The following is a 54,865-nucleotide window of genomic DNA, read 5'->3' as shown; positions in this document are numbered from 1 at the left end:
TCGGAGAGGCGGATCACCTTGCCGTCACGGGTGGCGACCACCAGACGCTTCAGCTCGTCGACATCCTTGACCTGGGTCTCGGCGTTGCCGTTGAACAGGGTGAAGTAACCGGTCGCCTGACCGGTCGCGGACTGATAGTTGTTGCTGTTGAGCACCGTCATCACGTCGCTGGCAGTCAGGTTGAAGGCCGCCATCTTGGCCGGATCCAGCCATACCCGCAGGGCAAACTCGACACCGCCGTAGAGGTCAACCTTGGAGACCCCGCCCACGGTAAAGAGCTGCGGCTTGATAACCCGTTCCAGATAGTCGGTGATCTGGCTGGAGTTGAGCTCAGGGCTGGTGAAACCGAGGTAGAGCACCGCCGTGGTTGAACCGGTGGAGGAGGTGACCGAAGGGTCTTCCGCCTCTTTCGGCAACTGGGAGCGCACCGAGTTCACCTTCGCCAGGATGTCGGACAGCGCGGCGTTGGGGTCGGTGTTGAGCTTCATGTACGCGGTGATGGTGGAGCTGCCCAGCTGGCTGGAGGAGGTCATGAAGTCGATGTTGTCGGCTTGCGCGACCGCCTGTTCCAGCGGCTGGGTGATGAACCCCTGGATCAGGTCAGAACTGGCGCCATAGTAGCCAGTGCTGACGGTGATCACCGTGTTGGTCACCTCGGGGTATTCCCGTACCTGCATCTTGAAGATGGCCTGAAAGCCCAGCAAGGCGATCAGGAAGCTGAGCGAGATCGCCAGCACAGGCCGTTTTATAAATATGTCAGTAAATCGCATCGCAGATCTCCGCGCTTACAGCATCGGGGTTTGTGCCGGGACGGCCAGGGCATCGTTCTCGACCACATGCACCTTGGTGTCGTTGCTCAGGCGAACCTGACCCGACAGTACGATCTGGTCACCGGCCTGGATGCCGGAGAGCACATGCACATCGTTGCCACGGCGCTCACCCGCCTTGACCACCACCTGCTTGGCCCGCAGCACTTTCACCTTGTTGCCTTCCTTGTCAGTCTCTTCGCCCTCTTTGAGCACGTAGACGTTCTGACCGTAAAGGGTGAAGGAGATGGCGGTTTGCGGGATCACAATCTGATCTTTCACCGTCGGCAGAATGATGCTGGCGCGGGCGAACATACCGGAACGGAGCTGACCGTCGTTGTTCGGGATGTCAGCCTGCACCTGGATCAGGCCGCTCTGGTAGTTGACCGCTGGCTCGATGGCGGTGATGTGACCGTCAAACTGGGTTTGCGGATAGGCATCCACATTGATCTTGATGGTCTGGCCCAGGGTGATTTTGGAGATATCGGTCTGGGGCACGGTGAAGCGCAGACGCATCACGCTGGTATCTTCCAGCCGCACGATATCGGTGCCCGGCTGCAGATACTGGCCGAGGAAGACGTTACGCAGGCCAACGACACCACTGAACGGCGCGCGCACTTCACGGCGGGTAATGGTCGCCTTCAGGCTCTCGATATCCGCTTCCAGCGAGCGATAGGCCGCTTCCGCCTCATCCAGCTGCTCTTTGGAGATGGAGCTGGTCTTGTAGAGGTTCTGGAAACGCTCGAACTTGGCCTTTGCCGCCGGCAGCTTGGCCTGGGAGGCGCGCAGATTGGCGCGTTCCACGGTGGAGTCCAGACTCAGCAGCAGCTGTTCAGCCTTGACCGGTTTGCCTGATTCGAAGGTGATGGCATCGATGGTGCCCGCCAGCTCGGTGGAGAGGGTCACCCCCTGATTCGGCTCGATGAAGCCGATCGCTTCGATGGTCGGTACCCAATCCTGCGCCTTGGTCACCATTGCGGTGACAGGGAACTCGGGTTCCGGCCGGTTGGCCATGTATTGGGCAATCATCTTCTGTTTGAACAAATTGAAGCCGATGACGCTGCCAAACAGGGCGATCGCTATCAGCAACATAATGGCCATCCATTTTTTCATGAACAGGCTCCTGAGGTGGAAATGTGGGGGAGTAAAATGGCATTCCAGCTGGCGCGGATCGCGGTTTCCAACTGCGATTCGGTCAACGTGATGTTGTGTACCCTGCACTGCAGGGCAAGATGCATGACACTGTCCAGACTCAACACCTGGAGTGCCCGTATCGGTAAATCAATAAACAGTCCTTGTGCCACGCCCTGTGCAAAAAAGCGGTCCAGAGGTTCCCATGCTGCCAGGATGACCGGATTGGTTTCCAGGTCTGCCCCCAATGGCGAGCTCTCGTACTGCAATTTGCACTTGATGGCGTTTGGTTCGTTAACAAAAATGGTATGAATATTGAGCCATAGTTGGCGAAATTGTTGAAATGAAACTTTATCGACATCTACACCGGCCATGACCATGGGGACACACTGCAAGATAGTGTGTTGATGCAGCTGCCGGATCAGGTCATCCTTGTCGCCAAAGTAGCGATAGATGGTGCCGGTAGCCACGTTGGCCTTCTTGGAGACTTCCGCAATCGACAGACCATGAAAACCCCGCTCACCCAGCACCTCATGGGCTGCGTTGAAGATGCTCTCTTTCTTATCCGGAATCATCAGTGTGTCTTTCAATTGAATGAACGTTCATTCATTTTAGGTGGGTGTCAAATCAAGTCAAGGTTGCAAGACAATTTGACATGGGAATTACCCCTTTTCGGGGGCAGGCAGGGGATAAGTGGAAGAAAAATGCACGATATGCTTGAAAAAACAACGGTCAGTGCATTGGTGGCAGAAAAGTGTAGACAAACCCACGCCCATCATCAATAATTCGCCCCGTTCGACAGCGTAGCGCCCGTAGCTCAGCTGGATAGAGCGCTGCCCTCCGGAGGCAGAGGTCACAGGTTCGAATCCTGTCGGGCGCACCATCAAACGTGCGCCGGTTAAACGGGCGTGTTGTGGAACGAAAACAGCTGTGGTGGCTGTAGCTCAGTTGGTAGAGTCCCGGATTGTGATTCCGGTTGTCGTGGGTTCGAGCCCCATCAGCCACCCCATTTTACAGCTTGTCAGGTATGCGAAGGTGGCGGAATTGGTAGACGCGCTAGCTTCAGGTGTTAGTGCCCCCCGGGTGTGAGGGTTCGAGTCCCTCTCTTCGCACCATACTTGCTGTATGATGAGGATGACCATCAGGTCGTCTTTGTTTTTTGAAGTAAACTATTTTGAAAGAAATAGCCTCGGTGATTAGCGCAGTCCGGTAGCGCATCTGGTTTGGGACCAGAGGGTCAAAGGTTCGAATCCTTTATCACCGACCACATTTAGAAAAACCCCGCTTCGGCGGGGTTTTTTGCTTTCTGGCCTTCGCTGCGCCAGCTCTCCTCTATCTCTGTTACGTCTGTTTACACTCTATCCGGGCAGCGCGCCCCGGCTTTCGGTTATGCTGCTGCCTCGAGTCACTGACAACCGGATGTCATCGGCCCACTTCAGGCGTTTATTCCATGAATAATAAAATTTCCGTTGCTTGCACCCCTGCCATACTGGCAGCCTTGCTGCTGGGGGGGTGTACCATCAAGCCGCCATCAACCGATGTGATGATGGGCTCCATTACTTCGCAACCGCAGGAGCGGGCGCTCTCTCCCTTGCTGACCAGCGGCGATTTTTGCGTCGCGGTGTCGCAGCAGAAGGTGCTGGCCCTCTCCTGCAGCGGCAAAGACGATCAGCTATTCGAGTGGGATCTGGGGGAGTTGCGCCTGCAGGATCGCTGTCTGCAAGCCAAAAGCGACAGCGAGCTGATGCTGGCCCCCTGTGACGGTCAGCCGCAGTGGGAGTGGCAGAAGGACCGGCTGTTCAACAGCAAGGTCTCCCGTTGCCTCGATGTGGCCGGGCGACGCCATACTCCCGGCACGCCGCTGCGGCTGGCCGAATGTTACGGTGGCGCAAACCAGAGTTTCAGCTGGCAACGGCCCAACCCCTGGCTGGAGACCCTGAAAAAACAAAGCCTCACATGGTGAGGCTTTGCGGGAACGTGATGCCGATATGAAGAGAGTCAGGCTGCGCTGACGCTCTCCAGCTCGAACAGCTTTTCCAGATAGACGGCAACGCCATCTTCATCGGAGGTGAGGGTCTGCTCATACTCCGGCAGCGCCATTTTCAGGCGGTCATGGGCGTTGCCCATCACGATGCCGCGCCCCACCATGGTCAGCATCTCGAAGTCGTTCATGCCATCCCCGAAGGCGATCGCCTCGGACATGTCGAACCCGTTCTGTTCCAGCACGGCACGCACCGCATTACCCTTGTGAACCCCGGCGTGCATCACTTCGAGGCAGTCCGGTAAGGAGAAGGTGACGTTGAGCTGGTCGCCGTAGTGCTGGTTGAGGTGCGCCTCGATCTTCAGCAGCTTCTCGTGGTCGCCGATGTAGAACACCTTGTTGATCTTCTCTTTCGGCTCCTTGGTCAGGTCATCGACCAGCCGATAGGTGAAGCCGGACTCGTCGTGGAAGCTCAGCAGCCAGGGCAGCTCCTCTTCGACCACCCAGTCATCGCCCTGATAGACGTTGAGGTGGATGGAGGGGTCGCGCTCCAGCGCGATCAGCTCGGCGGCGATTTCGGCTGGCAGCGGCTGGTTGAACACCAGCTGGTCCTGCTTGTCATGAACCACGGCACCGTTGGAGGTAATGAGGTAGATGTCCATCCCCAACGCATCGCGGAAGCTGCGCACGTCCACGTGGTGACGGCCGGTGGCGACCACAAATTTCACACCTTGTTCTACCAGGCGGTGCAGGGTATCCCGGGTGCGGGAAGAGATCTGGTGCTGCTTGTTGAGCAGGGTGCCATCGAGATCGGATACAACTACCTTGAACATCATTACCTCGGCATCAATTGAAAACAGGGGCAGTTTACCTTAGCCCGCACTGTCACCCCATTTATTTAGGGTTACAAAAAATAGCCAGCTCAGAAGCGGGCGAAAAAATCAGCCATCGCGGTCAGGGCGGGCTGGCGCTTGTCATCCGTCTCCATCAGCAGTTCATGCCAGGCACCCTCGATCCGCAGCGGCTTGCCCCCTTCGCACTTTGCCAGGGTGCAGAAGCGATCCTGGGCGGCATTGTCCACGATCTCGTCGTCGCCTGCCTGCAGGACCAACAGGGGGGTCTTGATGGCACCCGCCCCGGCGATGGCGGCATCGGCACCGGTGATACCCTGATAAATCCAGTGGGCAGTGGCGCCACCCAGCTTGATCTGCGGGTACTGCTCGTAGAGCTGGCGGAAGGCCTGATAACGGGAGTGGCTGTGGGTCAGCCCGTTATCGGCAAAGCCGTCATCCTGATAGGGGCCCTGACCGGGGCCGTAGGGGGGCTCGCCGATCCAGCCGCCGACCGTCCCCAGGGTAGCAGCCAGCCCCTTGGCCAGCCACTTGGGCAGGCCGCCGAGGTTGATGCCCATCATGGGGGAGGAGAGCACGGCTGCCTTGATATCGTCTGGCCAGCGCTCCAGATAGCGGGCTGAGATGGCACCGCCCATGGAGTGGGCCAGCAGGAACAGCTTGGCGGGCTGATCCGCCATGATCACCTGATCGTGAAATTGCTTGAGATCGACCACATAATCGTCGAACTGGTCGACATATCCCTTCTGAGGGTCATCCAGCATCCGGCCGGACATCCCCTGACCACGGTGATCGATGAGGTAGAGGCTGTAGCCCTGACGCCAGAGATCCCACGCCAGCTCCTGATACTTGAGGTAGCTCTCGACCCGGCCATTGACGATGAGGATGGCGCGATCGACTTTCTCCTGCCGCAGGGCGGCATAGCGGATGATGACGCCATCCTTGCCCTTGAACTCCCCTTCGATTGCATGCTGGCGCCAGAAGTCGGGCAGGGTTTGCCGGTAGAGGGTGGGCACATCGGCTTCGCTGGTGAGCGGATAGGTAGTGGTCACGGCAAGGGCTCCGGCAGAAAACAGGGTCGAGGCCAACAGGGAAAGAGCGAGGGATTTCATCGGGCACACTCCTGTTGCCAATGGTGATAAAGGGCGGCGATATCTCCCGAGCAGAGCAGCGCCATGCTGGCTTGCAAGCGGGGCAGGGGCCAGTGCCACCACTGCATCTCTTGCAGCATGGCGATCTGCTCATCGCTGAAGCGACGGCGGATCGGCTGGGCCGGGTTACCGCCGACTATGGTGTAAGGGGCCACATCTCTGGTCACCACGGCGCGGGTGGCGATGACGGCACCATCTCCGATGGTGATGCCGGGCATGATCATCGCCTCCGAGCCGATCCAGACATCGTTGCCAATCCGGGTGTCCCCTTTGCGCAGAAAGCCGTCGTGTACGCCATTGCCAAAAAGGGCTGCGTCGAAGGGGAAGGTAGAGACCCAGTCCAGCCGGTGGCCCTGATTGCCTGCCAGCATGAAGGTGGCACCCGAGGCGATGGAGCAGAACTTGCCGATGATCAGGCGGTCTACTTCCGTGCCCCACTGGCCGCTGTCCCAGCTGGCACGGGTCGAGCCATCCCCCAGCAGATAGCGTACGCAGTGATCCTCGAACGGCTTGCCGTGGTAGTAGCCGGAGTAGTAGCTGTAGTCGCCTGCCTCTATGTTCGGGTTGGTCAGGTGAGCCCGGATGATTTGGGATTCGAGCCAGCTGCCAAAAGGGTTCTCCATCACTCCTCCTGCGAATCGTCCTGCTCGCTCTGTTGCGCCCAGCCTTTGCGGGTCAGCTGCATCCGCTGCCACCACTCTTCGTCCGCCAGAATTTCACCGGCCGGGCCGAGCTGGGGATAGGGCATCTCTTTCTCTTTGCAGAGCTGGGCATAGATGGGGTAACCCCCCTCGAACAGGATACTGTTCTGCTCCTCCAGCGTGAGCGGGCAGCCGCGCTGATAGCAACCGGCCAGCTCGCGCTGGCGCTGCGCTTCGTAGAGGATGGCGGCAGCCGCCACCGAGACGTTGAGGGACTGCACCATGCCGACCATGGGGATGACGATATGGTGATCGGCCAGTGCCAGCGCCTCGTCACCGATGCCGTGCTTCTCCTGACCCACCAGGATGGCGGTCGGTTTGGTGTAGTCGATGGCGCGAAAATCGACCGAGCTGTCGGAGAGATGGGTCGCCAGGATCTGCATGCCGGAGGCTTTCAGCTCGGCCACGGCGCTGCCGATATCCGGGTGCAATTTTACATCCACCCAGTTCTGGCTGCCGCGGGCGGTGCCCTTGCGTTTGTGGATCCAGGTTTTGGGCCAGACGGCGTGTACCCGGTGGATGCCGATGGCATCGGCGGTACGCACGATGGCGGCCAGATTGTGAGGTTTATGGACCTCTTCCATACAGACGGTCAAATCGAGCTGACGCTGGGCCAGCATGTCGGTGATGCGCTTGAAGCGTTCGGGAGTCATATCAGTTTCTATGCTGTGAGGTTTGTGCACGCATATCTTGCATACAGACGGTCAAATCGAGCTGGTACTGTACCAAGGTGTCGGTGATGCGCTTGAAGCGTTCGGGGGTCATGGCTTGTCTCTATAAAAGCAGCAGGCGGCTTGCGCCGCCTGTATTCAGTTCTTCTGTCGGCTCACCTTGAGCACGTTGGGCATCACGCGGATCTTGCGCATGATGTTGGCCAGGTGGATGCGGCTCTTGGTGGTGATGAGCAGGCTGACCTGATAGACCCGGCCATCCTTCTCTTCAGTGCTGATGGCGTGAATATTGGCGCCGGTGGCGGCAATCACGTTGGCCAGCTCGGCCAGCGCACCCTGATGATTGATGATCTCGATGCTGATGCCGGTGCGGAACTCCTGTTCCTGCTCCTTGTCCACTTCCCACTGCACTGGCAGGTACTTGTCCGGCTCTTTGCTGTAGCCCTTGATGTTGCGACAGGTTTCCTGGTGGATCACCAGCCCCTTGCCCGGGCTGATGTGGGCGATGATGGCATCCCCCGGGATCGGGCGGCAGCAGTTGGCGAAGGTGACCAGCATGCCGTCGGCACCCTTGATCGGCATCTTCTTGCTGCTGGACTTGGGTTGCTCTTCCGGCGGCAGTTCATCCCCCAGCATGCGGCGCGCCACCATGACGCTCATGGCGTTGCCGAGGCCCACATCGGCCAGCAGCCCCTGCAGGTTCTCGTGCTTGGTGTCGGCCAGAACCTGCTTGATGCGTGGCTCGGGGATATCTTCGATATTCTTGGCGCCCAGCGCATGGTTGAGCAGGCGGCGACCCAGCACCACCGACTCTTCGGTGCGCAGGTTCTTGAGGAACTGGCGGATCTTGGAGCGTGCCTTGGTGGTCACCACAAAGTTGAGCCAGGCCGCGTTGGGGCGGGCGCCCGGCGCCGTGATGATCTCCACCGTCTGACCCGAATGCAGCGGGCTGCTGAGCGGGTAGGGGTGGCGGTCGACCCGGGAACCGACGCAGGCATGGCCGATATCGGTGTGCACCGTGTAGGCGAAGTCCACCGGCGTGGCGCCAGCGGGCAGCTCCATGATGCGCCCTTCGGGGGTAAAGACGTAGATCTCGTCGGGGAACAGGTCGGTCTTGACCCCTTCGATAAATTCAAAGGAGCTGCCGGCGCTCTGCTGCAATTCCAGCAGGCTCTGCATCCAGCGTTGGGCGCGGATCTGGGCGGTAGTGCCCGAGCTGTCGCCATCCTGCTTGTAGGCCCAGTGGGCAGCAACCCCCTTGTCGGCCATCTGATCCATGAATTCGGTGCGGATCTGCACCTCCACCGGCACCCCGTGCGGCCCCACCAGCGAGGTGTGCAGCGACTGGTAGCCGTTGGTCTTGGGGATGGCGATGTAATCCTTGAAGCGGCCGGGGCGCGGTTTGTAGAGGCTGTGCATCTGCCCCAGCACCCGGTAACAGGTATCTATGTCCTTCACCTTGACCCGAAAGGCGTAGATATCCATTACCTCATGAAATTGCAGCTCTTTTTTCTCCATCTTGTTGTAGATGGAAAACAGATTCTTCTCGCGGCCACTGACCTGATGCTCTATGCCAGCCTCTTTCAGGCGACCGCTGATTTCGCTCTGGATGGAGTCGATGATCTCGCGGCGATTGCCACGGGCGCGGCGCACCGATTCGCGCAGCACACGGGATCGCATCGGATAGAGCGCCTCGAAGCCCAGCTCTTCCAGCTCGTTCTTCATGGTATGAATACCGAGGCGGTTGGCGATGGGGGCGAAGATTTCGAGGGTTTCCCGAGCGATGCGGCGGCGTTTGTCCGGTCGCAGTGAGCCCAGGGTGCGCATATTGTGGGTGCGGTCGGCCAGCTTGATCAGAATGACCCGGATATCCTGGGTCATCGCCATCACCATCTTGCGAAAGTTCTCGGCCTGCGCCTCTTTGCGATCGCGAAACTTCAGCTTGTCGAGCTTGGAGACCCCGGCCACCAGTTCTGCAACCGCATTGCCAAACTGTTCGGCCAGATCTGCCTTGGTCACCGAGGTGTCTTCGATGACATCGTGCAGCACGGCGGCCATCAGGGTTTCATGATCGAGGCGCATGTCACCCAGGATCCGGGCAACGGCAACAGGGTGGGTAATATAGGGTTCGCCACTGGAACGCATCTGTCCCTGGTGGGCATCGCGGGCCACCACATAGGCTTGCTTGAGCTTCTCAACCTGCTCTGGCGGCAGGTAGGAACTGGCTATTTCTTTAAGGTTTTCAAATAAATACAAGACAGTCCCCGCAGCGGTGAAACGGCAATTCGTGGAATTGAGGCTAGAGCCCTGAGTTTGCGAGGTTTTCGAGCGGTTGTAAATGGGGATGAACAGTCGGCACCCGGGCGGGTGCCAACCGGGGGAATGACTTAACCGCGGCCTTCGGCGATGGCAGCAACGGCAGCCAGCTCGGCGGCTTCCTGCTCTTGCTGCTCGTAGCGGTCCTGGGTGTCCATCACTTGATTGTTCACCAGACCCAGCTCGATCTCACGCAGGGCGATCACAGTCGGCTTGTCGTTCTCTTCGTCGACCAGGGGATCTTTGCCTTGTACCGCGATTTGACGAGCGCGGCGCGCGGCGACCAGCACCAGGTCAAAACGGTTACCTACCTGTTTTACAGCATCTTCTACAGTAACGCGTGCCATGCAGGACTCCAGTGTTTGGGCTTTCTGTATTTAGAAAAGCAGTGTTTAAAAATGACGCAAAAGTTTACTTGTTTTTGGCTTACTCTGCCAGTAGCTGTTGCAGCAAGTTTTTTTGAGCCTGTTGCTGGTGACGCATCTCCAGCCGTTGGCACTCAATAATGGACCTGAGCTGGAACAGCGCCTGCTCGAAGTCTTCATTGATAATGACATAGTCATACTCGTCGTAGTGCACCATTTCGGCAATGGCTTTCGCCATCCGGCCGGCGATCACCTCGCTGCTGTCCTGACCGCGCCCAATCAGGCGGCGTTCCAGCTCTTCACGGCTGGGGGGCAGGATGAAAATGGATTTGGTCGGCATCTGCTCGCGGATCTGGCGGGCACCCTGCCAGTCGATGTCGAGGAATACGTCGATCCCTTTGGCCAGACAGGCTTCGATGGCGGCGCGTGAGGTGCCATAGTAGTTGCCGAATACTTCGGCCCACTCCAGAAAATCACCGCGTTCGATCAGTGCCTTGAACTCTTCCACCTGTACAAAGTGGTAGTGGACGCCATGCTCTTCGCCCGGACGGGTGGCGCGCGTGGTATGGGAAACCGACAGCTGCATCTTGCCCGCAGCGTTATGTTGGGTCAGCAAGGCATTGAGCAGACTGGATTTACCCGCGCCGCTCGGAGAAGAGATGATATAGAGAGTGCCTTGTTGCGCCATGTTATTACCTTTAATCGAAACCGTTGTTTTGGTTGTAGCAGAGGCCGCCGTCTTGTGCCCGAAAGGGAGACAGCCAAACGCAAAACGCGGAAAATTATTGAGTCAGGAAGATGTAAAGGCGGCGAATTTTACCAGAATGCGGCGAATAAAAAAACGGCCGGAATCATATTCCAGCCGATCAAAGTATTCGTAGCTTGCTGCGGGAGCGTAACCCACATCAGCCTTTATTGTGCCTTTTGGGGCAGGTTGGGGCCATCAGGTTATCCCTGCCTGATGGCTCGGAATTCCCGAGTTGCCCTGTCAGTACGGGAGCTGGCGATCGGCGCAGAGCCGATCGAAGGCGGCGATCACCTGCTCATGGGTGATCTTGGCCATGGCCTCCGGGTCCTTGAGGCGGGTGCGCCAGCTCAATTCGGCCAGCGGCTTGCCGGTCTCCTGCTCGACCAGCTCCTGATAGACGCTGACCACGTAGTCGCGGCACAGATAGGGGCCGGTGCGAGCGGGATTGTGGTGGGCATAGAGGCCGATCACCGGTGTGCCGACCAAGGTTGCCATGTGAGTTGGGCCGGTATCGGGGGCCAGCACCAGATTCGCTTCGCCAATCAGCGCCAGCAGCTGCTTGAGGTTGGTCTGCCCCACCAGATCGACCGGCTTGCTCTGGCTCAGTTGCCGGATCTCGGCGGCCAGATCCCGCTCCAGCTTGGCCGGACCGCCACAGAGATAAACCTGAAAGCCCTTGTTGGCGGCGTGATCCGCCAGCGCGGCATAGCCTGCGGCAGTCCAGTTCTTGAATGCCTTGCTGGCGGCGGCGCAGATCAGCAGGGTCGGTTTACCGCCAATCTTCTCCTTTGCCCACGCCTGATGTTCGGCGCTGATGGGCAGTTGCCAGTCCGGAGTCAGATCCTTGATGCCTAGCTCTTTGGCGAAGGCGAGGAAACCGTCCAGCACGTGAGGGGAGGCGGGGGATGGCACCTTGTGGTTGGTGAACAGCCACTGGCCGTCGTTGGCCCGCTCCCGATCAAACCCGAGTTTGACCTTGGCCTTGATACCGAGGGTCGCGATGCTGGCGCGCATGGCCGCCTGCAGGTGGAGCAGGGCATCGAATTTGCGCCCCTTGAGGGTCTGCCAGAGATCGCGATAGCCGCGCCAGCCCTTGCTCTTGTCGAAGGGGATCACCTCGACCCCGGGCAGATCGGCAAACAGGGTTGCCTCGATTTTGCCGGTGATCCAGGTGATGCGGGTCTGTGGCCACTCCCGCTGGATGACGCGCACCAGCGCCAGTGCGTGGCAGCAATCCCCGATGGCGGAAAGCCGCAGGATGCAGATGGAGGAGGGTGGCGTTTGAAATAGCGGCATGTTGTGGCGCACGGCTGGCAAAAAGGGTGGATGGCATTATGCAAACTCCCCTCTGGATTGTAAAATTGCGCACAATCGTCAGCCAGGATTGGCCGGGCCCAGTGCCATGACCTGTCTCTGCACGTCGCTGATAAAGGCCACTATTGCGGGCATGCCAGAGCGGCAGCCTCATCGCCAATTGAAAAATTGCGATCCATGACCCACCGAGCGGGATCTCCACGATGCGAATACAGACCGAACACAACCAGATCTGCTGGTACGCCGAAGGGGCCTTTCGCGACCCCTCTCCCCAGTTATTCGATCCTGCCTGGTGGCAGAACAACCGTCAGGTGGTGGGTACGTCCATCGGGCGGGGGGTGACCTGGTTCGTCAAGGATGAGTCCCGCCATCTGGTGCTGCGCCACTACTATCGCGGCGGCATGGTGGGCAAGGTGGTGCGGGATCGCTTCTGGTTCGAAGGGGTCGAGTCGAGCCGTGCCATGGCCGAATACACCCTGCTGGCCAGGTTGTGCGAACTGGGGTTGCCGGTGCCGCGTCCGTTTGGTGCCCGCATGGTCAAGCATGGCCCCTTCTATCGCGCCGATATCCTGATCGAGCGGATTCGTGGTGCCAAGGATATGGTGGCGCTGCTCAAACAGGGGCCGGTGGCGACCGAGGTGTGGCACAAGATCGGTCAGACGGTGCGTCAGCTGCACGATGCCGGGGTCTATCACGCCGATCTCAACAGCCATAACCTGCTGCTCGATAAAGCGGACAAGGTGTGGGTGATCGACTTTGACAAAGGGGCGATCCGCTCCCCCGGCGAATGGCAGAAGGCCAATCTGGAGCGCTTGCTCCGTTCATTCAATAAAGAGTCCCAACTGCATACCAGTTTCCACTTCGTACCGGAGAACTGGCAGACGCTGATGAACGGGTATCACACAAAAGCGAGCTGACCCTGTTGCTCGGCGCGAGAGCCAATGTTACTTATTGAGCAGGTATTCAGATCCGGTTTCGAGGCGCCCCATGGAAATGCTCAAGACACCTTTGGTCGATGTGACTGCCCGGCTTGATCCGGGTCTGCTGTCTGATGCCATGACGCTGCTGGAGGCGGGGATCTGGACCTGGTCTGCTCAGCAGGGGTTACGCCGCGATCCCTCCTGCCTGCGCCTGTTGGGATTGGGGGAGAGCTGGCCGGATGATCTCGGCTGGCTGGATCGGGTTCATCCCGACGATGTTGCCCGGCTGGAAGATGCCCTGCTCGCCTGTCAGAGCGGCCGCAGCAGCGGTCTGCGCCTCGAATACCGCATTCTGCATCATCATGGTCACTACATCCGGCTGGAAGAGCGGATGCGTCGCGATGAGCGGGGCTATCTGCTGGGGGTTGTGCGTCACCTCGATCCGGCCGTGGTGCTGGTGGAGGAGCGACATGGCACCGATCCGCTGACCGGTCTGGAGAGCCGTGGCCGCTTCGAGCAACTGCTTGAGGAGCGGCTGGCGACCGAGAGCGGCAGCTTCAGTCTGCTGCAGTTCTCGGTCGATCACATGGCCAAAATCCAGCAACTGTTTGGCGAAGCGGCTTGCGACGCCATGCTGGCCAAGCTGGCGCGTATCGTGCGCCACGAGCTGCGGCGGGAAGATCCCTTTGCCCGCTGGGATGAGGACGGTTTTATCCTGATGCTCTCCCAGACCGAGCGGATGAGTGCGCTGGAGATCGCCGAGCGGCTGCGCCTCGAGATTGCCGATGCCAGCCTGCTGTCACAGCGGCCGGTCACCGTCAGTATCGGGCTGGTGCAGAGCCAGACCGGCGAGCAGCTCGATCATCTGCTGGCCCGGCTGGCCACCTGCCACGGTCAGGCCAGACGGGAGCACAACACCGTCGTCGGCTGAGTGCGGTCAGGGCTGGCCGTGCTTGTCTCGCTGGCAGACCCAGAGCGAGGCCAGCATCAGCAGGCCGCCGATGGTCAGCCGGGTCAGATCGGTATCCTTGCCCCAGAGCAGCAGGTTGACCAGCAAGCCGGCCGGAATGAGCGCATTGTTCATGATCGCCAGCACTCCGCTACTGACCAGCGTCGCCCCCTTGTTCCACAGGAAGTAGCCGAGGCCGGAGGCTCCCACTCCCAGCCAGAGCAGAATGCCCCACTGCAACCCTGATGTCGGATATTGCGGTTTGCCCAGCAGCCACCAGGCGGGCAGGGCGATCACCAGCGCCCCCAGATAGAAACAGCCAAACACTGCCAGTTGCGGTGGTTGCTCCGCCTCCCGTGCCAGCAGTACCTTGTAGCCCACCTGACCCAGCGCGAAACAGAGGTTGGCCCCCTGCACCACCAGAAATCCCAGCACATAGCTTTCGGTCAGGCCGTCGAAGCGGATGACGGCGGCCCCGAGCACCGCCAGCAGGGCGCCCCACAGATAGGTGGGCTTGAAGCGCCGCTCCAGCAGATCGTGCAGCAGGGTGACGTAGAGGGGGGTGAAGATGGTAAAGACCAGCACTTCCGGCACCGTCAGCAGCAGGAAGGAGTGGTAGTAGAAGAGATACATGATGCCGAGCTGGATGGCGCCGAGGGCCATCAGCTTGGCCACCAGATCGGGGCGCAGCCAGCGGCGGCGCAGGAAGGGGAGAAACACCAGACTGGCGAGGGCGATGCGGGTCAGCACCGAGAAGTAGGCATCCACCTGACCAGCGAGGTAGACCCCGATCAGGCTGAAGGAGAATGACCAGAGCAGGGTGACCCCTATCAAGTAGTTCATGTGTTTGATTTATCGTCAGTTGTCAATTTTAAGGGGGCTATGATGGCTGAGATGGAAGCGGCAATCCAGCGTTTATGGGCGCGATTGCCACAGGTCGGGGCATTTAGCTTTACCGCCAGCAATGGCGAGGGGTCGGCGACCGACTGGAATGGTCGGGGCGAGGGGCGTGTGCAGGTGACCGATCATCAGGGTGGCTGGCTGTTTAGCGAGCAGGGTCGCTACACCACGCCCCATGGCCGGGAGCTCGCCATGCACAACCGCTTCTGGTGGCAGCGCAGCGAGCGGGGGATCCGCCTCTCCCATCTGCGTTATGAGGCGCCGGTCGAACTGTTCGAGCTGCAGCCGCAAGGGGATGGCCGCTGGCTGACCGCCGAGCCGCATCTGTGCGGGGCGGATCACTACAGCGCCGAGCTGACCGAGATCGACGGCGGTTTTTTGCTGAGCTGGCAGATCACCGGGCCGCGCAAGAACGAGCGGCTCAGCTATCGCTATCTGCTCTGACGCTGGCTTGCAGGCATAAAAAAACCGGCGCAAAGCGCCGGTAGCGGGGGACAAATCGGAGGTTTTTTTAAAAACAGTCCCAAAACAGGAGAGATAGACTCTCGTCACACATTCAGAGATGGACTTCAGGCATTCAGGGCATAGCGCAGGATGGCTTGCAGCTTGCTATCGAAGAACCAGGGCAGCAGTACCATCAGCAGGCCCATGATCCCGGCCAGTCGCTGGCGATACTGCCAGCCGGCAATCAGTACCAGACCACCGCACAGTGTGGTCAGGATGCCTGACATAGGGTGACCTCGCGCTGTGTGCGACGCTGTTGCGCCCACTGGTTCATGGCGACCGAGCCGAGGATCAGGGCCAGAGCAACACCTGTGGTGGGGTGGATCTGTTCGCCGAGGAACAGGGCACCCAGCATCACGCCGAACAGCGGCACCAGATAGTTGCTGAAGGAGGCGAACGTCGGGCCGGCTTTCTGGATCAGCGCCATGTAGAGGAAGTAGACCAGACCGGTACAGAGGGTACCCAGCACGGTGATCGCGCTCAGGGCTTGGCTGCTCGGCATGGTCAGGTTGCTCAGGTCAACCATGAAGGGTGCGACCAGCAGCAACTGGGTGGCCGAGGAGATCAGGATATTGCGGGCAACCACGACCGGATGGTCCTTGGCGAAGCGCTTGATCATCAGCAGGCCGATGGCGAAGCAGCTGGCACCAAACAGGATGGCGACGGCACCGAGCAGACCGGCGTTCATGCCCTGGGAGAGTTTCGGCCAGAACAGGGTGAGCACACCGGCAAAGCCGATGATCACCGAGAGCAGACCGGTTTTGGTGATTCTTTCACCAGAAATAAACAGCGGTGCAGCCAGAATGGTCACAAACGGGATACAACCCATGACCACAGCGGCGATGGCGCTATCCACATACTGCTGGCCCCAGGCGACCATGATAAAGGGGATGGTGGCATCCAGCAGGGCGATCAGCATATAGGTGCGCCACGGGGTGTGCTCACTCTTGAGCCGCATGAACAGGCAGAGCAGACCCAGGGTCAGGCTGCCGCACAGGGCACGACCGGCAGCCACCAGAATGGGGGGCAACTCGGCAACGGCCTGGTGCATGAAAATGAACTGGGAACCCCAGAGCAGGCCAATGGCCAGCAATAACAGATAGCTACGCATTTTAATCTCCGATGTATTAAGCCAGCGCATTCTAGGTAATCTGTTACTATGGTAAAAATGAATTGTTGGCATTTAACTATGGCTAATATCGATGGATAGCTCACTCGCCCGTCTCGACCTCAACCTGCTCGCCGTATTCGACATGCTGATGCAGGAGCGCAATGTCACTCGTGCCGCCGAACGGCTGCATCTCTCCCAATCCACCGTCAGTCACGCCTTGGGGCGGCTGCGGGTGGCGCTGGATGACCCGCTGTTCGTAATGAGTCGGCGCGAGATGATGCCGACCGAGCGGGCCAAGGCGCTGGCCGGGCCGGTGCGTCAGGCGCTGGCGATGCTGGAGCAGGGATTGCGGCAGGCCAAGGGGTTTGATCCTGCCACCGCGCGGCGGATTTTCCGCATCGCCACCCCGGGTTCGGTGGAGCACGGGCTGGTGCCGGTGCTGGTGGACAGACTCCATCGGCAGGCCCCTCACTGTCGGCTTGAGGTGTGCGAGCTGGCAGACAGCAATTACGAGCGGGAGCTGGAGAAGGGGGAGCTGGATCTGGTGATCGGCTTCGCCGGGGCGAATCACCTCTCACCCCGCTTGTGGCGGGAGGAGTGGTTCAACAACCCGCTGGTCTGCCTGTCGCCACTCGGCAGCGAGTTGCCCGATGTGCTGACGCCGGTCGAGCTGGTGAGCCGCCCCCACATCCACACCTCCAGCTGGGGCCACAGCCAGGCGATGGTGGAGCTCTGGCTGGCCCGTTTCGGGGTGGAGCGGGAGCTGGGCGTGCGGTTGCCGAGCTTTATGGCGGTGCCGCCGCTGATGGCGACCGGCCGCTATCTGGTGGTGGTGCCCGAGATGATCGGACGCCACTTCTGCCGCTACTACCCGCTGCGGATGCACCAGCTCGACCCCGCCATCCCGATCGTTTACCTGATGGCTGGGCACCCGCTCACCGCCCACGACGAGGCGATCGGCTGGTTCAAGAGCCTGCTGCATCAGCTGGTGTTCGACCTCTACGGCGACGATGCGCTCGGCACCCCGGCTCAGCGGATGCTGGCGAAGTAATCCAGTCCCATGGCGCTTTTCACCTCCGCCAACACCTCATCGGTGATGACGCGGGCCTGCTCGGTGCCCTGATAGAGCAGCGCCAGCAGCTTGTCCTTGTCGGCGATGGCCGCGGCACGGCGCTCCCGCATCGGGGCGAGCAGGGTCTGCAGGCAGTCATTGAGCACCTGCTTGCAGCGCATGTCGCCCAGCCCGCCGCGCTGGTAGTGCGCCTTCATCTCGGCGACCAGCGCCTTGTCGGGGTGGAAGGCATCGAGATAGGTGAACACCGTATTACCCTCCACCTGACCCGGATCGTTCACCTTGAGGTGGTTGGGGTCGGTATACATGGCGAACAGCGCCTGTTTGACCTCTTCCGCCGACATGCCGAGCTCGATGGTGTTGCCGAGAGACTTGGACATCTTGGCCTTGCCATCGATGCCGGGCAGGCGGCCAGTGTCACTCAGGATCGGCTGACACTCGGTCAGTACCTCTTTGCCCACCAGGGTGTTGAAGCGGCGCACGATCTCGTTGGTCTGCTCCAGCATCGGCAGCTGATCTTCCCCGACCGGCACGTGGCTGGCGCGAAAGGCGGTGATGTCGGCGGCCTGACTGACCGGATAGACCAGAAAACCGGCCGGCAGCGTGCGCTCGAACCCTTTCTGCTGGATCTCCGCCTTGACGGTGGGGTTGCGCTCCAGCCGCGCGACGCTGACCAGATTGAGGTAGTAGCAGGTGAGTTCGGCGAGGGCGGGCAGGGCGCTCTGCAGGCAGAAGGTGGTCTTGGCCGGGTCGAGACCGACCGCCAGATAGTCGGCCATCACCTCCAGCACGTTGTCGGTCACCTTGGCCGGATTGTGGCCGTTGTCGGTCAGCGCCTGCAGGTCGGCGATCATCACGAATTGACGGTAGTGGTGCTGGGCTTCGACGCGCTGGCGCAGGGAGCCGACATAGTGGCCGATGTGCAGTTTGCCGGTGGGACGATCGCCAGTCAGGATAACGGGGTTGTGCATGTCACTCTCTCCAGTTGGGTGAGCCGGGAGGCGACAAAGGGATAAAAACAGTTGACCGCCTCTCGGCGGTCACGGTGTTTTATTTGGGAAAATCTCGAATAGAAACGCGGTGCCGCCTGTTTAGGAGCAGCACCACCAGTAGTTGTGATTGAATGCGGTCATGTTCATAGCAAATCAAACTACGCCGGTTTCATTACTTCTGCAAGGGGACGACCAGCAGATCGCAGGGCACCGTATTCATCAGCTGACGGGCGCTGGAGGTGAGCAGGCTCCAGAAGCTCTGGCGATGGCCGCACACCAGCAGGTCGATCTCGTACTCCTTGACCGCCTGATTGACCCGCTCGCTCAGATCGCCGCAGATCACCAGCTTCTTCTCGATGGGATAGTCCACCGAGGCCAGAAATGCCTCCAGCTTCTCTTTCGCTTCGGCGATCACCTGATCCTGCACATTGTCGATGTCGATATCGATCATCTCGGTGTAGAGATCCTTGAGGTCCACATCGACATGGATAACCGACAGCTTGGCGCCGTTGGAGCGGGCTCTGTCCACCGCCTTGTCGATCACCTTGCGGTTATCTTCAGAGAGGTCGATCGCGGCCAGAATATGCTTGTAATAGGTTGTTCCACTCATGGGATATCTCCTTACCGATCCTTCACTCCACTATACCCATCTCTGCTGAAACTAAAATGGTGTCGTAGGCACAGTTTCGGGATTTAAATGAGTTTAATTTTTAACGTCGCAGGGTTGGCCACTCAGTTACCGACCATTATTTGCCTATAAATTAAACAGGAGTTTGAAGCCGGTCACACCCTTTGGCTTGCCCATGAAAGGGGAGAGGCATAGGATGGGCCCGTGCTTCGCAATGAACACAAAACAACAAAAAGCATCTGAATACCGCTTTGGGGAGCTACGTGCTCCCTTTTGTTTTTCTGCCTCATTTCTTGCCGCTTTTCTGACTGATAGCGGTCCGGCATCAAGTTAATCTCCCGCGAGTTGGTTATGCTGTAGCCAGTTTCTTTGGAGGCCTTCCCATGATCATTCATCCCCAGATTCAAGGTTGCGTTGCCCGCAACTGCCATCCCATCGGCTGTCGCGCCGCCGTGCAGCAGCAGATCGAACGGATCAAGGCCGCTGGCCCGTTCAACGGCCCCAAGCGGGTGCTGGTACTGGGGGCCTCCTCCGGTTTCGGGCTGGCGTCGCGCATTGCGCTCGCCTTTGGGGCTAGTGCCGACACCATCGGCATCTCGTTCGAGCGTGGCCCCTCCGACAAGGGACTCGGCAGCGCCGGTTGGTACAACAACATCTGGTTTCGCAAGGAGGCGGAGCAGGAGGGGCGTATCGCCATCAACCTGATCGGGGATGCCTTTTCCGACGGGATGCGCCAGCAGGCCATCGACACCATCCGCCAGCAGCTGGGGCAGGTTGATCTGGTGATCTACTCGCTGGCGAGCGGCATTCGGGTGCTGCCCGACGGCACGCAAGTGCGTTCTGTGCTCAAGACCACCGGCCAGCCGTTCAGCGGTTGGGGGCTGGATCTGGAGCGCGATACGCTGGTGCAGCAGTCGCTGGCGCCCGCCACGCCAGAGGAGATCCGCGACACAGTCACTGTGATGGGCGGCGAGGATTGGCAGCTCTGGATGCAGGCGTTGCAGCAGGCCGATTGCCTCGCTCCCGGCGCGCAGACTGTGGCCTACTCCTATATCGGTCCCGAATCCACCTATCCCCTCTATCGGGATGGCACCATCGGTTATGCCAAGGAGCATCTGCACGCCACCGCCGAGACCATCAACCTGCAGCTGGCCGAGATCGGTGGCCACGCCTGGGTGTCGGTCTGCAAGGCGCTGGTGACCAAGGCGAGCGCCTATATTCCGGTGCTGCCGGTCTATCTGGGGCTGCTGATGGGGGTGATGAAGGAGCGCGGCGTACACGAGGGCTGTATCGAACAGATGCAGCGACTGTTTGCCGCCAAGATGTACGGGCCCAATGGGGTGGTGGCCGATGGCAACCGGCTGATCCGGATGGATGACCACGAGCTCGACCCGGCCATTCAGGCCGCCGTTTCGGCGCTCTGGCCCAAGGTGACGCCGGACAACTTCCACGCGCTGGGGGATTTTGTCGGATTGCGGCAGGATTTCATGCAGCTCAACGGCTTCGAGCTGCCGGGTGTCGATTACGCGGCGCCGGTGGATGTCGCCTCCCTTGGCGAGCTGACCCCCTGAGCTGAAAGAAACGGGATCTCCCTCTCGTTGGCGGGTTGATTCGCGGCGGGAGTGTGGCGACAATCGATACCAAATCACTGAGGAGAAACAAGATGCTGGCCCAAGCCATGATCGAGAAGTTGAACGAGCAGATTAACCTGGAGTTCTACTCCTCCAATCTCTATCTGCAGATGAGTGCCTGGTGTGAAGACAAGGGCTTCGAAGGGGCGGCGACCTTCCTGCGCCAACATGCGGTCGAGGAGCGCCAGCACATGGAGCGCCTGTTTACTTATGTGAGCGAGACCGGCGCCATGCCGCGTCTGGGTGCCATCGATGCACCTCCCCACGAGTTCAAGTCGCTGGGCGATGTATTCCGCGCCACCCTGGAGCACGAGTACCACATCACCAAGTGCATCAATGGCTTGGCCCACGTGGCCTTCACCACCCAGGACTACTCCACCTTCAACTTCCTGCAGTGGTATGTGGCCGAGCAGCATGAAGAGGAGAAGCTGTTCAAGAGCATCGTCGACCGTCTGGGTCTGGTGGGTGAAGATGGCAAAGGCCTCTACTTCATCGACAAGGAGCTGGCCGAACTGGCCAAGGGCGCCCCTGCCAGCATCATGGACAGCAACGCCTGATAGTCGTGGACACTTAGTGTTCAGCCAGTACAATAACGGCCCTTTTAAGGGCCGTTGTTTATTCTGGTGTGCAGTCACCGTTGTTATGTCAGCCAGAGGCAATCACGGTTCAGGCCAAGTGCCGTTTCTATTTTGATAAGTGAGTGATGATGAAGCAGGTCGATGTGGTGGTGATTGGGGCCGGTGCGGCCGGATTGATGTGTGCGGCGCAGGCGGGCTACCGTGGCCGCTCCGTGCTGGTGCTCGACAACGCCAAGAAGCCGGGCCGCAAGATCCTCATCAGTGGCGGTGGCCGCTGCAACTTCACCAACCATCAGGCTGGCGCCCACGCCTACCTGTCGGAGAATCCCCACTTCAGCAAGTCGGCACTGGCTCGCTACACCCAGCAGGATTTCATCGATCTGGTGGATCGCCACGGGGTCAACTATCACGAGCGCACTCTGGGACAGTTGTTCTGCCTCGAGAGCGCCAAGGAGATCGTCGATGTGCTGCTCACCGAGTGCGACTGGGCCGGGGTAACCCTGCAGTTCCAGACCGAGATCCTCACTGTCAGCAAACAGGACGAGGGTTTCGTGCTGACCACCAGCAAGGGTGAAATCGGCTGTTACTCGCTGGTCATCGCCACCGGTGGCCTCTCCATGCCCAAGCTGGGGGCTACCCCTTACGGCTTCAAGCTGGCGGAGCAGTTCGGCCTCAACGTGCTGCCGACCCGTGCCGGGCTGGTGCCCTTTACCCTCCATCAGGCAGAAAAAGAGGCGTTCGCCGATCTGGCGGGCATCAGCCTGCCGGTAGCGGTGACCGCCGAGGATGGCACCCGCTTCAAGGAGGCGATGCTGTTCACCCATCGCGGCCTCTCCGGCCCCGTCATCCTGCAGATCTCCTCCTACTGGCATGCTGGCGAGAAGATCCACATCAACCTGCTGCCGGAGCTGGATATTCCGGTCGCCCTGCGCGAATGGGCGCAGGCGCACCCGGCGCAGGAGCTGAAAACCGTGCTGGGGCGCGAGCTGCCCAAGCGCTTCGTCGACAAGCTGGTGGAGCTGGGCCAGCTGGTCAGCAAGCCGATGCGCCAGTACAACGAGCGTGAGCTGGAAGCGGTGGCCAACCTGCTGGGTGACTGGCAGATCCTGCCCAACGGCACCGAGGGCTATCGTACCGCCGAAGTGACCCTGGGTGGCGTCGACACCAACGAGCTCTCCTCCAAGACCATGGAGGCGCGCAAGGTGCCGGGTCTCTACTTCATCGGTGAAGTAGTGGATGTGACCGGCTGGCTCGGCGGCTACAACTTCCAGTGGGCCTGGTCCTCCGGCTGGGTGGCTGGGCAGTACTGCTGATCTGTGATAGCCCTGTTCCCGGTTGCAGGAGAATTGGTATAGAGTGGCAATTCACTAATTTATCCGGCAGGGCTGCCGGTTCTTGTTTGCTGGCGAGGTGGACGATGTTTGAGAGCCTGGGTGTCGTCAATGTCTGGACCTATTTGGTCGGACTGTTTTTCATCATCATGGCGCCGGGGCCCAACTCGATTTATGTGCTGCGCACCGGGGCGAGCCGCGGCGTCGGCCCCGGCTATAAGGCGGCCCTCGGGGTTTTTGTCGGTGATGCCATCCTGATCTTCTGCGCCTACTTGGGCATTGCCTCACTCATTCGCACCACCCCGCTACTGTTTACTCTGGTGCGGTATCTGGGGGCCATTTACCTGCTCTATATCGGGGTGAAAATCCTGCACGCCAACTTTATCACCAACCAAGAGGGGCAGGCTTCGGCGGTGGATCCCGGTGAGCGCTGCTTCACCAAGGCGCTCACCCTGAGCCTCACCAACCCCAAAGCCATCCTTTTTTACGTGTCGTTCTTCGTGCAGTTCATTGACTTCAGCTATGCCCATACCTGGCTCTCCTACTTGGTGCTGGCGAGCATGTTGGAGGCTATGAGCTTCGTCTATCTGACCCTGCTGATCTTCGGCGGCACCTTGGTGGCCCGCTTCTTCCGCCAGCGGCAGCTGGCGATCCGCCTCGGCAATGGCCTCATCGGTCTCTTTTTTATGGGATTTGCCGCACGGCTGGCGACGTTGTCATCTTGAGCTGTTTCGATAGATCTACTCGATGATGTCGGGGACCACCACGTAAGACCATTCTGAAACGGGTTACCCACGCTTGATAGAGGTCAGACGACCTGATCCAATAGAGTTTTTGGATCCTGTTTCACCAATGATGCGTCAATCTTTACTGCTGCTGGTCTTGTTGACCACGCCCCCCTTTTTAGAGGCTACTGAAACCTTCTCGTTTCAGAGCTACCAGCAGGGTATGCTGCGTATGATCCTGATCAGTCCGAGCCTGGATGGCGAAGCACAGCTACGCCATGACAAAAAGCTGGAAGTGCTGACTGGTGTGATGATGGAGAACCTGTTCACTATGCGGACTGAGGTGCCTTGCCAATGGTTGAAAGCTGACAGCGTTCTCTATTGGTATTTACCAGGCAGGAAGATGCTCAAGGCTAAAATCCCTGCTCAATCATCTGAAAGTGAACTATCTGCCTCATCACCACTGCCGTCAGCCTAGTCGAGTGGCATGGATGGCTGTTTGGCTGCGTGCTCTTGCAGTGCTTGCTGGTAATAACGAGCGATAGTGCCTTCCTGTTTCATCTGACGAATTACAACCGCCAACCGTGGCACCAGCGTGCGGTGTTTCTCATGTAGATAACTAAATGACTCGAATGTATCCATTACTCCTGCGGAGTAGATCCTGTTGCCGGTTTTTACGTTACCGATGGCTTCTCTGGCCACCATGCTCTGCTCGATATATAGGTCGCTGCGCCCCTTGAGCAGCTTGCCTATCCCTTGCTCCACGGTACTGATATCAGAAAGTTTTTCCGGCCTGACTACTCGGGGCAGTGCCCATTCCGGTTGTTTTGCTCCGCGGCGGTATTCTACTCGATAAGAGGTGCCCAGCAGGCTGTTCCATCCCTGCAGCTGAATGCCAGGGGTAGTGGTATAGGCTTCATAGGAGAGAGTGAAATGAGATTCGGGGACCAGCAGTAAGTGGCGAGTTTGCAGTTGATATTCGGTTGCGCGATGGATCTCGCCATCCACCTCGCCACTTTCGGCCATGTGTGGGGCACGACCTCCCGGGTAGCCAATATAAATAAAGTCGTAGCCAAGGCGGTTAAAGGCATCCTGATAAATAAGCGTCAACCAGCGACCGTACAGGGAGTTCTTGGTATCCAGTGAGCTCACCAGGGTAATGGTATCCCTGGCGGTAGCTCCTGGCACTATAGCGGTGTGCAGCAGGAGCTGGATGGCAAACAAGAAGAGGCAGAGCCTGGGTATTTGCAGCATGAATTTCCCTGATGGTCGGTGCCAATTAGCATGACATTGCTTGCATCATTGTTGCCCCGCATATCTCTGACTCAGATTTTGCGAAGGTAAGCCGAGCCTGAAAATGAAGCTGATAGCGAGAAGATAGTACGTCAGGTGCTGAGAGGGCTGCTACTGCTGCGTTCAAGAACGTCAGATGTGACGGCCGCTCAATAGCCAATAGCTGCTGGCGCACGTGCACTCTCCCCTGCTGTAGTTGTTGCGGTTGACGAAATAATCGGGGCCAAAGGGGAAATTGTGAGCCGGTTCGTAGTTGTGTGGTGGACTACTTGATCGCTATCAACAAACAAACGAGTTCTGATGGACTCCCACCTTATCCGTTCCATCCTGTAAGTTGGATATGACTATCAAGGATGGTGTCTTATGTTCCCCCCTCGCAAGCTGGGTCACCAGATCACGCTGCTGGCAATCAGCGGCATCGTATTGCTCGCCGTGGTCCTGCTTACCTTCAACCTGTTTGAAAACCGCCAGCGGGCGGTGACGGCCGAACAGGGCGCACTGCAAACAGAGCTGCAAAATATCGAATCGGTGATCCGCAATGCCAGCCATGAAACCGTGCTGGCGGCGACCCTGATCGCCCAGCGGCCGGATGCGGCCAAGGCGGTGGCCGATCAGGATTGGCAGGCCCTCGCCAGCCTGTTCGACCCGCTCTGGCCTGCCCTCAAGGCGCAGGGGATCCAGCAGTTTCACTTCCACGTTCCCCCGGCTACCTCCCTTTATCGGGTACACAAGCCCGCAAGCCATGGCGACGACCTCTCCACCACCCGGCTGGCGGTGGTCGAGGTGAACCGCAACCATCAACCGGTCGGCGGGCTGGAGACCGGTCAGGGCGGCACCGGGATCCGTGGCGTGGTGCCGGTCACCTTCAACGGTCAGCCGGTCGGCTCGGTGGAGTTTGGCCGCGCCCTCGATGCCTCGCTGTTTGCCGATCTGCTGGGCAAGAACAGTCGGCTGGCCATCTATCTGTTTGAACAGGGCAAACCCGTGCTGCTGACCGGCACCGCCATGCTCGGCGAGTCGGCGGACTGGTATCAGGGGGTGCTGGCGGGCGAAAGCCGCTTCGCCACCATCAAGCAGCAGGGGAGCGATTTTCTGGTGATGGCGGCGCCGCTGCGCGACTTCTCCGGCAAGGCGGTCGGGGTGATCGAGCTGGCGCGGGATCACAGTGAGGTCGTCGCCGCGCTGGCGCGCCAGAGCTGGCAGATGGTGATGATCGCGCTGCTCGGCACCGCCCTGATTGCGGTGGCGCTGGTGTGGCTGCTGGGCCGCCTTAACCGCCCGCTGCTGGAGAGCGTCAAGGCGCTGGAGGCGCTGGCCAATGGTTCCGGCGATCTCGGCAGCAAGCTGCCGGTGGCCGGGCCGGAGGAGATCCGCCGCCTCGGCACGGCGTTCAATGCCTTCGTCGGCAAGATCCGCGACACCATGAGCCAGCTCACCGCCACCCTGGGCGATCTGGCTGGCGAGAGCGAGCGGCTGTCGCGCAGTGCGGCGGGCAACCTTGGCAGCATGACGCGTCAGCAGGAGCAGACCACCCAGCTCGCCACCGCCATGACCGAGATGACCAGCACGGTGCATGAAGTGGCCCACAACACGGTGCAGGCGGCCGAAGCGGCCAGCGAGGCAGACAATCAGGCCGTCACCGGTGATGAGGTGGTGCAGCAGAGCGTCAGCATGATCGAACAGCTGGCCGCGGAGATCGCCAGTGCGGGCGACACGGTGAAAGAGGTCGCCAGAGCCAGCGAGCAGATTGGCTCGGTGCTGGCGGTGATCCAGTCCATCGCCGAGCAGACCAACCTGCTGGCCCTCAACGCCGCCATCGAGGCGGCCCGGGCCGGTGAGCAGGGGCGCGGTTTTGCGGTGGTGGCCGACGAGGTGCGCTCGCTGGCGGGCCGCACCCAGCACTCTACCGCCGAGATCCGCGGCACCATCGAGCAGTTGCAACGGGCGGTGGGCACTACGGTCACCATGATCGAGCACAGCGTCTCGCGGGCGGGGGAATCGGTGGAGCGGGCCAATCAGGCGGGGGACGCCCTTAGCCGGATCAAGGGGGCGGTCAACAGCATTCGCGACATGAACACCCAGATCGCCGCCGCCTCCGAGGAGCAATCCTCGGTGAGCGACGAGATCACCCGCAATATCGTCAGCGTCCACGAGATCTCCCAGGCCACCACGCTGGTGGCGCGGGATACCGCCCAGATTGCCACCCATGTGGCGACCTTGGTGGACAAGCTGGGGGATCTGGCCGGGCAGTTCCAGGATGGCTCCAACGTAAGGATGGTGTTGACCCGCGCCCGCGCCGCCCACATGGGCTGGAAGACCCGGGTGCGCGCCTATCTGGATGGGCAGGAGGGGCTGTCGCGCAGCGAGGCGGTCAGTGACAAGGAGTGCCGCCTTGGCCGCTGGTACTTCAGCGAGGGGGCATCCTGCTGCAGTTCGCATCCGGCCTTCAAGGCGATTGCCACTCCCCACGCCAGACTGCATCAGGTGATCCAGCAGGTCATCGAGTTGAAAAACCAGCATAAGCACGAGGCGGCAGAGGCCCTCTACCGCGAGATCGAGCAGAACTCCGGGCAGGTGGTGGGCTACATAGATCAGCTGTTGCAGGAGATGACCAAGCCCACGCGCTAGTCATGCGCGGGCCGGATAGCCAAAGGGCTGACAGCGATGTCAGCCCTTTTTAATGCTGTGCCGCGCAAAAGCCGTCACCGCTTAAGCTCCGGTACAAGGGGGCTCGCCGATAATGCCGCCGCCCCGAGCTGGCCCCCTGCGCCAGCTGCCAAATTTGGAACCGAGAGCGTGAAACCGACCAACAAATCCCTGCTGTCCCTCCCCGAGCGCCAGATCCCGCAACCGCAGCCTGATGAGGGTGGGCATGCGCCGTCTGCGGCAGAGACCCCGGCGCCAACCGTGCAGCCCGCAGTGTCTGCCGAGCCGTCCATCCCGCCATCCCGATTGGCCGCTACCGTGATGCCTGCAGCGCCGATCGTGGTGGTACCGGTTGCGCTGCCATCCGTGCCACGCGCTCGCAACACGCTGGTCGGCGCCCTGTTCTGTGTCTGTCTGGCGCTGGTTGCCTCGTTCGTCTTTATTGCCCGTTCCCATATTGCAGCAACGCCGCTCGTGGCCAGCGGTGCGCAGCCGCTGGTGGAGATTGGCGTTGCCGATATTGACCAGCCCGAGGTGGTTTACTCCATGGATCTGGCCTTTCCTCTGCGGGAAACCGCCATCCCGCAGCCGGTGGTCGCCCGCCACGAGCGACCGGCCAAGCTCAAGATCGGCGTCTACAAGCAGGTGAACAACGTCGAGAAGTGGCGGCGCTGGGCGCGCCAGCAGAACGTCACCTTCGAGGCGGTGCAAAAGAACCGGGGTGGCGAGCCCCACTATTTCCTCTATCTGTGCGAACAGGATCCGGCGCGGATCGACCAGCTCAAGCTCGACGTGGCCCGCATCAGCGGCGAAACCCCTCAGCTCGTTCGCCGCGCGACCAGCACCCGCATCTAGCGGTAAATCAGCCTTTGTTGATCTCGCTGGCGGCGTGCACCAGTTGCTCCAGCTGGTGGTGGATCTGGGCTCGATCCAGCTGCTGCAACGGCTGGCGGCTCCACAGCACCGGCGTCAGGCTCTCGGCATCGAACCCCAGCACCGGCTTGCACGGGTCCTGACTAAACAGGTTTTGGGCGGCTGCCTGGGCGCTGGTGGCCGCGTCGAGGCGGGTAAACATCAGCAGATAGTTGGCCGGGTGTTCGGTCAAATGGCAGGTCAGCTCGCCGATCTGCAGGCTGGTGACGCTCTCCTCCTGCTGCGGCGCAGGCAGCGAGAGGGAGAGAAACAGCTGGTGGATGGCGGCGTGATAAAGAGAGTTCATTGATGGCTCCAGATTGGTGATGGCGCCATTAGAGCAGGTCGCCGCCTGCGGCACTGTTAATGGTGGCTCTCTTTTTTTAGCTTTCCGGTCAGCGAGATAGCGCGCCGCGCTCAGTACAAAAATCGCGACCAATCCCGATAGTCCCTGTTGATGGCCTCTCCTAGACTGGCGGCGAAACATCACAAGAAGACAATCATCATGCAGATTCAAACACACACCGGCGGCATGCAGGCCGTCGCTCAGCACAGTGATGCCACTACCGGGGTTGGCCGGATGGGCCAGCTGGATGTACGTCAGATCGCCACCGGGCAAGATGCGATCCTGCTGGGCAGTCGCAGCGAACCGCAGAAAGGGCAGGGGCTGCTCTCGCGACTGGGGGCCCAGCTGGCTCGCCCGTTTGTGGCCCTGAAAGAGTGGATCGGCAACCTGCTGGGGACGGACAAGCGTGCCGCTGCGCCGAAGGCGCAAACCGCCGTTTCCCCCGAGGATCTTCAGCGCCTGATGAAGCAGGCTGCATTTGGTAGCTCGCTGGGTGGCTTCGCCAAGGCGGACGTGTTGCACAACATCACCGCCGAACAACTGGGCAAGGATCACACCACTCTGGCGACCGGCAATGGCCCCCTGCGCTCTCTCTGCACCGCGTTGCAGGCCGTTGTCGTCGGCTCCCAGCAGCCGCAACTGCGGGAGTTGGCAGCCGGGCTGCTGGCCCGCCCCATCGCTGGGATCCCGCTCCAGCAGTGGGGTACGGTGGGGGGCAAGGTGACCGAGTTGCTCGCTAACGCTACCCCCGAACTGTTGCAGGAGGCGATGAACCAGCTGCACACCGCGATGGGTGAAGTGGCTGACCTGCAGCGCGCCGTAAAGGCTGAAATTGCTGGCGAACCGGCGCAAAGCGCGACCACGGCTGCCGATGCGGCACCGGTCCAACGGGGTGAGAGCAAAGGGGCTGCCCGCGAGCAGGTCGCCATGGCGCGCCAGACTCCGGCCACCGGCTACAAGTTGGCGCTGGATCTTATCAGCTATCAGGCCAGCTACCTGCTGCGGGATCAAACCTCGACGACAGTGACCCTGAGCAGCAGCGATCTCAACGCCCTGCATCAGCACATTGCCGATGGCTCCATCAACGGCTCCCACATGGCCAAATTGCAGACCCGTGGCGATCTGCAAACCCTGCGTACTCTGGCGCTGTCGCTGGCCAGCGGCAGCGATGCCAAGGGCTCTTCCCTTGGTCATGCCCTCGACAGCCTCGCCTCGGCGCGCCCCAACCAGCGACTGGTGCTGGGCGGTCTGATGCAGTTTGCCAGTCAGGGCGATCAGGCGTGGGCTGACCATACCGCTGGCAAGCCGGAAGATCGGCTCGATGCCGGGGCGCGGCAGCGCTTTGATGGTGACAACATGAAGGCGGCGGTGGCGCGTCTCGGCGCCAGCGAAGCGCGGCAGGTGCTGCAACAGCTGGAAGGGGCTTTTGGTGATCGGGTGCGGGGCATCTGTGATCTAGCGGTTGAACTGGTCTCGCCCTTTGCCGACACGGTCCCGGAGGCCGTATTGACCTCACGGCTGACTCGCATGAGCACTGTGGTGAGCACATTGATCGACCAGATCAAGGAGCACCTCGCGCTGCCCCTGTCAGCTCACAGTGATGCGTCCCAGATTGATTCTGCCGATCAGCTGACGCCGCTCGAACTGGCTGCGCTGGCCCATATCGGCGTCGATGACCGCTATCTGTAACCCGCCTGCAAGCCGCCCCTCCGGGCAAGGCCAAATGGCACGAAAACGGACACCCTCGGGTGTCCGTTTTTTATTCTGGCGTGGGGGTGGGCGCTCAGTGCAGGCTGCGATGGCTCAAAGGCTGGCGAAATCCACCTCGGGCAGGGTTTCGAAGCCGGGGCTGGCGAACAGGTAGCCCTGCATCAGGCTGATACCCATCTCCCGCAGGCAGATCATCTCTTCGCGGGTCTCGATCCCCTCCGCCAGCGGGGTGATCTTCAGCTCCGCAAACAGCGCCAGACAGTGGCGCACGATGGCTTGCCGGGTCGGGTCCTGGTCGATGCCGCGCAACAGGTGCATGTCGAGCTTGATGATATCTGGCAGAAAATCGGCCAGCAGGTTGAGGCCCGAGTAACCGGCGCCAAAGTCATCCATCGCCGTCTTGAAGCCAAGGGCCTGATAGTGATCGACGATGCCGCGAATATGCTGGTTATCCAGCAACTGCTCCACCTCGGTCAGCTCGAACATGATCTGCTCGATGGGGAAGTTGTGCTCGCGGGCGGCCTGCAGGGTGGTGCGGATGCAGCGCTCCGGGCGGTAGACCGCATTGGGCAGAAAATTGATGCTCAGCATCCCCTTCATCCCGAGTCGGGCCGCCAGCGCGATTGCTTTGATGCGGCACAACTGATCGAAGCGATAGCGATTGCTGTCGTTGACCCGGGCTATCACCGAGTGCGCAGATTCGTTGTTGAGCCCCCGCACCAGCGCCTCATAGCCGAAGAGGGTGCGGTTGCGGCAATCGATGATGGGCTGGAAGGCCATGGTGAAATCGAAGTCGAGATCCACCTGCTCCTGACACTGTTGGCAGATGGACTGGGCGGGGGCGGAAGGTATATCCATAACTTTCCTCACAAGGGTGATGTTGGCGCGGAGCTCTGGCTCAAATGATTACAGCTCATCTCTCCCGAGAGGGGTAATTCCGGTGATCGGGCCGGGATCGGGGATGAGATTGCGCCCATCTCCCGCCAGTGTTTAAAACCGGCCTGCACCATATCTCACCGCCTCATGTAGGTTCGATTAGCGCAGCGTAATCGGACGATCGAGAGGCTTTTGTTTCGGTTGTTGCCGTGGGTCAGGGTTGGTCAGCCGGAGGGGAAATTCGGCTGGCCGTGATAGCGGGAGAATCCATTTACGCGAATGTCCGATTACGCCTGACGGCTAATCGAACCTACGAGTTGCCCCCTTCTCCCCTTGCGGGAGAAGGGTTGGAGATGAGGGGGCGTTATGCCAACCGAAGGTCAATGTTGGGCTTCTCGATGTTCGGCACCGAACCGGCATGCACCATATCTCACCGCCTTATGTAGGTTCGATTAGCGCAGCGTAATCGGACGGACGAGAGGCCTTGGTTGCGGTTGTTGCCGTGAAGCAGGGGCGGCCAGCCGGAGGGGGGCAACTGGTTGCTATAGCTGGAGGCAAGAGATACCAGAAGAGTGGGTCACATTTTTGGAAAACAAGCTTCGTATAAATCCTTGTTATGATAATCTTGCTAAAATTATTTTTAGATGTTTAGTATTGAGGGTTTATATATGACAAAAGGTCAGCTAATTAAAAAGGAAATAATAAATTATCCAGAGCATTACTTTAATGCACAAGCTAAAACTCTAGATGCTAGGATTGAAAACGTAAAGTTAAGCAAAGAGCAAGCCGATGAAATTTCCTCTACACACATAAAGAAATTCATAAGAGATAAAGTATTAGGTATTTTTAAGGTCGGTGAAATAGTTTCTGAGATAATAAACTGGAATGAGTCTGTAGATGAGGATTTGAAAGAGGCAAAAAAAGAATTTCTTTTGGCTCAATATTTTGATAGAAATGACCAGCATGAAATGGCACTAACTCAACTAAAAGAGTTTTTATCAAGCCCCCAGGGTAATACTATTTTCAATAAAATACTTAGAATTCTTGATGATACGCCTCCAGATATAGAGCTGTCTTCCCATCTTTCTTCTGCGCTAATTTATATTGTAAGAAATGATTTTGCGAAATTATTTGAGCAGCATAAATATTCCCTGTCTCAGATAGAAAAACTCACCCCTCAAGCGTTAACTATTATGGCTGATTTTAATAATTGGCCTTTGATATCGTTGGGTACATCTACATCAACGGGAACCAAGATAACGTCAGACTGGTTTTTTGAGTTTACTCAAGCATATTGTGCAGCAAAAGGAATTCATGACCAAGGTACTAGAAATAGGGTTCAGCATTCGATAAATGAATTAATTAGCTCTCGGCTTATTGAAGCTCATCGTGTAGAAAGTGGACAGGCTAAATGTGTAATTGCTGAAGTAGGTAAGGGATTATTACCTTACATCAGTGCATCGTAATAGGAATAGTTTGTCATAGAAAACGGCGCCTTAACGGCGCCGTTTTTAATATCACAAACCCAACCAACATCACTGCAGCAGCGAGATATCCGCGACTTGCAGGAACAGGTTGCGCAGGTTGTTCAGCAGCGCCAGACGGTTGGCCTTGAGGGCTTCGTCGTCGGCCATCACCATCACCTCGTTGAAGAAGGTATCGACCGGCTCGCGCAGGGCGGCCAGACGGGTGAGGGCGGCCTGATAGTCACCGGTAGCGAACAGCGGGGCCAGTTCGGCTTGCAGTTCGGCAACCTGGGTAGCCAGCGCCTTCTCGGCGGCATCGACCAGCAGTTCCGGTTTGACGGCAGTCGGCAGTTCGCCTTCGACCTTGGCCAGAATGTTGCTCACGCGCTTGTTGGCGGCAGCCAGTGCCAGTGCGGCATCCAGCGTGCGGAAGTGGCTGACGGCCTTGACGCGACGATCGAAGTCGAGCGGACGGGTCGGGCGGCGGGCCAGTACGGCCAGCACCACGTCGGCACCGATGCCTTCGTCCTGATAGGCGGCGCGGAAGCGGCCCAGCATAAAGTCGACCACGTCGGTGACGACGGTTTTGTTGGTCAGCTTGTCGCCGTAGACGCGTACCGCCTCTTCAACCAGTTCAACCAGATCCAGATCCAGCTGCTTCTCGGTCATGATGCGCAGGGCACCGATGGCGGCGCGACGCAGGGCGAACGGGTCCTTGTCACCCTTCGGCAGCATGCCGATGCCGAAGATACCGGCCAGAGTGTCGAACTTGTCGGCCAGCGCGACGGCGCAGGCAACCAGACCGGACGGCAGGGCATCGCCGGCAAAGCGCGGCATGTACTGCTCGTTGAGGGCCACGGCCACCGCTTCGTCTTCGCCATCGTGACGGGCGTAGTGCATCCCCATGACACCCTGGGTGTCGGTGAACTCGCCGACCATGTTGGTCATCAGATCACACTTGGAGAGCAGACCGGCACGCTTGGCCTGAGTGACATCGGCGCCGATACGCTCGGCGATAAAGCCGGCGACGGTCTCGATACGCTCGACCTTGGCCTTGACGGTGCCCAGCTGTTGCTGGAACAGCACGGTTTCAAGGCGCGGCAGGCGGGAAGCCAGGGTCTGCTTGAGGTCAGTCTTGAAGAAGAACTCGGCGTCAGAGAGACGGGGGCGAACCACCTTCTCGTTGCCGCTGATGATCTGGCTCGGGTCTTTGGACTCGATGTTGGTGACGAAGATGAACTTCGGCAGCAGCTTGCCGTTCTTGTCGTAGACCGGGAAGTACTTCTGGTCACCCTTCATGGTGTGAACCAGCGCCTCAGCCGGAACGGCTAGGAACTTCTCTTCGAAGTTGGCGGTCAGCACCACCGGCCACTCGACCAGTGCGGTGACCTCTTCCAGCAGGGCGTCGTCCAGATCGGCCACGCCACCGAAGGCGGCAGCGGCCGCTTCGGCGTCAGCCTTGATCTTGGCCTTGCGCGCCATGAAGTCGGCAATCACCATGCCGCGCTCCTGCAGGATCTGCGGGTACTGGCTGGCGTTGTCGATGGTGAATTCGCTCTCGCCCATAAAGCGGTGACCGCGAATGGTGCGGGCAGAGTCGATACCCAGAATGTGAGCGGGAACCAGATCCCCATCCAGCAGCAGGGTCACGGTGAACACCGGACGCACGAACTGAATGGTCTTGTCGCCCCAGCGCATCATCTTCGGGATCGGCAGTTTGGCCAGCGCCTGGCTAACCAGCTCGCCCAGCAGGTCTTTGGCCGGACGGCCTTCGACCTTGGCGGTGTGAACCAGCCACTCACCCTTGTCGGTGACCAGACGCTCGGCCTGCTCAACGGTGATGCCGTTGCCGCGGGCCCAGCCTTCGGCGGCCTTGGTCGGCTTGCCTTCGGCATCGAACGCCTGAGCCACGGCCGGGCCGCGCTTCTCGACGCTCTTGCTCGGCTGCTCGCCAGCCAGCTCGCTCACCTTGAGGGCCAGACGGCGCGGTGAGGCAAACCACTCGACGTCGCCGAAGGCCAGATCGGCCTTGGTCAGTTCGCTTTTGAGGTTGTCGGCAAAGGCTTCGGCCAGGGAGCGCAGGGCTTTGGGCGGCAGCTCAGCAGTACCGATCTCTACCAGAAATGTATGTTGTGCCATGTCCGTTCCTTAACCTTGCTTGTTCTCACTGCGCTGACACATAGGGAAGCCCAGCGCTTCGCGGGAGGCGTAGTATGCCTCTGCCACGGCCTTGGTCAGGGTGCGAATGCGCAGAATGTAGCGCTGACGCTCGGTGACCGAGATGGCCTTGCGGGCATCCAGCAGGTTGAAGGAGTGAGCGGCTTTGAGGATGCGCTCGTAGGCAGGCAGCGGCAGCGGTTTTTCCAGTGCCAGCAGGTGCTGGGCTTCCTTCTCGTACTGCTCGAAGCAGTGGAACAGGAACTCCACATCGGCGTGTTCGAAGTTGTAGGTGGATTGCTCCACTTCGTTCTGGTGGAACACGTCGCCGTAGGTGGTCTTGCCCAGCGGGCCGTCAGACCAGACCAGATCGTAGACGCTGTCTACGCCCTGAATGTACATGGCCAGACGCTCGAGACCATAGGTGATCTCGCCGGTCACCGGCTTGCACTCGAGGCCGCCAACTTGCTGGAAGTAGGTGAACTGGGTCACTTCCATGCCGTTCAGCCACACTTCCCAACCCAGACCCCAGGCACCCAGTGTCGGGTTTTCCCAGTTGTCTTCGACGAAGCGGATGTCATGGATTTCAGGATCCATGCCCAGCTCTTTCAGGGAGCCCAGATAGAGTTCCTGAATGTTGTCGGGGGAAGGCTTGATGATCACCTGGAACTGGTAGTAGTGCTGCAGGCGGTTCGGGTTTTCACCGTAGCGGCCGTCAGTCGGACGGCGGGACGGTTGCACGTAGGCGCAGGCGATGGGCTCCGGGCCCAGGGCACGCAGACAGGTCATGGGGTGGGAAGTACCGGCACCCACTTCCATATCCAGCGGCTGAATGATGGTACAGCCCTGGCGGGACCAATAGTCCTGCAGCTGCAGGATCAGGCCCTGAAAGGTTTTGACATCGAATTTTTGCATAATTTTTTTCGCGCGAAGTGAAAATCAGAGCAAGATTTGCTGAATGTGAACCGAGGGAGTATACCGTCTGGCATGGTCGGATAATAGGCGAAATTGCAGCGGATTCACGGGATGGCACTGCGCCCTGGCTGGTCGGGCGGGATGTCCGGTACAGGATGTGAGCAGTGCCGCCAGCCGAGTGGGCAGGGTCGGGGAAGCCGCTGAAATCATAAGGGAGAGAAAATGGAACTGCGCTGCGCCTGGGTGACCAAGGACCCGGAATACATTGAATACCATGACAAACAGTGGGGCAGACCGGTCTATGACCCCCGCGAACTGTTTGCCAAGCTCTGCCTCGACGGCCAGCAGGCGGGGCTGTCGTGGATCACCATCCTCAAGCGTACCGAGAGCTACTACCGCGCCTATGCCGACTTCGATCCGCACCGCATCGTGCAGTTCGACGAGCAGGATGTGGAACGGCTGATGCAGGACAGCGGCATCATCCGCAACCGCCTCAAGGTGCAGTCGATCATCAGAAATGCCCGCGCCTATCTGGCGTTGCAGGAGCAGGGGATCGACTTCGCCGACTACCTGTGGGGCTTTGTCGGCGGCGCCCCCATCGTCAATCAGCGCCAGGGCAATGGCGATATTCCGGCAACCTCGCCGGAGTCGGATGCCATGTCGAAAGCGCTCAAGAAGCTCGGCTTCAACTTCGTTGGCAGCACCATCTGTTACGCCTTTATGCAGGCGGTGGGGATGGTGAACGATCATCTGGTCAGCTGTCCTTGCCATGCCGAGTGCCAAAAAGAGCAGCAAAAGAAGCCGGATTGAGCCCCTTTGTGGCATCCGGTTCAGTCGGGATACAGTGATGGCCGTTCAGAATTGCGCTCCCCAATCAAGGAGTCATTCATGTCTTTCATCACTGTTCGCGGACGCGCCTGCCGCGCCCTGATCCTGGCTTGCGCCACCCTGCTGACCTCACTGCCTGCCCTGGCGGTCAAAGAGGCGCGCGACATTCGTCAGGATGCCCGCAGCGACGCACGGGATGTTCGTCAGGATAGCTACACCGGTCATCAGGACGCCCGTCAGGATGCCCGCGATGTGCGTCAGGATGGCCGCCCGCAGGCTCGCGACATGAAGCAGGATTGCCGTCAGGAAGAGTACCTGAACAACGTCGACTGCCGTCAGGACAAGCGCCAGTTCAAGCAGGATGTGCGGGAAGATGCGCGGGATATCCGCCGCCGCTGATCCTCGCTTCATGGCAGTGGCCCGATCTGGCCAACCGCTGGCAGCCAAACAGTGTGACAAGAAAAAGGCTCCCGAAAACGGGAGCCTTTTTGCATCTGGTCGCCGGGTGGCGGCTTACGCTACTCCCGCCTTTACCATGCACTCGCTGTATTGCTTGTCCACCTTCAGGATATGGTTGAGCAGCCAGCTCTTGAGGAAGATGATCATCTCCATGTTGAGATCCTGTTCGTCGCCATCTTCGCGGCGGATCAGGTTGCCCAGCTCGGCCAGCAGCCTGGCATGCTCCTGTTTGTGGCGTTGCAGTTCGGGATAGCGCGCCTGTTCCATACTGCGCTCCTCGTCGGCAAAGTGCTGAATTGCGAGCTTGAGCAGATCGTCCAGCCGCTGTTTGCGCACCTGCGCCGGACTGTTATCACTGACCGCGTGGTAGAAGCGGTTCATCGCGTCGAACAGGCCCTGATGCTGACGATCCACGCTCGCCACACCCACCATGAATGTCTCGTTCCAGCGCAGCAGGTCGTGTTCATGCCCCGTTGATTGCTGCTGGCTCACCTCGAACTGGTCGCTGATCAGGCTGATCTCCTCATTGGACTGGTTCAGGTCGCGCGTGTGGGCCCGACTCTCGCGGGCCAGCTCGAGGCATTCACGAGCAATATTGGCAACCTGCATGACGTTGCGATTGGTCTCTTCCGCGACTTGAGCCTGTTGCTCGGCCGCCGTGGCGATCTGACCATTCATGTCGGCGACCCGGGTAATGGCCGAGACAATGGCATTCAGGGTTTCGCCGGTGCCCGCGGCCTGGTTGACCGCCTGTTCGCTGACATTGCGGGTGGTATGCATGGTGCTGACGGCATGGCGGGTGTTGTTCTGCAACGCTTCGATCCGCTGCTGGATATCGACGGTGGCGGCCTGGGTGCGGGTTGCCAGCTGACGTACCTCGTCGGCGACCACCGCAAAGCCGCGCCCCTGTTCGCCAGCCCGTGCCGCCTCGATGGCGGCGTTGAGCGCCAGCAGGTTGGTCTGTTCCGAGATGGTGCTGATCACCTGCAGAATGTTGCCGATCTGGCTGCTCTCCTGATCCAGCCGGGTCACCTCACCGGCGGATTGCTCGATATGGGTGGCCACCTGACGGATCAGGGCGATGGTCTGGCTCACTTGCTGCTGGCCATCGTGGGCCTGCTGCTGGGTGAGCAGGGTATCCTGACTGGCCTGCTCGGTATTGTGTTCGATGTTGTGGACGGTGGCGGTCATTTCGTTGATGGCGGTCGCCAGCATGTCGGTACTTTGCTGCGCCCGCTGCATGCTGCTCAGGGTGCTGCCGGAATGGTTCATCAGCAGCGCCATCTTGTCGTGGGTCTTGTGAGAGACCTGCTGCACCGAGCCGATCAGGCTGTCGATATTGTCGAGGAAGCGGTTGAAGACGGTGGCGAGGTAGGCGAACTCATCCTGCCCGCGGCTGCGCAGCCGGAACGTGAGGTTGTGGCTGTGGTTGGCCAGTTCGACCAGCTGGGTCATCAGCTGTTGCAGTGGCCGCACCGTCTTGAGATGGATCAGCAGCAACATCAGCATGATGATGGTGAGGCTGACCACGAGCAGCAGCAGATCCTGGCTTTGCAGGGCGCTGCTTTGGCTGGCGATCTCCCGCTCCTGACCCATCAGCTGTTGTTGTTGCTGCTCCAGCGCCCCTGCCACCTGAGTGGCGATGCTATCGGTTATCGCGTCAAATCCCTCGCCCGGCTGTTTCATCAGGCGGTTGCCTGCTTCGCGCCCCTCCTTGAGATAGGCATCGACCATCCGTTTTCCTGTCTCCAGTTGGCGGGCCAGCAAGGGGGTGAGAGCACTCTGCAACTGTGGCAGGGTGTCGAGCAGCTGCCGGGCAGTCTGGGCATGCTGCTCCGCCTCGGTAACGGAGTCCTGCTCCCCCGAGACGGCCGCATCGGTTAGAAATTGCTGCACTTGAGTAGTGTGATAACGCAGCTCCTGCAGGGTGATTTGCCGGTTGGCGCTGGTGATCAGCTGTTCTGGCAGTTGTCCGAGCCGATCGGTCAGGGTGCTGCGCCAGATGCCGCCCAGCACCATGGTCAGCAGGATAACTAGGCTCGCGCCCAACAGCAGATGGCGGATCGAGAGGTTGCGAAGCAGTGCAAACATGGCGAGACCTCAAAGATCTATTGATGGTGCCTTCAATAGTAGTCAATGGCGTCAGCCAGCCCGCCGTCGTTTGTGGCCGGGGGCTCGGTCATGGGGGATGGTCCGGTGTTCAGCTCTTGTCCAGTGCAGCACGGCATAATGGCGGCCATCCGCCAGAAGAGGGCGCAATCCGTATCCTGACGTCACACCTTGGCACGCGGCTGGGGTAGAATGCGCGCTTTGTGGTTTTGAGTCGGTTTTTTCAGAGGTTTTTTTTCATGCATTTCAAGACAATTGTTCCGGCGGTTGCGCTGGCCGTGGCCCTGAGCGGCTGTACTACCAACCCGTACACAGGTGAGCAGCAGACCTCCAAGGCGGTCTGGGGTTCGCTGGCCGGTGCCGCAACCGGCGCGGCAATCGGTGCCATGTCCTCCAGCAAGGGTGACCGCAAGAAGGGGATCCTGACTGGTGTGGCGGCAGGTGCGGCGCTGGGCGGCGGTATCGGTTACTACATGGATGTGCAGGAAGCCAAGCTGCGCGAGAAGCTGCAAGGCACCGGCGTCAGCGTCACCCGCAATGGCGACCAGCTGATCCTCAATATGCCGAACAACGTCACCTTCGACAGCTCCAGCGCCCAGCTGAAAGCGGCCGGTGCCAACACCCTCTCCGGTGTGGCCATGGTGGTTGCCGAGTTCGACAAGACCCGCCTGAACGTGGTCGGTCACACCGACAGCAGCGGCTCCCGCGATCTGAACATGAAGCTCTCCCGCGAGCGCGCCGATGCCGTTGCCGCCCAGCTGATTGGTCAGGGTGTCGCTGGCAGCCGCATCTCCACCACAGGTGTAGGCCCGGATCAGCCGATCGCCTCCAACAGCACCGCGGCTGGCAAAGCCCAGAACCGTCGCGTGACCATTACCCTGACCCCGACCGCCTAAGTCGTTCAGGTTTTGGCAACGAAAAGGCCCCGCCAGTGATGGCGGGGCCTTTCTATTGGAGCCGTGGCTAGCAACGGCTCCTTATTCTTTGCTCCCTTCTCCCCTTGCGGGAGAAGGGGCGGGGATGAGGGGGATAACCGCCTCTTAGACAGCGGCAGTGAGCTGCACTTCCACCTTGTAGCCTTCGTGGGCCAAGCAGGCCTGTACGCAGGCGCGCACAGGGGCTGTGTCGGCATCAGGGGAGCCAGGCATCCCGTTTTGCTTAGACAGCGGCAGTGAGCTGCACTTCCACCTTGTAGCCTTCGTGGGCCAGACGGGCCTGTACGCAGGCGCGAACCGGTGCTGTGCCAGCCGGGATCCAGGCATCCCACTGCTCGTTGAAGGCAGCGATGTCCTGAATGTCTTTGAGATAGATGTTGGCCATCAGGATCTTGTCGACGCCGGAGCCGTTGGCTTCCAGCAGACGCTGCAGGCTCGCCAGCACTTCGCGGGTCTGCTGGTGGATGTCGGCCTCTTCGCTGGCGGGCACTTCCACCACGTAGAGGGTGCCATTGTGGATGACCACGTCTGACCAACGCTGGGTGGTGCCGATTCGGGTAATGGTTGTCATGGAGTGCTCCGGTACGGGGGCTTATTGACCCTTGCGGATCAGATAGCGGTAAGGGGCCTGCTCTGTCTCGCTGGCGACCAGGGTGTGATCCATAAAGCGGCAGAAACTGGGGATGTCGCGGGTGGTTGAAGGATCGTCGGCGCTGACCAGCAGGGTCTCGCCATCCGCCATCAGCCGCACTTTTTTGCGAACCATCATAACGGGTTCCGGGCAACGAAGCCCGATTGCGTCCAACTCATGAGTTGCGCCGCAGAATAAATCACTCATCTATTATCAACCTTCAACCTATTCGGCTGCCAATGATACTCAGGGCTAAAAAATAATCAAACAAACAGCCCGTCAACCAGCATATGTAACTAAAATGTTATTCAGCCCTATCCAGCTTGCGCCGGACGAGTAATATAAAAATTGAACCATATTCAACAAGGAGGTGAATATGCAGGTCTCCTACGGCAGATTACAAGCCTATGCAGGCATGGGGTTCTTGTCCTTCGCCATGATAGTGATGGGCAGCCCGATCGGGAACACCGGTACCTGGTTCGGCTCCATGGTGATGGTGGGGTTGGGGCTCTGGATCGAGCTCAGCGATTACTATGACGAGGATGAGGACGAAAACGATCAATCCTGAACCGGATGACGATTCAACAACAAAGGCGGAGCAATTCCGCCTTTGTCATTTCTGCCGATCAGCCATTTGCCCGGATCAGCGGGTCGAGCGCATCGCCCGCTCCAGATGCAGCGCCGTCTGCTCCGGGTTCGCTTTGGGGTCGTTGAAGTAGTTGCTCAGCACATCCATGATCGCCTGACGCATATTGGTCGGCGTCGCCATCCCCTCCGCCATGCTGGGCAGCAGGTTGTCCTGCTTTTCCGCCAGCAGGAAATCCTGATAGGAGCGCACGGCGCAGCGGTCGAACTTGCTCATGTCGGGGTTGGTCAGCGCCGGGATCGACCCCTTCACCCGGTTGAACTCTGCCTGGAATGTCGGCGTCATCAGCAACTGGGCCAGCTCGCCCTGCGCCTGCAGCTGGGCCGGATCCCGCTGTTTGAACATGGCGATGGAGTCGAGGTTGTAGCTGAACAACCCGGCGCTGCCCGGGCTCGGCAGGCAGGCGATATCCTCACCCGGCCGGTAGTTGCCCGCGCTCAGCTCCCCCTTCACCCAGTCCCCCATCACCTGCATGGCGGCGCCACCGCTCTCCAGCAGATTGGTAGCCTGATGCCACTTCAGTCCGGCGTATTTTTGCGGCACATAGGCGCGCAGCTGCTGGAAGCGGGTCAGCACCCGCACCATGTCGGGGCCAGTCAGGGTGGCGCTGTCCTGTTCGAGGAACGCCTTGCGGTAGAACTCCTTGCCGCCCTCACCGAGCGCCACCGTTTCAAACAACACCGCCAGCTGCCAGGGCTCGTTGCCGATGGCGAGCGGGGTGATACCCCGTTTTTTAAGCTGGTCGGCGATGGTGACGAAATGGGCCCAGTCGGTGGGCGGAGTCAGCTTCTGCTGCTCGAACACCTTGCGGTTGAGCCACAACCAGTTGACCCGGTGAATGCCGGTCGGTACCGCCATCAGGGCGTCACTCTGGATGAGGGTGGCCCGCACCATGGGGGGCATTTTGGCGTACCAGCCGAGGTGTTCGGCCATCGGGCTGAGATCGCGCAAAAAGCCGAGTCCGGCCCACTCCTTGAGTTCATAGCCCTTGAGGTGGGCCGCCTCCGGCGGGTTGGCTGCCAGTGCCCGGCTCTTCAATACCGTCATGGCGCTCTTGCCGCCGCCGCCCTGTACCGCGAAGTCGTTCCACTGGTTGCCCTGTTCGGTCCACTCGGATTTGAGCACCTCCACGGCCTTGGCTTCACCGCCGGAGGTCCACCAGTGCAGCACCTCCACCTGAGAGGCGCACGCCGGTAGTGATAGCAGGGCGATGACAGAAAAAGACAACCACTTCATAAGGTTACTGCCTTGGTAGGGAGAGCGTGGCCTGCAGGCCACCTTGCGGACGGTTTTCCAGCACCAGATCGCCGCCGTGGGCGTGGGCAATGTTGCGGGCGATGCCAAGGCCGAGGCCGGTGCCCGCCTGATCGGTACTGAGCCGGTAGTAGGGCTCGAAGATGCGCTCGAACTGATCGTCCGGCAGGCCGGGGCCCTCATCCATGATGAAGAGGATCAGCATCTCCTCGTCATCCATGATGATGATGCGCACCTTCTGGCCGTACTTGATGCCGTTGTCCACCAGATTGCCGATGCAGCGCTTGAGCGCCAGCAGCTTGCCGCGATAGGGCCACTTGCAGTGGCCTTCAATGGTCAGCCGCTCGTCGTGCAGGTTCATCGACTCCGCCATCTGCTCCAGCAGGGCGTTGATGTCGATCTCCTCGATGTTCTCGTGGATGTCGGTCTCTTTGACCGTCTGCAGCGCACCTTTCACCATCAGCTCCAGCTCGTCGAGATCCTTGTTGAACTTGCCGATCTGCACCTCGTCGTCAAGCAGCTCGACCCGCAGCCGCAGCCGGGTGATGGGGGTCTTGAGGTCGTGGGAGATGGAGCTGAACAGCCGCTCCCTATCGTCGATATAACGGCGAATGCGGTGCTGCATGATGTTGAAGGCGCGGGTGGCCGCCACGATTTCCGACGCCCCTTCCTCTTTCAGCGACGGCTGGTCGATATCCTTGCCGAGATTGACCGCCGCCTTGGCGAGCCTGCGCAGCGGACGGGTCTGCCAGCGCACCAGCATAAAGGTGAAGAAGCAGAGGAACACAGTCATCAGGGCGATGAAACGCACCTGATTGCTCGGCATCACGGTATCGTCGAGGGTCATGTAGGGGGCGGGCAGCAGGGCCGCCAGATAGAGCCACTCCCCCTTTTCAATCTCGATCTGGGTCACCAGTACCGGCGGATTGAGCGGTTCCAGCGACAGGGTGTAGCGGGCCCAGGAGGAGGGCAGGTCTGCCAGCAAGGTGTCGTTGTTGAATACGTGCAAGTCGTCGGGTCGGGAGAAGTCCACCTTGATCGCCATGGCATCGGAGAGCTTGCGGGTCAGCACCCCCTGCACCTCCTGCAGCACCAGCGTCTTGCGCTCGCTCTCGGGGATGGCGTTGATGTGGATCTCTTCCTCGTTGAGCGAGACGAAGAAGCGGCTGCCACCCATGTTGCGCAGCTGGTCGAGGGCGATATGGCGATACTGCAGCGGCAGGGATTTGAAGAAGTTGACGGTGGAAGCAGCGGAGAGTGCCAGGTTGCGGGTGGTGCTGATCATCCCCTCCAGCTCCCGCTTCTGGATCTGCTGCATCCAGATGCCGGTCAGAATGGTCTGGGAGAGCAGGATGGCCAGCAACAGCAGCAGGATCATCCGTGACAGCAGGGAGCGGGGTACCAGCGCCCCCCAGGACCACTTGTTGCTCATGGCAGCTCGTGCACCTCGGCAATCAGCATGTAGCCGCTACCGCGAATGGTCTTGATGATGCGCGGGCTCTTGCCGTTGTCGCCCAGCTTCTGGCGCAGACGGCTGATCTGCACGTCGATGCCGCGCTCCATCGGCAGGCTTTCGCGGCCGCGGGTGGCATCGGAGATGGTATCCCGATCCAGCACCACGCCGGGTTGTTGCAGGAACATGCCGAGCAGCATGGCGTCGCTGCCGGAGAGATCCAGCAGGCTGCCATCGTCATGGGTCAGCTGGTGGCTCAGGGTGTCGAGGGTCCACTCGGCAAAACGCAGGCGGCGGCTCGGCTCTTTCTCTTTTTCCGGCTGGCGGAATTCGGCGCGGCGCAGCAGCGCCTTGATACGGGCCTGCAGTTCACGGGGGCTGAACGGCTTGGCGATATAGTCGTCGGCACCGAGTTCGAGGCCGATCACCCGATCCGCTTCGTCGGAAGCGGCGGTCAGCATGATGATGGGCACCTGGGAGTCACGACGGATCTGCTGGCAGAGGGTAAAACCGTCCTCGCCGGGCATCATGATGTCCAGAATAATGAGGTCCGGGCTGTGCTGGGCGAGTTGCTGGCGCATCTCGTTGCCCTCCGCCGCCGTCAATACCTGAAAGCCCGCCCGGGTCAGGTACTCATTGAGCAGCTCGCGGATCTCTTGGTCGTCATCGACGATCAGCAGTTGTTTGCTCATTGACATATGTATGTGCATCCACCCATTTTTTTGTGCAGATTGAACCTGTCGGGGGAGTAAAAAGCAAGCAAGCCCCCCATCTAATGTGAGGTTTAAGGCAATAACAGGCTATTGATAAGGTTAAAACGAAAAAAGGCCGACCCAAACGGGACGGCCAACAGACAGCTTCTGACCACTGACGATCACCCCGTGTGGCGATCGTCACAGACTTGAAAAGGGGCCAGTCAGACTGACCCTGAAAAGGGACAACTCTCAGTAGTGCATCCCGTCGATCCGGCTGGTTATCACACCCGTTCGAATACGGTGGCGATGCCCTGACCCAGACCGATACACATGGTGGCCACGCCCAGGGTGGCATCCTTCTCCTCCATCAGATTGATGAGAGTCGTGGAGATGCGCGCACCGGAGCAGCCGAGCGGGTGGCCCAGCGCAATGGCGCCGCCGTTCAGGTTGACCTTCTCGTCCACCAGATCCTGCAGACCGAGGTCCTTGACGCAGGGCAGGGACTGGGCGGCAAACGCCTCGTTCAGCTCGAACAGATCGATATCGCCGATGGTCAGACCGGCACGCTTGAGCGCTTTCTGGGTGGCCGGCACCGGGCCGTAACCCATGATGGCGGCATCGCAACCGGCAATGGCCATGGCACGCACTCTGGCGCGGGGCGTGAGGCCGAGGGCCTTGGCGCGATCCGCACTCATCACCAGCATGGCGGCGGCGCCATCGGACAGCGCCGAGGAGCTGCCCGCGGTGACGGTGCCGTTGACCGGGTCAAATGCCGGGCGCAGCTGGCTTAAGCCATCGACCGTGGTCTCCGGGCGGATCACTTCGTCGTAGTCGTAGAAGAAGCGGGCGCCGCTGGCATCATGGCCTTCCAGCCCGACGATCTCTTTGGCGAAGCGCCCTTCCACGGTCGCAGCATATGCGCGGCGATGGGAGCGGGCGGCAAACTCGTCCTGCTGCTGGCGGCTGATGCCGTGCAGCTTGCCGAGCATTTCGGCGGTCAGCCCCATCATGCCGGAGGCTTTCGCCACCGACTTGGCCATGCCGGGGTGGAAGTCCACCCCGTGGCTCATCGGCACGTGGCCCATGTGCTCGACGCCGCCGATGATGAAGATGTCCCCATCACCCACCGCAATGGCACGGGAAGCGTCATGCAGCGCCTGCATGGAGGAGCCACACAGCCGGTTGACGGTGACTGCCCCCACCTGCTTCGGGATACCGGCCAGCAGCGCGGCGTTGCGGGCGATGTTGAAGCCCTGTTCCAGGGTCTGCTGCACGCAGCCCCAGTAGATATCCTCGATTTCGTTCGGGTCGAGGTTGGGGTTGCGCAGCAGGATGGATTTCATCAGGTGCGCGGACAGATCTTCTGCACGCACGTTGCGGAAGGCGCCGCCCTTGGACCGGCCCATGGGGGTCCGGATACAGTCGACAATGACTACGTCTTTCATGAATGGATCTCCTTTCCGCAATCAGTAGAAGGTTTTGCCATGGGCGGCCATCTCGCGCAGCTTGTCGCTGACGCGGTAGAGCGGGCCCAAATCGGCATACTGGTCGGCCATGGCCACGTAGCGATCCAGACCTATGGTGTCCAGATAGCGGAACACGCCGCCGCGGAAGGGAGGGAAGCCCAGACCGTAGACCAGTGCGATGTCGGCTTCGGCTGGCGTGGCAACAATGCCCTCTTCCAGACAGAGCACCACCTCGTTGATCATCGGGATCATCATGCGAGCGATGATGGCTTCCTTGTCAAAGTCCTGCTTCGGCTTGGCAATGGGGGCCAGCAGCTCGTAGCTGGCGGCGTCGGCCACCTTCTTCGGTTTGCCCTTCTTGTCCTGCTCGTAAGCGTAGAAACCCTTGCCATTCTTCTGACCGAAGCGGCTCACCTCATACATCACGTCGATGGCGGTGCGGCCTTCCTTGCTCATGCGCGCCGGGAAGCCCTGCGCCATCACATCACCGGCATGGTGACCGGTGTCGATGCCGACCACGTCCAGCAGGTAGGCGGGGCCCATCGGCCAGCCAAACTCCTTCTCCATCACCTTGTCGACGGCGGCGAAGTCGGCGCCATCGGCGACCAGCTTGTTGAAGCCGAAGAAGTAGGGGAACAGCACGCGGTTGACGAAGAAGCCCGGGCAGTCGTTGACCACCACCGGGGACTTGCCCATGGCGGCGGCATAGGCCACCACGCGGTTGATGGTTTCATCGGAGGTCTGCTCGCCGCGGATGATCTCCACCAGCGGCATGCGGTGTACCGGGTTGAAGAAGTGCATGCCGCAGAAGTTCTGCGGGCGCTTCAGCCCCTTGGCCAGCAGGGAGATGGGAATGGTCGAGGTGTTGCTGGCGAGCACGGCGTCTTCGCCAATGATCCCTTCCACTTCGCCCAGTACGGCGGCCTTCACTTTCGGGTTCTCGACCACGGCTTCGACTACCACATCCACATGCTTGACGTTGTCATAGCTGAGGGTCGGTGTAATGGCGGAGAGCACCTGGCCCATCTTGATGCCGTCGATGCGGCCCTTCTCGAGCTGGCCGTTGAGCAGCTTGGTGGCTTCGCCCATGCCAAGTGCCAGAGCCTTTTCGTTGATATCCTTCATCACCGCTGGAATGCCCTTGCTGGCAGACTGGTAGGCGATGCCGCCCCCCATGATGCCGGCACCCAGTACGGCGGCGTGGCTAGTGGCCTTAGCTGCCTGCTTGGCCGCCTTCTTGGCCAGCGCCTTGATGTGTTGATCGTTGAGGAAGATACCGACCAGCGCCTTGGCGACATCGGTTTTGGCCAGCTTGATAAAGCCTTGTGCCTCGACGTTGAGCGCCTCGTCACGGCCCATACCTGCGGCGGCCTCGACGGTTTTCACCGCAGTCATCGGTGCCGGATAGTGTTTGCCCGCCACGGCGGCAACCATGCCGGCGGCGGTGGTGAAGCTCATCATGGCTTCCAGTTTGGAGAGGCGCAGCGGCGCTTTTTTGGCGGCGCGACGGCTCTGCCAGTCCAGCTTGCCTGCGATGGCGTCCTTGATCATCTGCAGCGCAGCGCCCTGCAGTGCCTCGGGGGCGACCACGGCATCGATGGCACCCACCTTGAGGGCGTCATCGGCACGGACATCCTTGCCGGTGGTGATCCACTCCAGCGCGTTGTCGGCGCCGATCACCCGCGGAAGACGGACGGTGCCGCCAAAGCCCGGCATGATGCCAAGTTTGGTTTCGGGCAGGCCGATTTTGGCGCTGGTATCAGCCAGACGGAAGTCGGTGGAGAGGATGGTCTCGCAGCCGCCGCCCAGGGCGTGGCCCTTGATGGCGGAGAGGGTAGGAACCGGCAGATCTTCGATGGCATTGAAGATGTCGTTGGCCTTTTTCAGCCAGCCGAGCAGATCTTCTTGCGGCAGATCGAACAGTTCCAGGAATTCGGTAATATCGGCGCCGACGATAAAGGCGTCTTTGCCAGAGGTGAGGATCAGACCTTTTAGTTCACGTTCTTGTTGTAGTGCGGCGATCGCTTCGCTCAGGGAGAGCAGGGTAGCGCGATCCAGCTTGTTGACTGAACCCGGGGCATCAAACCTCAGCTCGGCAATGCCGTTTTCGAGGTAGCTGACCGACAGGGTTTCGCCTTGGTAGATCATGAGAGTGTCTCCTTGTTCCCACTCAGTGGGGGGTGTTGCTCCTTTATCCCCAGCAGGGGGCGAGGCTCACTATTGATCCAAAAGGAGACATTTTCAACACCTATTTAAAACATTTGTTTAACAGTTATCGAGTAAAAGCTCTTCATCACAAAACGGGCAAAAGAGAGGCGCCTTGCGGCGCCTCCAATGAATGTGAGTTTGTTATCAACTGGCCAGTTCCGGCCGGTTGCGATACTGGTTCAACACCTCGGGATCGGCGAGGGCGTGGGTGTTGTTGATCGGCCGGTTGTGCACTACCTCCCGTACCGCCAGTTCGACGATCTTGCCGGACTTGGTGCGGGGGATGGCGTCCACCTGCAGGATGCGGGCGGGCACATGGCGGGCGGTGCAGTGTTGCTTTATTTGCTGGCGGATCCGCTCGCGCAGCGGCTCGTCCAGCTTGCAACCCGCCTTGAGTTTGACGAACAGCACCACCCGCTCGTCCTGTTGCCACTGCTGGCCGATGACGATGCTCTCCTCCACCTCGTCGAGCTGCTCGACATAGCGGTAGATCTCGCTGGTGCCGATGCGCACGCCGCCCGGGTTGAGGGTCGCGTCGGAGCGGCCGTAAAACAGAATGCCGCCGGTCGGGGTTAGCTCGATCCAGTCGCCGTGGCACCAGATGTTGTCGAACCGCTCGAAGTAGGCGGCGTGGTATTTGTCTCCATTTTCGTCGCCCCAGAAGTAGATGGGCTGGGCCGGGAACGGCTTGGTGCAGACCAGCTCACCCTTCTCCCCCTGCACCGGCTGGCCCGCTTCGTTGAATACCTGCACCGCGAGACCGAGGCCGCGCCCCTGACTCTCGCCGCGATAGACAGGGCTGAGCGGATTGCCGATGACGAAGCAGGAGCAGATATCGGTGCCGCCTGAGATGGAGCTGAGCTGCAGATCCTGCTTGATCTGCTGATAGACGTAGTCGAACCCCTCCGGCGACAACACTGAGCCGGTGCTGCAGATCAGCCGCAACTGCGGCAAGTCGTGGGTCTTGATGGGGGCATAACCCTGCTTGTGCAACGCATCGAGATACTTGGCCGAGGTGCCGAACAAGGCGACCTGCTCGTCGCGGGCGAGATCCCATAGCACGTTGCCGTCCGGGTAAAACGGCGAGCCATCGTAGAGCACCAGGGTGGCGCCGGAGGCGAGGGCGCTCACCAGCCAGTTCCACATCATCCAGCCGCAGGTAGTGAAGTAGAAGATCCGCTCTCCCGGTTTGATGTCGCAATGCAGCTGGTGCTCTTTCAGGTGTTGCAGCAGGGTGCCGCCTATGCCGTGGACGATGCACTTGGGTTTGCCGGTCGTACCTGACGAATAGAGGATGTAGAGCGGATCGTTGAAAGCCATCGGCTCGAAGGCGAGCTGGGCACCCTGCTGGCTCGCCAGCAGTTGTTGCCAGTCGTGGCCAAGCTGCAGCGGGTTGCCGAGCAGGGGGATCATCACCGTCTGCTCAATGCTGCTTAACTGGCTCACCACGCTGGCGACCTTCTGCTGAATGTCGATCTCCTTGCCGTTGTAGCGATAACCATCCACCGCGAACAGCACTCGCGGCCGGGTCTGGCCGAAACGCTCCACCACGCTGGCCTCACCGAAGTCGGGACTGGTGGAGGTCCAGATCGCCCCGAGGCTGCTGGTTGCCAGCATGGCAACCACGGTTTGGGGAATATTGGGCAGATAGGCGGCAACCACATCGCCACGACCAATCCCCTGATGGCGCAGCCACTGAGCCAGCCGAGCCACCTGATCACTCAGTTCACGCCAGCTAAGAGTGCGGCTTGGGCTTCCTTCGATGCGGGAGATGATAGCCGGGCTCTCGTCTTGTCGGCGCAGCAGGTTCTCGGCGAAGTTGAGGCGGCTGTCGGGGAACCAGCGGGTGCGCTGCATATCCTGACGGTTCTCCGCCACTATGTTGCCGAGCTCGCCCTTGACGCCGCAGTGTTGCCACACCAGCGGCCAGAAACGGGTGGTCTTCTCCACCGACCATTGGTAAAGCTGCGGATAGTTCTGCAACTGCAAGCCGTGGAAACGGTTCACCTCCGCCATAAAACGGTAGAGGTTGGATTGCTGCATCCCGAGCGGATCCGGTTGCCACAGGCAGAGGTTGTCCATGAGTAATCCCTGACTTCATGTATCTACCGGCAGTGTATTGAATTGTTTTTGATTTGTTAATGATTGGTTTTGCGTTGATAACAAACAGGTTGTAACGCATGCGTTATCTCACGAAGCGGCAGCTTGACGGGTCGAGCAGCCCCGAGCTTGGTGTTATGCTGCTATCACATTCACCTCGGAGCAGGACGCCATGAGCAGCTACAGCCAACTTTTTGCCCAGCACCTCGATACCTTGCAGCAGCGCACCCGCGACATTCTGCAACAACAGGGGCTCAGCGGACTGGCCATCCACTCCGGCCAGACCCACCGCATCTTCCTCGATGATCAGGATTACCCGTTCAAGGTAAACCCGCACTTCAAGGCCTGGTTGCCGGTGCTGGACAACCCCCACTGCTGGCTGCTGGTGGACGGGGTGAACAAGCCGGTGCTGCTGTTCTATCGCCCTGTGGATTTCTGGCACAAGGTGGCGGATCTGCCCAATGCCTTCTGGGTCGAGTTCTTCGATATCCGTTTCCTGACGAGGCCGGAGCAGGTGGCCGATCATCTGCCTGCCAACAAGCAGGAGTGGGCCTACCTGGGCGGGCATCTGGAAGTGGCCGAGCTGCTGGGGCTGACCCAGCCCAATCCCGAGGCGGTACTCAACTACCTGCACTATCACCGCGCCTACAAGACCCCCTACGAACTGGAGTGTCTGCGCGAGGCGAACCGCATCGGGGTGCGCGGCCATATCGCTGCCAAGGACTCCTTTATGGCGGGGGCGAGCGAGTTCGAGATCAATCTGGCCTACATGAAGGCGGTCGGGCAGGGGGCCAATGAGGCACCTTATAGCAATATCGTCGCCATCAACCGCAATGCGGCCATCCTGCACTACACCCATTTGTCTGCCTTGCGGGTGCCGGATGTGGAGCGTCACTCCTTCCTGATCGATGCCGGCGTCGATTTTCACGGTTATGCCTCCGACATCACCCGCACCTGGGCGTGGCGGCGCGGCGAGTTTGCCGATCTGATTGCTGCCCTCGACGAGCAGCAGCAGGAGATCATCAAGGAGATCAAGCCGGGTCGCCGCTACAGCGAGCTGCACCTGCTGATGCATCACAAGCTGGCGCGCCTGCTGCAGACCACCGAGCTGGTGGACATGTCGGTGGACGAGATGATCAATACCGGGGTGACCAACGTCTTCTTCCCTCACGGCCTCGGCCACTTCCTCGGTCTGCAGGTACACGATGCGGGCGGGTTCATGCAGGATGAGCGCGGCACCCATCTGGCGGCGCCCGAGCTGTTCCCCTATCTGCGCTGCACCCGGGTGATGGAGGTGGATCAGGTGTTCACCATCGAGCCGGGACTCTACTTCATCGACAGTTTGCTGGAGCCGCTGCGTCAGGGCGAACAGGGCAAACGGGTCAACTGGAACAAGGTCGAGGCACTGCGGCCGTTTGGTGGCATCCGCATCGAAGACAATATAGTGCTGCACGCCAACGGGGTGGAGAACATGACCAGACAAGCAGGGCTCTGATGGCGGCAGCGTACTCCATTCCGGCTGCCCCGCTGGAGTTGACCGAAGAGATAAAGAAGAGCCGCTTCATTACCCTGATTGCCCACACCCCGACCGTCGAGGCGGCCAAGGGGTGGGTCAACGAGATCAAGCGCCAACATCCGACCGCTCGCCATCACTGCTGGGCCTTTGTTGCGGGGGCGCCGCAAGATAGTCAGGTCTACGGCTTCAGCGATGATGGCGAACCGTCCGGTACGGCGGGCAAGCCGATCCTGGCCCAGTTGATGGGCTCGGGGCTCGGTGAAATCTGCGCCGTGGTGGTGCGGTATTACGGCGGCATCCAGCTTGGCACCGGTGGACTGGTCAAAGCCTATGGGGGCGGCGTCGGTGCTGCCCTCAAGCAATTGCCTACCCTGCTCAAGGTGCCGCGCACTCCCTCTCTCATTCACTGCGATTACGGTGACATGGGGACGGTCGAGTCGCTGATCAGCAGCCACAATGGCGAATTGCTGGCGGCCGATTACGGTCAGCAGGTCACCTTGCAGGTAGCGTGGGAGTCCTCGGTTTGGGCTCAGGTGGACCGTGAATTGACCGACCGGACTCATGGACGGGTATCCCTCAGTCCCTTAGATGGCTAGAATCCATCGCTCTTTAATTGGGGAAAGGGAGCTGTAATGCACATCCTGAGCATTATTCGCATTGTTGGCCTGCTGGTTGCGCTGTTCAGTTCGACCATGCTGTTGCCTGCACTGGTGGCCTTCGGCTATCGGGATGGGGGTGGTGCCGAGTTCGTCAGCTCTTTTCTGATCGCTCTGCTGCTCGGCGTGGTGCTCTGGTTTCCCAACCGCTATCACAAGAAGGAGATGCGCTCGAAAGAGGGCTTCCTCATCGTGGTGCTGTTCTGGACCGTGCTGGGCAGTGTGGGGGCTGTGCCCTTCATCATGAGCGACGTGCCGGACATGTCGGTCTCGGAGGCCTTCTTCGAATCTTTTTCCGGCCTGACCACCACAGGCGCAACGGTACTGACCGGGCTCGATAACCTGCCCAAGGCATTTCTGTTCTATCGCCAGCTGTTGCAGTGGCTGGGGGGCATGGGGATCATCGTACTGGCGGTGGCCATTCTGCCGCTGCTCGGGATCGGTGGCATGCAGCTCTACCGTGCCGAGATCCCGGGGCCGGTGAAGGATACCAAGGTGACGCCGCGTATCGCCGAAACGGCCAAGGCGCTCTGGTTCATCTATCTGCTGCTGACCGCGCTCTGTGCGCTGGCCTATTGGCTGGCCGGGATGACGTTGTTCGATGCGGTGTGCCATTCGTTCTCGACTCTGTCGGTCGGTGGCTTCTCTACCCACGACGCCAGCATCGGTTTCTTCAACAGTCCGGTCATCAACCTGATTACCGTGGTGTTCCTGCTGCTGGCCAGCGTGAACTTTGCGCTCCACTTTACCGTTTTCTCCCACCGTCCGGTTCGGATCGGGCGCTATCTTTATGACTCGGAACTCAAGGTGTTCCTGGCCATTCAGGCGACCCTGGTGATGATCTGCTTTGTCGCCTTGCTGACCCACGGACACTACGCCACCTGGCAAGAGGCGCTCAACCACGGGCTGTTCCAGGCGGTCTCTCTGGGCACCACCACCGGTTACAGCACCACTACCTATGCCGACTGGCCCTCGTTCCTGCCCATGCTGCTGATGTTCTCCGCCTTTATCGGCTGTTGCGCGGGCAGTACCGGCGGCGGCATCAAGGTGATGCGTTTCATGATCCTGTTCATGCAGGGGATGCGCGAGCTGAAGCGGCTGGTTCACCCCAGAGCCATCTATACCTTAAAGCTGGGGAATCGGGCGGTGCCCGAGCGCATCGTCGAGGCGGTGTGGGGCTATTTCGCTACCTATATCATTCTCTTCTTTATATTCATGCTGCTGTTGCTGATGACGGGGCTAAATGAAGTGACTGCATTCACCGCCGTGGCGGCGGCTTTCACCAACGTAGGTCCGGGGCTGGGAGAGGTCTCTGCCAACTTCGGCAATATCTCGCCAGCGGCCCAGTGGGTGCTGGTGGTGGCCATGTTGTTTGGCCGATTGGAAATTTTCACGCTTCTGGTACTGTTTACTCCTGCATTCTGGCGTAGTTGAGGTTGTTATGGACAAGATTCTGGTGCTTTATTCCTCTCGGGATGGCCAAACCCGCAAAATAGTCGATGTCATGCTGGAGCAGATGCCGGGATGTGAAGTGGTGACGCATGACCTGCACACCTTGCCGATGTGCAACCTCAGCAAGTATGCCAAGGTCTTGATCGGTGCCTCCATTCGTTATGGCAACTTCCATCCCAGCCTGTTCAGCTTTATTCATGCCCATCAGGAGCAGTTGGAGGTGGCCAATGCGGCCTTCTTCTGTGTCAACCTGACTGCCCGCAAGCCAGAGAAGCAGACGCCACAAACCAATGCCTATATGAAGAAGTTCCTGCGCCTCTCACCCTGGAAGCCGAAAACCCTGGGGGTGTTTGCCGGTGCGCTGCAGTACTCCCGCTATAACTGGTGGCAGACTCGCATCATCCAGCTGATCATGAAGATCACCGGTGGTAGCACCGATACCAGCAAGGACCTCGAGTTTACCGATTGGGAAAAGGTGCGCAGCTTTGCCCGCGAATTCTGGTCAAAAAGGTAGCAGTGTGATGTAAATTCAGGGTTTATTGCCCGGAACAGCCCCGCCGATGCGGGGCTGTTGTTTAATAAAGCAACGGTTGAAACGGAAAACTGCAAAAAGTGCCATTTTTTGCAGTTTTGCTCTTGTCATCCCGGCGCGGCTCCCTATAATGCGCCCCTACCAGCACGGCGGAACACGCCGAGCTGATGAGCCAGCTTCTTAATGAAGTGGGCGCCGAAAGAAAAGCGAAAACAATCGCTTGACTTT

General features: G+C 59.9%; 54 protein-coding genes and 4 tRNA genes (1 of these 58 cut by a window edge). 26 read left to right on the top strand and 32 right to left on the bottom strand.

The window, feature by feature from the left end; genetic code table 11:
- The 3 genes in view from BN1115_RS08830 to BN1115_RS08820 are tightly spaced (at most 15 nt apart) and all read right to left on the bottom strand, a layout consistent with a single transcriptional unit that may run on beyond the window.
- A protein-coding gene (locus BN1115_RS08830; RefSeq protein ID WP_042656855.1) for a multidrug efflux RND transporter permease subunit crosses the window boundary here: on the bottom strand, nucleotides 1-770 show its start. Its footprint begins 2,311 nt before the window's first position; the window shows 770 of its 3,081 coding nt (coding positions 1-770); the start codon lies at nucleotides 768-770; its stop codon lies off the left edge, out of view.
- Nucleotides 771-785: 15 nt separating this feature from the next.
- Nucleotides 786-1,919, bottom strand: a complete 1,134-nt coding sequence (locus BN1115_RS08825; RefSeq protein ID WP_042063327.1) for an efflux RND transporter periplasmic adaptor subunit — start codon at nucleotides 1,917-1,919, stop codon at nucleotides 786-788.
- Entirely contained in the window at nucleotides 1,916-2,512 is a 597-nt protein-coding gene (locus BN1115_RS08820; RefSeq protein WP_042656854.1) for a TetR/AcrR family transcriptional regulator, read from the bottom strand. The genes BN1115_RS08825 and BN1115_RS08820 overlap by 4 nt, the downstream gene beginning before the upstream one ends.
- Before the next feature lie 231 nt (nucleotides 2,513-2,743).
- On the opposite strand from BN1115_RS08820, the gene BN1115_RS08815 reads away from it, so the two are divergent.
- The 5 genes from BN1115_RS08815 to BN1115_RS08795 all read left to right on the top strand — a co-directional run bounded on the left by BN1115_RS08815 (nucleotide 2,744) and on the right by BN1115_RS08795 (nucleotide 3,900).
- Nucleotides 2,744-2,820: transfer RNA gene (locus BN1115_RS08815), tRNA-Arg, on the top strand.
- A 50-nt stretch (nucleotides 2,821-2,870) separates the two neighbouring features.
- A tRNA-His gene (locus BN1115_RS08810) sits at nucleotides 2,871-2,946 on the top strand.
- A 20-nt stretch (nucleotides 2,947-2,966) separates the two neighbouring features.
- Nucleotides 2,967-3,052, top strand: a tRNA-Leu gene (locus BN1115_RS08805).
- Nucleotides 3,053-3,127: 75 nt separating this feature from the next.
- Nucleotides 3,128-3,204: transfer RNA gene (locus BN1115_RS08800), tRNA-Pro, on the top strand.
- 183 nt (nucleotides 3,205-3,387) lie between these two features.
- Nucleotides 3,388-3,900, top strand: a complete 513-nt coding sequence (locus BN1115_RS08795) for a ricin-type beta-trefoil lectin domain protein (protein ID WP_042656853.1) — start codon at nucleotides 3,388-3,390, stop codon at nucleotides 3,898-3,900.
- Nucleotides 3,901-3,935: 35 nt separating this feature from the next.
- Here the strand turns inward: BN1115_RS08795 and BN1115_RS08790 are convergent, their stop codons facing one another.
- The 8 genes from BN1115_RS08790 to BN1115_RS08755 form a co-directional block, all read right to left on the bottom strand.
- The gene (locus BN1115_RS08790) at nucleotides 3,936-4,751 is read right to left on the bottom strand and encodes a Cof-type HAD-IIB family hydrolase (RefSeq protein ID WP_042656903.1); all 816 of its coding nucleotides are present in this window, start codon (nucleotides 4,749-4,751) and stop codon (nucleotides 3,936-3,938) included.
- Nucleotides 4,752-4,840: 89 nt separating this feature from the next.
- On the bottom strand, nucleotides 4,841-5,881 hold the full coding sequence (locus BN1115_RS08785; protein WP_042656852.1) for an alpha/beta fold hydrolase: 1,041 nt from the start codon (nucleotides 5,879-5,881) through the stop codon (nucleotides 4,841-4,843).
- Nucleotides 5,878-6,543: a CatB-related O-acetyltransferase gene (locus tag BN1115_RS08780; RefSeq protein WP_042656851.1), complete on the bottom strand. Its 666-nt coding sequence runs from the start codon at nucleotides 6,541-6,543 to the stop codon at nucleotides 5,878-5,880. Before BN1115_RS08780 ends, BN1115_RS08785 begins: the two co-directional genes overlap by 4 nt.
- The gene (gene trmH, locus BN1115_RS08775; RefSeq protein WP_042656850.1) at nucleotides 6,543-7,274 is read right to left on the bottom strand and encodes a tRNA (guanosine(18)-2'-O)-methyltransferase TrmH; all 732 of its coding nucleotides are present in this window, start codon (nucleotides 7,272-7,274) and stop codon (nucleotides 6,543-6,545) included. Before trmH ends, BN1115_RS08780 begins: the two co-directional genes overlap by 1 nt.
- Nucleotides 7,275-7,430: 156 nt before the next feature.
- The gene (spoT, locus tag BN1115_RS08770; RefSeq protein WP_042063569.1) at nucleotides 7,431-9,548 is read right to left on the bottom strand and encodes a bifunctional GTP diphosphokinase/guanosine-3',5'-bis pyrophosphate 3'-pyrophosphohydrolase; all 2,118 of its coding nucleotides are present in this window, start codon (nucleotides 9,546-9,548) and stop codon (nucleotides 7,431-7,433) included.
- A 131-nt stretch (nucleotides 9,549-9,679) separates the two neighbouring features.
- Nucleotides 9,680-9,955 (bottom strand): DNA-directed RNA polymerase subunit omega, encoded by a 276-nt coding sequence (gene rpoZ, locus BN1115_RS08765; protein ID WP_005307060.1) that lies wholly within the window; start codon nucleotides 9,953-9,955, stop codon nucleotides 9,680-9,682.
- A 79-nt stretch (nucleotides 9,956-10,034) separates the two neighbouring features.
- Nucleotides 10,035-10,661: a guanylate kinase gene (gene gmk, locus BN1115_RS08760; RefSeq protein ID WP_042063568.1), complete on the bottom strand. Its 627-nt coding sequence runs from the start codon at nucleotides 10,659-10,661 to the stop codon at nucleotides 10,035-10,037.
- A gap of 300 nt (nucleotides 10,662-10,961) precedes the next feature.
- Nucleotides 10,962-12,017 (bottom strand): glycosyltransferase family 9 protein, encoded by a 1,056-nt coding sequence (locus BN1115_RS08755; protein WP_042656902.1) that lies wholly within the window; start codon nucleotides 12,015-12,017, stop codon nucleotides 10,962-10,964.
- A gap of 221 nt (nucleotides 12,018-12,238) precedes the next feature.
- On the opposite strand from BN1115_RS08755, the gene BN1115_RS08750 reads away from it, so the two are divergent.
- Together BN1115_RS08750 and BN1115_RS08745 are read left to right on the top strand one after the other, a co-directional pair.
- The gene (locus tag BN1115_RS08750; protein ID WP_042656849.1) at nucleotides 12,239-12,952 is read left to right on the top strand and encodes a 3-deoxy-D-manno-octulosonic acid kinase; all 714 of its coding nucleotides are present in this window, start codon (nucleotides 12,239-12,241) and stop codon (nucleotides 12,950-12,952) included.
- A gap of 70 nt (nucleotides 12,953-13,022) precedes the next feature.
- Complete coding sequence (locus BN1115_RS08745; protein WP_042656848.1) at nucleotides 13,023-13,886, top strand: GGDEF domain-containing protein; 864 nt, start codon at nucleotides 13,023-13,025, stop codon at nucleotides 13,884-13,886.
- Nucleotides 13,887-13,892: 6 nt separating this feature from the next.
- Here BN1115_RS08745 and BN1115_RS08740 read toward each other — a convergent pair whose 3' ends face one another.
- Entirely contained in the window at nucleotides 13,893-14,747 is an 855-nt protein-coding gene (locus BN1115_RS08740; protein WP_042656847.1) for a carboxylate/amino acid/amine transporter, read from the bottom strand.
- 39 nt (nucleotides 14,748-14,786) lie between these two features.
- Here BN1115_RS08740 and BN1115_RS08735 point away from each other — a divergent pair, with 39 nt between their 5' ends.
- The gene (locus tag BN1115_RS08735; protein ID WP_082034819.1) at nucleotides 14,787-15,248 is read left to right on the top strand and encodes a DUF6314 family protein; all 462 of its coding nucleotides are present in this window, start codon (nucleotides 14,787-14,789) and stop codon (nucleotides 15,246-15,248) included.
- A gap of 125 nt (nucleotides 15,249-15,373) precedes the next feature.
- Here BN1115_RS08735 and BN1115_RS22205 read toward each other — a convergent pair whose 3' ends face one another.
- On the bottom strand, nucleotides 15,374-15,535 hold the full coding sequence (locus BN1115_RS22205) for a hypothetical protein (protein WP_128821566.1): 162 nt from the start codon (nucleotides 15,533-15,535) through the stop codon (nucleotides 15,374-15,376).
- Complete coding sequence (locus BN1115_RS08730; protein WP_042063560.1) at nucleotides 15,520-16,419, bottom strand: DMT family transporter; 900 nt, start codon at nucleotides 16,417-16,419, stop codon at nucleotides 15,520-15,522. Before BN1115_RS08730 ends, BN1115_RS22205 begins: the two co-directional genes overlap by 16 nt.
- 91 nt (nucleotides 16,420-16,510) lie before the next feature.
- On the opposite strand from BN1115_RS08730, the gene BN1115_RS08725 reads away from it, so the two are divergent.
- On the top strand, nucleotides 16,511-17,470 hold the full coding sequence (locus tag BN1115_RS08725; protein ID WP_042656845.1) for a LysR family transcriptional regulator: 960 nt from the start codon (nucleotides 16,511-16,513) through the stop codon (nucleotides 17,468-17,470).
- Here BN1115_RS08725 and trpS read toward each other — a convergent pair.
- The gene (trpS, locus tag BN1115_RS08720) at nucleotides 17,449-18,462 is read right to left on the bottom strand and encodes a tryptophan--tRNA ligase (RefSeq protein ID WP_042656844.1); all 1,014 of its coding nucleotides are present in this window, start codon (nucleotides 18,460-18,462) and stop codon (nucleotides 17,449-17,451) included. The genes BN1115_RS08725 and trpS overlap by 22 nt on opposite strands.
- A 193-nt stretch (nucleotides 18,463-18,655) precedes the next feature.
- Entirely contained in the window at nucleotides 18,656-19,093 is a 438-nt protein-coding gene (locus BN1115_RS08715) for a universal stress protein (RefSeq protein ID WP_005339229.1), read from the bottom strand.
- Between the two features lie 401 nt (nucleotides 19,094-19,494).
- On the opposite strand from BN1115_RS08715, the gene fabV reads away from it, so the two are divergent.
- From fabV to BN1115_RS08690, 5 genes are all read left to right on the top strand, one after another.
- Nucleotides 19,495-20,682, top strand: a complete 1,188-nt coding sequence (fabV, locus tag BN1115_RS08710) for an enoyl-ACP reductase FabV (protein WP_042656843.1) — start codon at nucleotides 19,495-19,497, stop codon at nucleotides 20,680-20,682.
- A gap of 92 nt (nucleotides 20,683-20,774) precedes the next feature.
- Entirely contained in the window at nucleotides 20,775-21,299 is a 525-nt protein-coding gene (ftnA, locus tag BN1115_RS08705) for a non-heme ferritin (protein ID WP_042063553.1), read from the top strand.
- A gap of 149 nt (nucleotides 21,300-21,448) precedes the next feature.
- The gene (locus BN1115_RS08700) at nucleotides 21,449-22,633 is read left to right on the top strand and encodes a BaiN/RdsA family NAD(P)/FAD-dependent oxidoreductase (protein ID WP_082034818.1); all 1,185 of its coding nucleotides are present in this window, start codon (nucleotides 21,449-21,451) and stop codon (nucleotides 22,631-22,633) included.
- Nucleotides 22,634-22,737: 104 nt separating this feature from the next.
- Nucleotides 22,738-23,376, top strand: a complete 639-nt coding sequence (gene leuE, locus BN1115_RS08695) for a leucine efflux protein LeuE (protein ID WP_042656841.1) — start codon at nucleotides 22,738-22,740, stop codon at nucleotides 23,374-23,376.
- Between the two features lie 127 nt (nucleotides 23,377-23,503).
- Nucleotides 23,504-23,854 carry a hypothetical protein gene (locus tag BN1115_RS08690; RefSeq protein ID WP_050070501.1) on the top strand — a complete coding sequence of 117 codons (351 nt, stop codon included), beginning with the start codon at nucleotides 23,504-23,506 and terminating at the stop codon, nucleotides 23,852-23,854.
- Here BN1115_RS08690 and BN1115_RS08685 read toward each other — a convergent pair.
- On the bottom strand, nucleotides 23,851-24,630 hold the full coding sequence (locus tag BN1115_RS08685; protein ID WP_042656840.1) for a hypothetical protein: 780 nt from the start codon (nucleotides 24,628-24,630) through the stop codon (nucleotides 23,851-23,853). The genes BN1115_RS08690 and BN1115_RS08685 overlap by 4 nt on opposite strands.
- A 402-nt stretch (nucleotides 24,631-25,032) precedes the next feature.
- Here BN1115_RS08685 and BN1115_RS08680 point away from each other — a divergent pair, with 402 nt between their 5' ends.
- Together BN1115_RS08680 and BN1115_RS08675 are read left to right on the top strand one after the other, a co-directional pair.
- The gene (locus BN1115_RS08680; RefSeq protein ID WP_042656839.1) at nucleotides 25,033-27,297 is read left to right on the top strand and encodes a methyl-accepting chemotaxis protein; all 2,265 of its coding nucleotides are present in this window, start codon (nucleotides 25,033-25,035) and stop codon (nucleotides 27,295-27,297) included.
- A 168-nt stretch (nucleotides 27,298-27,465) separates the two neighbouring features.
- Entirely contained in the window at nucleotides 27,466-28,170 is a 705-nt protein-coding gene (locus tag BN1115_RS08675) for a hypothetical protein (RefSeq protein WP_042656838.1), read from the top strand.
- Nucleotides 28,171-28,177: 7 nt separating this feature from the next.
- Here BN1115_RS08675 and BN1115_RS08670 read toward each other — a convergent pair whose 3' ends face one another.
- Entirely contained in the window at nucleotides 28,178-28,534 is a 357-nt protein-coding gene (locus BN1115_RS08670; RefSeq protein WP_042060845.1) for a CesT family type III secretion system chaperone, read from the bottom strand.
- A gap of 198 nt (nucleotides 28,535-28,732) precedes the next feature.
- Here BN1115_RS08670 and BN1115_RS08665 point away from each other — a divergent pair, with 198 nt between their 5' ends.
- The gene (locus tag BN1115_RS08665) at nucleotides 28,733-30,262 is read left to right on the top strand and encodes an ADP-ribosyltransferase (RefSeq protein ID WP_042656837.1); all 1,530 of its coding nucleotides are present in this window, start codon (nucleotides 28,733-28,735) and stop codon (nucleotides 30,260-30,262) included.
- 114 nt (nucleotides 30,263-30,376) lie between these two features.
- On the opposite strand, the gene BN1115_RS08660 is transcribed toward BN1115_RS08665, so the two are convergent.
- Nucleotides 30,377-31,141, bottom strand: coding sequence for an EAL domain-containing protein (locus BN1115_RS08660; RefSeq protein ID WP_042656836.1), 765 nt, complete (start codon nucleotides 31,139-31,141; stop codon nucleotides 30,377-30,379).
- 686 nt (nucleotides 31,142-31,827) lie between these two features.
- Here BN1115_RS08660 and BN1115_RS08655 point away from each other — a divergent pair.
- Nucleotides 31,828-32,625 carry a hypothetical protein gene (locus tag BN1115_RS08655; RefSeq protein WP_042656835.1) on the top strand — a complete coding sequence of 266 codons (798 nt, stop codon included), beginning with the start codon at nucleotides 31,828-31,830 and terminating at the stop codon, nucleotides 32,623-32,625.
- A 69-nt stretch (nucleotides 32,626-32,694) separates the two neighbouring features.
- Here BN1115_RS08655 and glyS read toward each other — a convergent pair whose 3' ends face one another.
- Together glyS and glyQ are read right to left on the bottom strand one after the other, a co-directional pair.
- Nucleotides 32,695-34,764: a glycine--tRNA ligase subunit beta gene (gene glyS, locus BN1115_RS08650; protein ID WP_042656834.1), complete on the bottom strand. Its 2,070-nt coding sequence runs from the start codon at nucleotides 34,762-34,764 to the stop codon at nucleotides 32,695-32,697.
- A gap of 9 nt (nucleotides 34,765-34,773) precedes the next feature.
- A complete protein-coding gene (glyQ, locus tag BN1115_RS08645) occupies nucleotides 34,774-35,697 on the bottom strand; it encodes a glycine--tRNA ligase subunit alpha (RefSeq protein ID WP_016348984.1) in 924 nt (307 codons plus the stop codon).
- A gap of 222 nt (nucleotides 35,698-35,919) precedes the next feature.
- On the opposite strand from glyQ, the gene BN1115_RS08640 reads away from it, so the two are divergent.
- The gene (locus BN1115_RS08640; RefSeq protein WP_042656833.1) at nucleotides 35,920-36,507 is read left to right on the top strand and encodes a DNA-3-methyladenine glycosylase I; all 588 of its coding nucleotides are present in this window, start codon (nucleotides 35,920-35,922) and stop codon (nucleotides 36,505-36,507) included.
- A gap of 78 nt (nucleotides 36,508-36,585) precedes the next feature.
- Complete coding sequence (locus BN1115_RS08635) at nucleotides 36,586-36,924, top strand: hypothetical protein (RefSeq protein ID WP_042060731.1); 339 nt, start codon at nucleotides 36,586-36,588, stop codon at nucleotides 36,922-36,924.
- 114 nt (nucleotides 36,925-37,038) lie between these two features.
- Here the strand turns inward: BN1115_RS08635 and BN1115_RS08630 are convergent, their stop codons facing one another.
- Nucleotides 37,039-39,075 carry a bacteriohemerythrin gene (locus BN1115_RS08630; RefSeq protein ID WP_042656832.1) on the bottom strand — a complete coding sequence of 679 codons (2,037 nt, stop codon included), beginning with the start codon at nucleotides 39,073-39,075 and terminating at the stop codon, nucleotides 37,039-37,041.
- Between the two features lie 257 nt (nucleotides 39,076-39,332).
- On the opposite strand from BN1115_RS08630, the gene BN1115_RS08625 reads away from it, so the two are divergent.
- Complete coding sequence (locus BN1115_RS08625; RefSeq protein ID WP_042060728.1) at nucleotides 39,333-39,989, top strand: OmpA family lipoprotein; 657 nt, start codon at nucleotides 39,333-39,335, stop codon at nucleotides 39,987-39,989.
- A 144-nt stretch (nucleotides 39,990-40,133) separates the two neighbouring features.
- On the opposite strand, the gene BN1115_RS08620 is transcribed toward BN1115_RS08625, so the two are convergent.
- From BN1115_RS08620 to tusA, 3 genes are read right to left on the bottom strand one after another with little or no spacing between them, the layout of a single operon-like run.
- A complete protein-coding gene (locus BN1115_RS08620; RefSeq protein WP_042656831.1) occupies nucleotides 40,134-40,241 on the bottom strand; it encodes a RidA family protein in 108 nt (35 codons plus the stop codon).
- 10 nt (nucleotides 40,242-40,251) lie between these two features.
- Nucleotides 40,252-40,599: a RidA family protein gene (locus BN1115_RS08615; RefSeq protein WP_042060723.1), complete on the bottom strand. Its 348-nt coding sequence runs from the start codon at nucleotides 40,597-40,599 to the stop codon at nucleotides 40,252-40,254.
- Between the two features lie 21 nt (nucleotides 40,600-40,620).
- Nucleotides 40,621-40,866 carry a sulfurtransferase TusA gene (gene tusA, locus BN1115_RS08610; protein ID WP_005339470.1) on the bottom strand — a complete coding sequence of 82 codons (246 nt, stop codon included), beginning with the start codon at nucleotides 40,864-40,866 and terminating at the stop codon, nucleotides 40,621-40,623.
- Nucleotides 40,867-41,035: 169 nt separating this feature from the next.
- Between tusA and BN1115_RS08605 the strand changes: the two genes are divergently transcribed.
- The gene (locus tag BN1115_RS08605; protein WP_005339471.1) at nucleotides 41,036-41,227 is read left to right on the top strand and encodes a hypothetical protein; all 192 of its coding nucleotides are present in this window, start codon (nucleotides 41,036-41,038) and stop codon (nucleotides 41,225-41,227) included.
- Nucleotides 41,228-41,302: 75 nt separating this feature from the next.
- On the opposite strand, the gene BN1115_RS08600 is transcribed toward BN1115_RS08605, so the two are convergent.
- The 6 genes from BN1115_RS08600 to BN1115_RS08575 form a co-directional block, all read right to left on the bottom strand.
- Complete coding sequence (locus tag BN1115_RS08600) at nucleotides 41,303-42,541, bottom strand: ABC transporter substrate-binding protein (RefSeq protein ID WP_042656830.1); 1,239 nt, start codon at nucleotides 42,539-42,541, stop codon at nucleotides 41,303-41,305.
- 4 nt (nucleotides 42,542-42,545) lie between these two features.
- Nucleotides 42,546-43,991 (bottom strand): ATP-binding protein, encoded by a 1,446-nt coding sequence (locus tag BN1115_RS08595; RefSeq protein ID WP_042060719.1) that lies wholly within the window; start codon nucleotides 43,989-43,991, stop codon nucleotides 42,546-42,548.
- Complete coding sequence (locus tag BN1115_RS08590) at nucleotides 43,988-44,710, bottom strand: response regulator (protein ID WP_005339475.1); 723 nt, start codon at nucleotides 44,708-44,710, stop codon at nucleotides 43,988-43,990. Before BN1115_RS08590 ends, BN1115_RS08595 begins: the two co-directional genes overlap by 4 nt.
- 278 nt (nucleotides 44,711-44,988) lie before the next feature.
- Entirely contained in the window at nucleotides 44,989-46,152 is a 1,164-nt protein-coding gene (fadA, locus tag BN1115_RS08585; protein WP_042656829.1) for an acetyl-CoA C-acyltransferase FadA, read from the bottom strand.
- Nucleotides 46,153-46,173: 21 nt separating this feature from the next.
- A complete protein-coding gene (gene fadB / locus BN1115_RS08580) occupies nucleotides 46,174-48,321 on the bottom strand; it encodes a fatty acid oxidation complex subunit alpha FadB (RefSeq protein ID WP_042656828.1) in 2,148 nt (715 codons plus the stop codon).
- A 204-nt stretch (nucleotides 48,322-48,525) separates the two neighbouring features.
- Nucleotides 48,526-50,463: an acetoacetate--CoA ligase gene (locus BN1115_RS08575; RefSeq protein ID WP_042656827.1), complete on the bottom strand. Its 1,938-nt coding sequence runs from the start codon at nucleotides 50,461-50,463 to the stop codon at nucleotides 48,526-48,528.
- Between the two features lie 190 nt (nucleotides 50,464-50,653).
- Between BN1115_RS08575 and pepQ the strand changes: the two genes are divergently transcribed.
- From pepQ to hemG, 4 genes are read left to right on the top strand one after another with little or no spacing between them, the layout of a single operon-like run.
- A complete protein-coding gene (pepQ, locus tag BN1115_RS08570) occupies nucleotides 50,654-51,976 on the top strand; it encodes a Xaa-Pro dipeptidase (RefSeq protein ID WP_042656826.1) in 1,323 nt (440 codons plus the stop codon).
- Entirely contained in the window at nucleotides 51,976-52,593 is a 618-nt protein-coding gene (locus BN1115_RS08565; protein WP_042656825.1) for a YigZ family protein, read from the top strand. Before pepQ ends, BN1115_RS08565 begins: the two co-directional genes overlap by 1 nt.
- Before the next feature lie 36 nt (nucleotides 52,594-52,629).
- A complete protein-coding gene (locus BN1115_RS08560; protein WP_042656824.1) occupies nucleotides 52,630-54,087 on the top strand; it encodes a TrkH family potassium uptake protein in 1,458 nt (485 codons plus the stop codon).
- Nucleotides 54,088-54,094: 7 nt separating this feature from the next.
- Nucleotides 54,095-54,619: a menaquinone-dependent protoporphyrinogen IX dehydrogenase gene (hemG, locus tag BN1115_RS08555; RefSeq protein WP_042060705.1), complete on the top strand. Its 525-nt coding sequence runs from the start codon at nucleotides 54,095-54,097 to the stop codon at nucleotides 54,617-54,619.
- A 61-nt stretch (nucleotides 54,620-54,680) separates the two neighbouring features.
- On the opposite strand, the gene BN1115_RS22665 is transcribed toward hemG, so the two are convergent.
- On the bottom strand, nucleotides 54,681-54,865 hold a 185-nt coding region (locus tag BN1115_RS22665; protein ID WP_208597753.1), incomplete at its 5' end, for a hypothetical protein.

Origin of the sequence: Aeromonas allosaccharophila, assembly GCF_000819685.1 — a bacterium.
Taxonomy (GTDB): Bacteria; Pseudomonadota; Gammaproteobacteria; order Enterobacterales; family Aeromonadaceae; genus Aeromonas; species Aeromonas allosaccharophila.
The sequence above is the reverse complement of the archived record's forward strand: the minus strand, read 5'-3'. Positions and strand labels throughout refer to the sequence as shown.

Excerpts from the sequence above, each read along its gene's own strand:
- BN1115_RS08825 (WP_042063327.1), bottom strand. The coding sequence starts at position 1,919 with ATGAAAAAATGGATGGCCATTATGTTGCTGATAGCGATCGCCCTGTTT.
- BN1115_RS08820 (WP_042656854.1), bottom strand. The coding sequence starts at position 2,512 with ATGATTCCGGATAAGAAAGAGAGCATCTTCAACGCAGCCCATGAGGTG.
- BN1115_RS08795 (WP_042656853.1), top strand. The coding sequence starts at position 3,388 with ATGAATAATAAAATTTCCGTTGCTTGCACCCCTGCCATACTGGCAGCC.
- BN1115_RS08790 (WP_042656903.1), bottom strand. The coding sequence starts at position 4,751 with ATGTTCAAGGTAGTTGTATCCGATCTCGATGGCACCCTGCTCAACAAG.
- BN1115_RS08785 (WP_042656852.1), bottom strand. The coding sequence starts at position 5,881 with ATGAAATCCCTCGCTCTTTCCCTGTTGGCCTCGACCCTGTTTTCTGCC.
- BN1115_RS08780 (WP_042656851.1), bottom strand. The coding sequence starts at position 6,543 with ATGGAGAACCCTTTTGGCAGCTGGCTCGAATCCCAAATCATCCGGGCT.
- trmH (WP_042656850.1), bottom strand. The coding sequence starts at position 7,274 with ATGACTCCCGAACGCTTCAAGCGCATCACCGACATGCTGGCCCAGCGT.
- rpoZ (WP_005307060.1), bottom strand. The coding sequence starts at position 9,955 with ATGGCACGCGTTACTGTAGAAGATGCTGTAAAACAGGTAGGTAACCGT.
- gmk (WP_042063568.1), bottom strand. The coding sequence starts at position 10,661 with ATGGCGCAACAAGGCACTCTCTATATCATCTCTTCTCCGAGCGGCGCG.
- BN1115_RS08755 (WP_042656902.1), bottom strand. The coding sequence starts at position 12,017 with ATGCCGCTATTTCAAACGCCACCCTCCTCCATCTGCATCCTGCGGCTT.
- BN1115_RS08750 (WP_042656849.1), top strand. The coding sequence starts at position 12,239 with ATGCGAATACAGACCGAACACAACCAGATCTGCTGGTACGCCGAAGGG.
- BN1115_RS08745 (WP_042656848.1), top strand. The coding sequence starts at position 13,023 with ATGGAAATGCTCAAGACACCTTTGGTCGATGTGACTGCCCGGCTTGAT.
- BN1115_RS08740 (WP_042656847.1), bottom strand. The coding sequence starts at position 14,747 with ATGAACTACTTGATAGGGGTCACCCTGCTCTGGTCATTCTCCTTCAGC.
- BN1115_RS08735 (WP_082034819.1), top strand. The coding sequence starts at position 14,787 with ATGATGGCTGAGATGGAAGCGGCAATCCAGCGTTTATGGGCGCGATTG.
- BN1115_RS22205 (WP_128821566.1), bottom strand. The coding sequence starts at position 15,535 with ATGTCAGGCATCCTGACCACACTGTGCGGTGGTCTGGTACTGATTGCC.
- BN1115_RS08730 (WP_042063560.1), bottom strand. The coding sequence starts at position 16,419 with ATGCGTAGCTATCTGTTATTGCTGGCCATTGGCCTGCTCTGGGGTTCC.
- BN1115_RS08725 (WP_042656845.1), top strand. The coding sequence starts at position 16,511 with ATGGATAGCTCACTCGCCCGTCTCGACCTCAACCTGCTCGCCGTATTC.
- trpS (WP_042656844.1), bottom strand. The coding sequence starts at position 18,462 with ATGCACAACCCCGTTATCCTGACTGGCGATCGTCCCACCGGCAAACTG.
- BN1115_RS08715 (WP_005339229.1), bottom strand. The coding sequence starts at position 19,093 with ATGAGTGGAACAACCTATTACAAGCATATTCTGGCCGCGATCGACCTC.
- fabV (WP_042656843.1), top strand. The coding sequence starts at position 19,495 with ATGATCATTCATCCCCAGATTCAAGGTTGCGTTGCCCGCAACTGCCAT.
- ftnA (WP_042063553.1), top strand. The coding sequence starts at position 20,775 with ATGCTGGCCCAAGCCATGATCGAGAAGTTGAACGAGCAGATTAACCTG.
- BN1115_RS08700 (WP_082034818.1), top strand. The coding sequence starts at position 21,449 with ATGAAGCAGGTCGATGTGGTGGTGATTGGGGCCGGTGCGGCCGGATTG.
- leuE (WP_042656841.1), top strand. The coding sequence starts at position 22,738 with ATGTTTGAGAGCCTGGGTGTCGTCAATGTCTGGACCTATTTGGTCGGA.
- BN1115_RS08690 (WP_050070501.1), top strand. The coding sequence starts at position 23,504 with ATGATGCGTCAATCTTTACTGCTGCTGGTCTTGTTGACCACGCCCCCC.
- BN1115_RS08685 (WP_042656840.1), bottom strand. The coding sequence starts at position 24,630 with ATGCTGCAAATACCCAGGCTCTGCCTCTTCTTGTTTGCCATCCAGCTC.
- BN1115_RS08680 (WP_042656839.1), top strand. The coding sequence starts at position 25,033 with ATGTTCCCCCCTCGCAAGCTGGGTCACCAGATCACGCTGCTGGCAATC.
- BN1115_RS08670 (WP_042060845.1), bottom strand. The coding sequence starts at position 28,534 with ATGAACTCTCTTTATCACGCCGCCATCCACCAGCTGTTTCTCTCCCTC.
- BN1115_RS08665 (WP_042656837.1), top strand. The coding sequence starts at position 28,733 with ATGCAGATTCAAACACACACCGGCGGCATGCAGGCCGTCGCTCAGCAC.
- BN1115_RS08660 (WP_042656836.1), bottom strand. The coding sequence starts at position 31,141 with ATGGATATACCTTCCGCCCCCGCCCAGTCCATCTGCCAACAGTGTCAG.
- BN1115_RS08655 (WP_042656835.1), top strand. The coding sequence starts at position 31,828 with ATGACAAAAGGTCAGCTAATTAAAAAGGAAATAATAAATTATCCAGAG.
- glyS (WP_042656834.1), bottom strand. The coding sequence starts at position 34,764 with ATGGCACAACATACATTTCTGGTAGAGATCGGTACTGCTGAGCTGCCG.
- glyQ (WP_016348984.1), bottom strand. The coding sequence starts at position 35,697 with ATGCAAAAATTCGATGTCAAAACCTTTCAGGGCCTGATCCTGCAGCTG.
- BN1115_RS08640 (WP_042656833.1), top strand. The coding sequence starts at position 35,920 with ATGGAACTGCGCTGCGCCTGGGTGACCAAGGACCCGGAATACATTGAA.
- BN1115_RS08635 (WP_042060731.1), top strand. The coding sequence starts at position 36,586 with ATGTCTTTCATCACTGTTCGCGGACGCGCCTGCCGCGCCCTGATCCTG.
- BN1115_RS08630 (WP_042656832.1), bottom strand. The coding sequence starts at position 39,075 with ATGTTTGCACTGCTTCGCAACCTCTCGATCCGCCATCTGCTGTTGGGC.
- BN1115_RS08625 (WP_042060728.1), top strand. The coding sequence starts at position 39,333 with ATGCATTTCAAGACAATTGTTCCGGCGGTTGCGCTGGCCGTGGCCCTG.
- BN1115_RS08620 (WP_042656831.1), bottom strand. The coding sequence starts at position 40,241 with ATGCCTGGCTCCCCTGATGCCGACACAGCCCCTGTGCGCGCCTGCGTA.
- BN1115_RS08615 (WP_042060723.1), bottom strand. The coding sequence starts at position 40,599 with ATGACAACCATTACCCGAATCGGCACCACCCAGCGTTGGTCAGACGTG.
- tusA (WP_005339470.1), bottom strand. The coding sequence starts at position 40,866 with ATGAGTGATTTATTCTGCGGCGCAACTCATGAGTTGGACGCAATCGGG.
- BN1115_RS08605 (WP_005339471.1), top strand. The coding sequence starts at position 41,036 with ATGCAGGTCTCCTACGGCAGATTACAAGCCTATGCAGGCATGGGGTTC.
- BN1115_RS08600 (WP_042656830.1), bottom strand. The coding sequence starts at position 42,541 with ATGAAGTGGTTGTCTTTTTCTGTCATCGCCCTGCTATCACTACCGGCG.
- BN1115_RS08595 (WP_042060719.1), bottom strand. The coding sequence starts at position 43,991 with ATGAGCAACAAGTGGTCCTGGGGGGCGCTGGTACCCCGCTCCCTGCTG.
- BN1115_RS08590 (WP_005339475.1), bottom strand. The coding sequence starts at position 44,710 with ATGTCAATGAGCAAACAACTGCTGATCGTCGATGACGACCAAGAGATC.
- fadA (WP_042656829.1), bottom strand. The coding sequence starts at position 46,152 with ATGAAAGACGTAGTCATTGTCGACTGTATCCGGACCCCCATGGGCCGG.
- fadB (WP_042656828.1), bottom strand. The coding sequence starts at position 48,321 with ATGATCTACCAAGGCGAAACCCTGTCGGTCAGCTACCTCGAAAACGGC.
- BN1115_RS08575 (WP_042656827.1), bottom strand. The coding sequence starts at position 50,463 with ATGGACAACCTCTGCCTGTGGCAACCGGATCCGCTCGGGATGCAGCAA.
- pepQ (WP_042656826.1), top strand. The coding sequence starts at position 50,654 with ATGAGCAGCTACAGCCAACTTTTTGCCCAGCACCTCGATACCTTGCAG.
- BN1115_RS08565 (WP_042656825.1), top strand. The coding sequence starts at position 51,976 with ATGGCGGCAGCGTACTCCATTCCGGCTGCCCCGCTGGAGTTGACCGAA.
- BN1115_RS08560 (WP_042656824.1), top strand. The coding sequence starts at position 52,630 with ATGCACATCCTGAGCATTATTCGCATTGTTGGCCTGCTGGTTGCGCTG.
- hemG (WP_042060705.1), top strand. The coding sequence starts at position 54,095 with ATGGACAAGATTCTGGTGCTTTATTCCTCTCGGGATGGCCAAACCCGC.